Origin of the sequence: Paenibacillus ginsengihumi DSM 21568 (assembly GCF_000380965.1) — a bacterium.
GTDB classification, from domain to species: domain Bacteria; phylum Bacillota; class Bacilli; order Paenibacillales; family NBRC-103111; genus Paenibacillus_G; species Paenibacillus_G ginsengihumi.
The window spans coordinates 57,672-115,342 of the sequence record NZ_KB905551.1 but is presented as its reverse complement, the minus strand read 5'-3'; the positions used below and the strand labels follow the sequence as shown (position 1 = coordinate 115,342).

49 protein-coding genes and 2 pseudogenes (1 of these 51 only partly in view) are annotated in these 57,671 nt (G+C 58.5%); 30 read left to right on the top strand and 21 right to left on the bottom strand.

The genetic code is table 11. The annotated features are described in order from the left end of the window. Positions 1–279: 279 nt before the first annotated feature. Positions 280–1,587, bottom strand: a complete 1,308-nt coding sequence (locus F591_RS0103760; protein ID WP_019533250.1) for an ABC transporter substrate-binding protein — start codon at positions 1,585–1,587, stop codon at positions 280–282. 441 nt (positions 1,588–2,028) lie between these two features. Then, positions 2,029–2,226 (bottom strand): hypothetical protein, encoded by a 198-nt coding sequence (locus tag F591_RS0103755; protein ID WP_019533249.1) that lies wholly within the window; start codon positions 2,224–2,226, stop codon positions 2,029–2,031. Between the two features lie 345 nt (positions 2,227–2,571). Between F591_RS0103755 and F591_RS0103750 the strand changes: the two genes are divergently transcribed. Then, positions 2,572–3,768 carry an oxalate decarboxylase family bicupin gene (locus F591_RS0103750; RefSeq protein ID WP_019533248.1) on the top strand — a complete coding sequence of 399 codons (1,197 nt, stop codon included), beginning with the start codon at positions 2,572–2,574 and terminating at the stop codon, positions 3,766–3,768. Between the two features lie 766 nt (positions 3,769–4,534). On the opposite strand, the gene pdxR is transcribed toward F591_RS0103750, so the two are convergent. Continuing rightward, positions 4,535–6,025: a MocR-like pyridoxine biosynthesis transcription factor PdxR gene (pdxR, locus tag F591_RS0103745; RefSeq protein WP_019533247.1), complete on the bottom strand. Its 1,491-nt coding sequence runs from the start codon at positions 6,023–6,025 to the stop codon at positions 4,535–4,537. 197 nt (positions 6,026–6,222) lie between these two features. On the opposite strand from pdxR, the gene hisC reads away from it, so the two are divergent. Next, a complete protein-coding gene (hisC, locus tag F591_RS0103740; RefSeq protein ID WP_019533246.1) occupies positions 6,223–7,296 on the top strand; it encodes a histidinol-phosphate transaminase in 1,074 nt (357 codons plus the stop codon). Positions 7,297–7,783: 487 nt separating this feature from the next. After that, positions 7,784–8,578, top strand: coding sequence for an undecaprenyl-diphosphate phosphatase (locus F591_RS0103735; RefSeq protein WP_019533245.1), 795 nt, complete (start codon positions 7,784–7,786; stop codon positions 8,576–8,578). Between the two features lie 116 nt (positions 8,579–8,694). Here the strand turns inward: F591_RS0103735 and F591_RS32210 are convergent, their stop codons facing one another. Then, entirely contained in the window at positions 8,695–8,952 is a 258-nt protein-coding gene (locus F591_RS32210; protein ID WP_019533244.1) for a hypothetical protein, read from the bottom strand. 265 nt (positions 8,953–9,217) lie between these two features. On the opposite strand from F591_RS32210, the gene F591_RS0103725 reads away from it, so the two are divergent. Both F591_RS0103725 and F591_RS0103720 read left to right on the top strand, forming a co-directional pair. Beyond that, the gene (locus F591_RS0103725; protein ID WP_019533243.1) at positions 9,218–9,661 is read left to right on the top strand and encodes a DUF6157 family protein; all 444 of its coding nucleotides are present in this window, start codon (positions 9,218–9,220) and stop codon (positions 9,659–9,661) included. A gap of 88 nt (positions 9,662–9,749) precedes the next feature. After that, a complete protein-coding gene (locus F591_RS0103720) occupies positions 9,750–10,649 on the top strand; it encodes an SDR family oxidoreductase (RefSeq protein ID WP_019533242.1) in 900 nt (299 codons plus the stop codon). 16 nt (positions 10,650–10,665) lie between these two features. On the opposite strand, the gene F591_RS0103715 is transcribed toward F591_RS0103720, so the two are convergent. Both F591_RS0103715 and F591_RS0103710 read right to left on the bottom strand, forming a co-directional pair. Further along, positions 10,666–12,297 (bottom strand): MDR family MFS transporter, encoded by a 1,632-nt coding sequence (locus F591_RS0103715; protein WP_019533241.1) that lies wholly within the window; start codon positions 12,295–12,297, stop codon positions 10,666–10,668. Positions 12,298–12,320: 23 nt separating this feature from the next. After that, a complete protein-coding gene (locus tag F591_RS0103710; RefSeq protein WP_019533240.1) occupies positions 12,321–12,752 on the bottom strand; it encodes a MarR family winged helix-turn-helix transcriptional regulator in 432 nt (143 codons plus the stop codon). Positions 12,753–13,024: 272 nt separating this feature from the next. Between F591_RS0103710 and F591_RS0103705 the strand changes: the two genes are divergently transcribed. Together F591_RS0103705 and F591_RS0103700 are read left to right on the top strand one after the other, a co-directional pair. Beyond that, positions 13,025–14,026, top strand: coding sequence for a DUF1835 domain-containing protein (locus tag F591_RS0103705; protein WP_245580972.1), 1,002 nt, complete (start codon positions 13,025–13,027; stop codon positions 14,024–14,026). A 106-nt stretch (positions 14,027–14,132) separates the two neighbouring features. Beyond that, on the top strand, positions 14,133–14,717 hold the full coding sequence (locus F591_RS0103700) for a histidine phosphatase family protein (protein WP_019533238.1): 585 nt from the start codon (positions 14,133–14,135) through the stop codon (positions 14,715–14,717). 119 nt (positions 14,718–14,836) lie between these two features. On the opposite strand, the gene F591_RS0103695 is transcribed toward F591_RS0103700, so the two are convergent. From F591_RS0103695 to F591_RS0103685, 3 genes and pseudogenes are all read right to left on the bottom strand, one after another. Then, positions 14,837–15,454 carry a hypothetical protein gene (locus tag F591_RS0103695; RefSeq protein ID WP_026326356.1) on the bottom strand — a complete coding sequence of 206 codons (618 nt, stop codon included), beginning with the start codon at positions 15,452–15,454 and terminating at the stop codon, positions 14,837–14,839. Positions 15,455–15,673: 219 nt separating this feature from the next. Next, positions 15,674–15,862: pseudogene (locus F591_RS0103690) on the bottom strand (hypothetical protein); the annotation flags it as partial. 40 nt (positions 15,863–15,902) lie between these two features. After that, a complete protein-coding gene (locus F591_RS0103685) occupies positions 15,903–17,144 on the bottom strand; it encodes a helix-turn-helix domain-containing protein (RefSeq protein WP_019533235.1) in 1,242 nt (413 codons plus the stop codon). A 267-nt stretch (positions 17,145–17,411) separates the two neighbouring features. Here F591_RS0103685 and F591_RS0103680 point away from each other — a divergent pair, with 267 nt between their 5' ends. From F591_RS0103680 to F591_RS0103610, 15 genes are all read left to right on the top strand, one after another. Beyond that, the gene (locus F591_RS0103680; RefSeq protein WP_019533234.1) at positions 17,412–19,700 is read left to right on the top strand and encodes a glycoside hydrolase family 3 C-terminal domain-containing protein; all 2,289 of its coding nucleotides are present in this window, start codon (positions 17,412–17,414) and stop codon (positions 19,698–19,700) included. A gap of 192 nt (positions 19,701–19,892) precedes the next feature. Next, positions 19,893–21,053: a CaiB/BaiF CoA transferase family protein gene (locus tag F591_RS0103675; protein WP_019533233.1), complete on the top strand. Its 1,161-nt coding sequence runs from the start codon at positions 19,893–19,895 to the stop codon at positions 21,051–21,053. A 125-nt stretch (positions 21,054–21,178) separates the two neighbouring features. Further along, on the top strand, positions 21,179–21,625 hold the full coding sequence (locus F591_RS0103665; protein ID WP_019533232.1) for a MaoC/PaaZ C-terminal domain-containing protein: 447 nt from the start codon (positions 21,179–21,181) through the stop codon (positions 21,623–21,625). Positions 21,626–21,655: 30 nt separating this feature from the next. After that, entirely contained in the window at positions 21,656–22,855 is a 1,200-nt protein-coding gene (locus F591_RS0103660; protein ID WP_019533231.1) for a CaiB/BaiF CoA transferase family protein, read from the top strand. A gap of 2 nt (positions 22,856–22,857) precedes the next feature. Then, positions 22,858–24,018 carry an ABC transporter substrate-binding protein gene (locus tag F591_RS0103655; RefSeq protein ID WP_026326355.1) on the top strand — a complete coding sequence of 387 codons (1,161 nt, stop codon included), beginning with the start codon at positions 22,858–22,860 and terminating at the stop codon, positions 24,016–24,018. A gap of 241 nt (positions 24,019–24,259) precedes the next feature. Further along, a complete protein-coding gene (locus F591_RS0103650; RefSeq protein ID WP_019533229.1) occupies positions 24,260–25,021 on the top strand; it encodes an IclR family transcriptional regulator in 762 nt (253 codons plus the stop codon). A 457-nt stretch (positions 25,022–25,478) separates the two neighbouring features. Next, positions 25,479–26,786, top strand: a complete 1,308-nt coding sequence (locus F591_RS0103645; RefSeq protein WP_019533227.1) for an ABC transporter substrate-binding protein — start codon at positions 25,479–25,481, stop codon at positions 26,784–26,786. 48 nt (positions 26,787–26,834) lie between these two features. After that, the gene (locus F591_RS0103640) at positions 26,835–27,716 is read left to right on the top strand and encodes a carbohydrate ABC transporter permease (RefSeq protein WP_019533226.1); all 882 of its coding nucleotides are present in this window, start codon (positions 26,835–26,837) and stop codon (positions 27,714–27,716) included. Beyond that, positions 27,713–28,528, top strand: coding sequence for a carbohydrate ABC transporter permease (locus F591_RS0103635; RefSeq protein ID WP_019533225.1), 816 nt, complete (start codon positions 27,713–27,715; stop codon positions 28,526–28,528). Before F591_RS0103640 ends, F591_RS0103635 begins: the two co-directional genes overlap by 4 nt. Before the next feature lie 43 nt (positions 28,529–28,571). Next, positions 28,572–30,383 (top strand): sensor histidine kinase, encoded by a 1,812-nt coding sequence (locus tag F591_RS0103630; RefSeq protein ID WP_019533224.1) that lies wholly within the window; start codon positions 28,572–28,574, stop codon positions 30,381–30,383. Next, complete coding sequence (locus F591_RS29425) at positions 30,361–30,801, top strand: response regulator (RefSeq protein WP_019533223.1); 441 nt, start codon at positions 30,361–30,363, stop codon at positions 30,799–30,801. Before F591_RS0103630 ends, F591_RS29425 begins: the two co-directional genes overlap by 23 nt. 39 nt (positions 30,802–30,840) lie before the next feature. Further along, complete coding sequence (locus tag F591_RS27315; protein ID WP_019533222.1) at positions 30,841–31,989, top strand: AraC family transcriptional regulator; 1,149 nt, start codon at positions 30,841–30,843, stop codon at positions 31,987–31,989. A 295-nt stretch (positions 31,990–32,284) separates the two neighbouring features. Then, positions 32,285–35,311 carry a glycoside hydrolase family 2 TIM barrel-domain containing protein gene (locus F591_RS0103620; protein ID WP_019533221.1) on the top strand — a complete coding sequence of 1,009 codons (3,027 nt, stop codon included), beginning with the start codon at positions 32,285–32,287 and terminating at the stop codon, positions 35,309–35,311. 102 nt (positions 35,312–35,413) lie between these two features. Beyond that, a complete protein-coding gene (locus F591_RS0103615; RefSeq protein WP_019533220.1) occupies positions 35,414–36,580 on the top strand; it encodes a serine hydrolase domain-containing protein in 1,167 nt (388 codons plus the stop codon). Between the two features lie 129 nt (positions 36,581–36,709). Beyond that, the gene (locus F591_RS0103610; protein WP_019533219.1) at positions 36,710–37,174 is read left to right on the top strand and encodes a carboxymuconolactone decarboxylase family protein; all 465 of its coding nucleotides are present in this window, start codon (positions 36,710–36,712) and stop codon (positions 37,172–37,174) included. A gap of 175 nt (positions 37,175–37,349) precedes the next feature. Here the strand turns inward: F591_RS0103610 and F591_RS0103605 are convergent, their stop codons facing one another. Beyond that, positions 37,350–37,793, bottom strand: a complete 444-nt coding sequence (locus tag F591_RS0103605; RefSeq protein WP_019533218.1) for a VOC family protein — start codon at positions 37,791–37,793, stop codon at positions 37,350–37,352. Between the two features lie 107 nt (positions 37,794–37,900). Next, a pseudogene (locus F591_RS27310) lies at positions 37,901–38,299 on the bottom strand (DUF3231 family protein); the annotation flags it as partial. Between F591_RS27310 and F591_RS0103595 the strand changes: the two are divergent. The 5 genes from F591_RS0103595 to F591_RS31180 all read left to right on the top strand — a co-directional run bounded on the left by F591_RS0103595 (position 38,256) and on the right by F591_RS31180 (position 44,246). Continuing rightward, positions 38,256–38,879 (top strand): ATP-dependent Clp protease proteolytic subunit, encoded by a 624-nt coding sequence (locus F591_RS0103595; protein WP_051109089.1) that lies wholly within the window; start codon positions 38,256–38,258, stop codon positions 38,877–38,879. The pseudogene F591_RS27310 and the gene F591_RS0103595 sit on opposite strands and share 44 nt — an antisense overlap. A gap of 162 nt (positions 38,880–39,041) precedes the next feature. After that, entirely contained in the window at positions 39,042–40,103 is a 1,062-nt protein-coding gene (locus F591_RS0103590) for an FUSC family protein (RefSeq protein WP_019533215.1), read from the top strand. Between the two features lie 288 nt (positions 40,104–40,391). After that, the gene (locus F591_RS0103585) at positions 40,392–40,856 is read left to right on the top strand and encodes a C40 family peptidase (RefSeq protein ID WP_019533214.1); all 465 of its coding nucleotides are present in this window, start codon (positions 40,392–40,394) and stop codon (positions 40,854–40,856) included. A gap of 535 nt (positions 40,857–41,391) precedes the next feature. After that, positions 41,392–42,882: an L-arabinose isomerase gene (gene araA, locus F591_RS0103580; RefSeq protein ID WP_019533213.1), complete on the top strand. Its 1,491-nt coding sequence runs from the start codon at positions 41,392–41,394 to the stop codon at positions 42,880–42,882. A 1,109-nt stretch (positions 42,883–43,991) separates the two neighbouring features. Continuing rightward, complete coding sequence (locus F591_RS31180) at positions 43,992–44,246, top strand: hypothetical protein (protein ID WP_156829436.1); 255 nt, start codon at positions 43,992–43,994, stop codon at positions 44,244–44,246. Between the two features lie 263 nt (positions 44,247–44,509). On the opposite strand, the gene F591_RS0103575 is transcribed toward F591_RS31180, so the two are convergent. Next, the gene (locus F591_RS0103575) at positions 44,510–45,376 is read right to left on the bottom strand and encodes a helix-turn-helix transcriptional regulator (protein ID WP_019533212.1); all 867 of its coding nucleotides are present in this window, start codon (positions 45,374–45,376) and stop codon (positions 44,510–44,512) included. 128 nt (positions 45,377–45,504) lie between these two features. Between F591_RS0103575 and F591_RS0103570 the strand changes: the two genes are divergently transcribed. Then, positions 45,505–47,013, top strand: a complete 1,509-nt coding sequence (locus F591_RS0103570; RefSeq protein WP_019533211.1) for a glycoside hydrolase family 28 protein — start codon at positions 45,505–45,507, stop codon at positions 47,011–47,013. Between the two features lie 314 nt (positions 47,014–47,327). Then, positions 47,328–47,849, top strand: coding sequence for a hemerythrin domain-containing protein (locus F591_RS0103565; RefSeq protein WP_026326350.1), 522 nt, complete (start codon positions 47,328–47,330; stop codon positions 47,847–47,849). Between the two features lie 675 nt (positions 47,850–48,524). Here F591_RS0103565 and F591_RS29420 read toward each other — a convergent pair. The 4 genes from F591_RS29420 to F591_RS0103540 form a co-directional block, all read right to left on the bottom strand. After that, a complete protein-coding gene (locus F591_RS29420) occupies positions 48,525–48,908 on the bottom strand; it encodes a hypothetical protein (protein ID WP_156829435.1) in 384 nt (127 codons plus the stop codon). 163 nt (positions 48,909–49,071) lie between these two features. Continuing rightward, the gene (locus tag F591_RS31175) at positions 49,072–49,311 is read right to left on the bottom strand and encodes a hypothetical protein (RefSeq protein WP_156829434.1); all 240 of its coding nucleotides are present in this window, start codon (positions 49,309–49,311) and stop codon (positions 49,072–49,074) included. A gap of 289 nt (positions 49,312–49,600) precedes the next feature. Beyond that, positions 49,601–51,556 (bottom strand): ATP-binding cassette domain-containing protein, encoded by a 1,956-nt coding sequence (locus F591_RS29410; RefSeq protein ID WP_019533207.1) that lies wholly within the window; start codon positions 51,554–51,556, stop codon positions 49,601–49,603. Next, on the bottom strand, positions 51,547–52,401 hold the full coding sequence (locus tag F591_RS0103540) for an ATP-binding cassette domain-containing protein (RefSeq protein WP_019533206.1): 855 nt from the start codon (positions 52,399–52,401) through the stop codon (positions 51,547–51,549). Before F591_RS0103540 ends, F591_RS29410 begins: the two co-directional genes overlap by 10 nt. 114 nt (positions 52,402–52,515) lie before the next feature. Between F591_RS0103540 and F591_RS0103535 the strand changes: the two genes are divergently transcribed. Beyond that, positions 52,516–53,115: a biotin transporter BioY gene (locus tag F591_RS0103535; RefSeq protein WP_019533205.1), complete on the top strand. Its 600-nt coding sequence runs from the start codon at positions 52,516–52,518 to the stop codon at positions 53,113–53,115. A gap of 276 nt (positions 53,116–53,391) precedes the next feature. Here F591_RS0103535 and F591_RS0103530 read toward each other — a convergent pair whose 3' ends face one another. The 5 genes from F591_RS0103530 to fdhD all read right to left on the bottom strand — a co-directional run. Next, a complete protein-coding gene (locus F591_RS0103530) occupies positions 53,392–54,381 on the bottom strand; it encodes a glycerophosphodiester phosphodiesterase family protein (protein WP_019533204.1) in 990 nt (329 codons plus the stop codon). Then, positions 54,374–54,958: a TetR/AcrR family transcriptional regulator gene (locus F591_RS0103525; RefSeq protein ID WP_019533203.1), complete on the bottom strand. Its 585-nt coding sequence runs from the start codon at positions 54,956–54,958 to the stop codon at positions 54,374–54,376. The genes F591_RS0103530 and F591_RS0103525 overlap by 8 nt, the downstream gene beginning before the upstream one ends. A gap of 121 nt (positions 54,959–55,079) precedes the next feature. Next, positions 55,080–55,265 (bottom strand): hypothetical protein, encoded by a 186-nt coding sequence (locus F591_RS0103520; protein ID WP_019533202.1) that lies wholly within the window; start codon positions 55,263–55,265, stop codon positions 55,080–55,082. A gap of 106 nt (positions 55,266–55,371) precedes the next feature. Then, positions 55,372–56,313 (bottom strand): aldo/keto reductase family protein, encoded by a 942-nt coding sequence (locus F591_RS0103515; protein WP_019533201.1) that lies wholly within the window; start codon positions 56,311–56,313, stop codon positions 55,372–55,374. A gap of 328 nt (positions 56,314–56,641) precedes the next feature. Further along, positions 56,642–57,671, bottom strand: partial view of a formate dehydrogenase accessory sulfurtransferase FdhD gene (gene fdhD, locus F591_RS0103510; RefSeq protein ID WP_019533200.1) — the 3' portion only. 11 nt of this gene lie beyond the right edge of the window; 1,030 of the gene's 1,041 nt are visible here — the last part of the coding sequence; the start codon falls outside the window, past its right edge; the stop codon is at positions 56,642–56,644.

Sequence of the window (57,671 nt, the reverse complement as noted above, 5' to 3'; positions counted from 1 at the left end):
GGAAAGGACTCGTCGCTATAGGGCGTCTAAAGCATCTTACCGGGTACAAAAGCGACTCCGACTCTATAAGCATGTCAGCGAATGTTGTATTTTATACACAAAAACCGGGGGAATGAACCACATTCGCGGATCAATAATGTATAAAGTGCAACATTTCGGGCGATTTTCCTCGATTTGAAGCCGATCGATCCTGAATTATTGTACGAATTACAACATTCGCCACTCTTTTTTGCACAGGATAGAAAAATGTTGTACTTTTTGCAGGATTCATCACCGGAATTACTTCGATTCCTCCGCGATTTTCTTGTTGATCAGATCATCGGCTTCCCGCAGAATCGTATTGGCGTCAGTGCGGTTCAGCACCATTTTTTTGAACTGCGAACGAAGAATCGAGTAAGCGGATGCGTCGTATTTCGTGATCGACGGCGGCGGGCTGGCCGGCTCGTTTTTTATAAATCCGAGGCGGTTGCGGTCCTTCAGCACCTCGACGTTCGTGCCGAATTGCTCCATAATTTGTTTGCTGTCCAGCACCGTCGTGTTGCCGTTCTTCGAAATCAGCGTCTGCGCTTCGTCGGACAGCATGGCGGATAGCGCCAGGAACGCCTGCTCCTTATGCTTGCTCGTCGTCGTCAAGATCCGGATGCCGCCGTCGACCTGCGTCGTAATGCCGGGGGCCTCGGGGAAGGCGGGAAGCGTGACCATATCGAAATTCAGCCCGTCCTTCACGGCATCGGGCAGCCTCGAGAAAATGGAGCTCGTCACATACATCGCCAGCGTTTTGTCCTTTAAGAAGACGTCGAGGCTTTTGCCGTACGTCTTGTCGCTCACCTCGTTGCCGGGTATCGTGTAAAACCTTGCGTAATTCTCGAACAGCTTTTTCCACGGCTCATTATTCACGATCGCCTTATTCGACCCGGCGTCCACGACGCCGAGGGACAGCTGATTGGCCGCGAACTGGAAGGAGTCCTGAAAGTCGAAGCCGCGGTACTGCACGCCGCCGTCCATTTTCGTCACCTGCTTGGCCAGCTCGTACACTTCATCCCACGTCATGCCGTCTTTCGGATACGCCACGCCGAACCGGTCAAAAATATCTTTGTTGTAATACAGCATAACTACGTTGCCGGAGATCGGCAGGCCGAGCAGCCTGTCATCGCCCGACGCCTTGCGCACCGTATCGAGCACGACCGGGCGGATTCGGCCGAGGTCCATGTTGTGGGCCTTGATGTAAGGGGTTAAATCCTCCGTCAAGTTCAAATCCTCGTATTTGGGGATCGATGCAATCGTATCGTTGATGATGTCCGGAACTTCGTCCGTAGCGATGAGGTCCGGAATTTTTTTGTCCGTTGTGACCAGCTTCATGTCGATGTGCGGGTATTTGAGCTTGACAGGCTCGGCGACGAGCTTTTGAAACAGCTCCTCGGACATGCTGGCCCACATCGTTAAAGTGACCGGAGTCGTATCCACACGATTGACCCCGGTGTCCGTCGCTCCCTCCGAATTCGCAGCTTCCTGCGAGCAGCCCCCTGCCAATGCCGCCGTTAAAGCGCCCCCAAGCGCCGCAATTCCGATCTTGCGCCAATGTTTCATTCGCACGCCCCTCCTGGAATGATTTGAAACAATTCAGAAACGTTTCATGGATATCATCATAATATGAATCCGCTTACATATCAATATGCAATTTTTAAAAAGACGGAAAACCTCGGCGGTCAAGGGTGAAGCGGACAGAGCGATCCTGTAGGAGGGAAAGGCGGCTTGCGTATCTGGATATCAGGCGCCGGAACATGTGCCGGAGTGAGGTGAGAAGGACGTGCTTAGAAAAGGGATGGCAAAGCGACAACTGAGAGTACAATGGGGAGATCTTCTGCTTGTTACTTGCCCGACAAATAACGCGGACATTTGGTGAACGCGGACGTATGGTAACGGAAGATCCAGCGGATGGAGGCTAACCGACAAGGCCAAGGCCTGCTGCAGCTCGGGTACGATGACGCACGCCCTCATTGTTCCTCTATCCCGGGGAAGGAACGTTAACTATGAGAGCGGCTCGTCCGAACCGGGGCGGCGCGTCTCGCGGATGCGGATCGGCTTGCGGATTTCGGCATATTTTTCGTCGATATCCCGGGCGATCGATTCCAGGATGTGCAGCGCTTCTTTGTGCACGCTGTCGTTGCCCATCGAGCGGATCAGGGATTGCAAATGGGCCAGACGCGTTTTGGTCACGAACCTCATGGCGGATTACCTCGGTTAGGATGGTTGTCGATTCTCCATACCATTCGCGCTTCCGGTTCGGTTTGTGACGCCTTGCTTCCGGTGAAGCGCTGCGGGGCGGAGATTTTTCGTTGTTTAGGAAATTATGCGAAGCTAATCGCTGTGGATAACAGGGGTTCCCCCACGAGGAGCCTGAATAAGCTGCGAAGCAGTATGTCATTTCTGGGGGGTTCATTAACAGCAGCAATTGTGGTCTAATAACGGCTTCATGACAGCAAAAAATGTAATATTCTAGAAGCTGTATCATACAAATAGGGGGATCACTGCCAACAGACCGGACTATTTCAAAAACGAGGTGAGCGTTTCATGGATATGCAATCTTCGGGCCGCCCTGACCGGTTCTACGTGCCGCAGCCGATTCGCAGCGACGGCGACGGCGCGACCGACCCCGGGCCGCGGGATGTGCTGCGCGACCTGGAAAATCCCGATTTGCTCGTGCCGCCGCCGACCGATGCCGGGACAATTCCCAACCTGAAATTTTCATTCTCGGACACGCATATGCGGCTTGAGCCGGGAGGCTGGTCGCGGGAGGTGACGGCGCGGGAGCTGCCGATCGCGACGACGCTTGCGGGCGTCAACATGCGGCTGACGCCGGGCGGCGTGCGGGAGCTGCACTGGCATCAGCAGGCCGAGTGGTCGATCATGCTGCTCGGGCGGGCGCGCATTACCGCCGTCGATCAGAACGGGCGCAATTTCATCGCCGATGTCAGGGCGGGCGATCTGTGGTATTTCCCGCCGGGCATTCCGCATTCGATTCAAGGGCTAGAGGAAGGCTGCGAGTTTTTGCTCGTCTTTGACGACGGGAACTTCTCCGATAACAATACGTTTTCGATTTCCGACTGGTTCGCGCATACGCCGAGGGACGTGCTGTCGGCTAATTTCGGCGTGCCGGAAAGCGCCTTTGTCCATATCCCCGGGAAAGAACGATATATGTTCCAGACCGCGGTTCCCGGGCCCATTGAGGCCCAGCAAGTTCCGGATCCGCAAGGGACAGTGCCGCAAAGCTTCGCCTACCGGATGTTCGCGCAGGAGCCGATTCGCACTTCCGGCGGCACGGTGCGGATCGTCGATTCGCGGAATTTTCCGGTGACGACGATTGCAGCTGCACTGGTGGAGATTGAGCCGGGCGGGATGAGGGAGATGCACTGGCATCCGAACAACGACGAGTGGCAGTATTATTTGGCAGGGCAGGGCCGCATGACGGCGTTTGCCGCGCGCGGCGCAGCCCGCACCTTCGATTTCCGGGCTGGCGACGTCGGATATGTCCCGTTCGCCTTCGGCCATTATATCCAGAACACGGGAACGGTGCCGCTGTGGTTTCTGGAGATATTCAAGAGCGACATTTTCGCCGACGTGTCGCTGAACCAGTGGATGGCGCTGACTCCGCGCGAGATGGTGGCAGACACGCTGCATGTCGGGCCCGAGCTGATGAACGCGCTGAACAAGAAGAAGCAGCCTGTCGTCAAATACGGAAGTTACGGCGGTGCCAAGGGAAAACGATGAGCGGGAGGGGAAGGGGCGGCTTCGGGCGGAAGCGGCCCCTTTCTATATAAGTTGAACATATGTTTTCAGCCAGGGCCGCCATGTGACATTGTTCTTCCGATCGCTGTAGTTCCCGGATTTCCTGATTTCAATCGTAGAGGCAGAAATCCGGGAACAAAGGCGAACGCTTCGCTTCTCCAGAACATGTCACACTTTGGCCAAGCCGTGCTGATCCGATCCAGCCCCCAGCTCGAACTCAGGGTCAGGGTCGTCTATGTCCAATCCAGCCTACCTCCAAGCATAATAAGAACAAAAAATGATCTTACTCCTCCCGAAATGGCCCAATAATCGAAAATTAGATCGAACAACAACCTTATTCGAGCTGCTAACCCCGGAAACGGGGCGATTTCATTAAGATAAGCACGAAATTCAGTCTTATTTTGGCGTTTCACTGATTTTTTTCAGGGATAAGATCGAATTTCACGCTTATTCAAGCATTTCCTTCATCGGAAGGCAGCTTGACAGCGAGCCTTCTCGGGTGCGCAGGAAAGAGCAACAGCTGAACCCCCTCCCAAAAGCAGGCAGAATCGGAGATCCGGCAGTACCCCATCATTTTGCTTTAAAGCTTGCGGAGGAAAATGTACTTTCCGGAGTATTACCAAGGTACATAGATATGAATATGGGACCAAGCCAAGTAACTCCCATTCCCTATCTTTACATCCAACGTATGGGTTCGCACGATAAAGAATTTCGCCGTAAGCGAGGTTTTTCTGTATGCCTCGCAGCTTTACCCGGCAAGCCACGCCCGGGCGAGGACGGCGACGCCTTCCCGGATGTCCGTCTCGGACAAGCCGCCGAAGCCGAGCAGCACGGTGGAAGCAGGGGCGCGCTGCTCGTTCAGCGCATAGACGGAGGTCGGATAGACGCCCGCGCCTTCGCGTCTGGCGGTCCGGACGAGCTCCGCTTCGCTCATGCCGTTATGCACCCGAAGCAGCACGTGCAGGCCGGAGCCTTCGCCGATCAGCTCCGCAAGCTCTCCGAAGGAGCTGCGAACGGCCTGCAGCAAGGCGTCGTTCTTCCGCTGGTACAGTGTCCGCATCCTGCGCATATGCCGCGCGAAGTCGCCGGACTGCATGAACAGCTGCAGCGCTCCTTGAAAAATCGGCGAGGCGAGCTGATCGTAGCTGTGCCGCCTCCGGCGAAACCGCTCCAGCAGCGCGTCCGGCAGCACGAGATAGCTGATTCGGAACGCTGGCGTCAGCGCTCTTGAGAACGTGCCGACATAGATGACCCGGCCGTCGTCGTCCATGCTTTGCAGCGACGGAATCGGCATGCCGCCGTAGCGGAATTCGCCGTCGTAGTCGTTCTCGATAATGTACGCGCGCCGCTCCTTGGCCCAGTTCAGCAGCTTGATCCGCTTGCCGGCCGATAAGGTCATGCCGAACGGAAACTGGTGCGACGGCGTGACATAAGCGGCCTGCGCGCCGCTGGCGGCGACATCCTCGATACGAATGCCGTCGCTCTCCAGGCGAAGCGGGCGGCACGCGAACCGGTATTGGCCGAGCAGCGCCTTCACGCCTTCGTTGACCGCCTCCTCCGCGGCGATGCAGGCCACATCCTCCTGCAGCAGCTGAAACAGCAGCTCCAGCGAGTGGTACGTACCGGCGCCGACGACGATATGTCCGGGCGTGCAGCGCACCCCGCGCATCCGGTGCAGGTAAGCGGCGATTTCCTCGCGGAGCCCGGGCTCCCCCTGCCAGTCGCCGTACAGCAGCAGCCGGCTGTTCTCCGGCAGGAGGCAGCGGTTCATCAGCCGCCGCCAGCGAACGAGCGGGAAGTGCGCCAGATCGACGCTGCCGTAGCCGAAATCGTAGCGCAGCCGCTCGCCCTCCGCGGCATGGTAAGCCCGCTGCGGCGCATACGCCGCGCTGGCGGGGGCCGCCTCCGGGCCGGCATGCGGCCGGGCTGCCGAGGCCGGGGACGGGCCAGCGGCAGGGGCCGCGGGCATCGCCGGCACCGTCGGGGCGTCCAGCTCGGCGGCGAACAGCCCGCTCCGCGGCTTGCTGCGCGCGTAGCCTTCGGCCAGCAGCTGGTCGTAGGCCAGCGCGACGGGCGTCCGGCTGACGCCGAGGTGGGCCGCCAGCCTGCGGATAGAGGGCAGCCGCTCGCCAGCCTTGATGCGCCCGGCGGCGATCTCGCCGCGAATATAGCGGTACAGCTGCATGTACAGCGCTTCCGCCGATTCCCCGTCGAAGCGGGGCGTCAGCTCGAACATCATGTTTACCCTCCCGGATAATGAACAATCTGTCATTTAAAATATTTAAAAACTGTCCATTTTACGAATGACAAATCATCGGTATGATCATCATATCATCTCCCGCTTCGGAAAGGTAGCGCGGATGCCTTGAAGCGGGGCGCCTGGCCGACGATTGTTCGCCACGGTCGCCTCGCAAGCGAATAAAGGAGGTAATGAGCATGACACAGACATTGATACTGCCGCATATCGAGAGGCTGGCGCCTTATCCGATGGGCGAGCGACCGCCGGAAGGAATTCGCACCATCAAGCTGAACCAGAACGAAAGCCCTTATCCGCCTTCGCCGCTTGTCCTTAAAGCGCTCCGCTCGATCGGGGAGGAAGAGCTCAGCCGCTACCCCGATGCCGTTAACGGAGGGCTGCGGGCCGTTTTGGCGGAAAGGTTCGGGGTGAACGCAGAGCGTATTTTTTGCGGCAACGGCTCCAGCGAGATCATTTCGCTCATCATGAAAGTGTTCGTCGGCGCGCAGCGGCGGGTTGCGCTGCCCGATCCGACCTTTGCCCTGTACGCGACGGCCGCGGCCGTTCATCAGGCGGAATGCATTGCGGTGCCGACCGATTCCGATTACGCCATATCAATCGACGGGCTGCTGAACAGCGGCGCGGATGCGGTTGTGCTCGTCAATCCGAATGCGCCGACCGGACGGACGCTGCCGCCCGCCGAGGTCGAAAGGCTTGTAAGCCGCTTCCCGGGCCTTGTCATTATCGACGAAGCGTATATCGATTTCGCTCCGGAGGGCACGTCCGCGCTGCCGCTGCTTGGCCGCTACGAGAATGTGCTGCTGCTGCGCACGTTCTCCAAATGCTATGCCTTGGCCGGAGCCCGGGTCGGCTACTGCTTCGGCGCCGAACCGCTGATTGCCGCGCTGGAGAAGAGCAAGGACAGCTTCAACGTGAATGCCGTCAGCGCCAAGCTGGCCGCCGCCGCTCTGCAGGACCGGGAATACGCCAAGCGGACGGCCGCCGCCGTCTGCCGCACCCGCGATTGGTTCGCGTCGGGGCTTCAGGCGCTAGGTTTCCGCGTCGTGCCGTCGCACACCAATTTCGTGCTGGCCGAGCCGCCGTCCGGGCCGGGCGCACCGACCGCCCGGGAGCTGTATGGCAAGCTGCTCGAACGCGGCATTTACGTCCGGTATTTCGATCATCCCCGGCTTGCTGACAAGCTGCGCATTTCGATCGGGACGGACGAGGAGCTGGCAGTCTGTATGGCGGCGCTGAGCGAGCTGGTCGGGTGAGCCGACGCCCCGTACGGTGACTCCGCATGTCGTGATCGGTTAAGCCGACGCCCCGTACGGTGACTCCGCATGTCGTGATCGGTTAAGCCGACGCCCCGTACGGTGACTCCGCATGTCGTGATCGGTTAAGCCGACGCCCCGTACGGTGACTCCGCATGTCGTGATCGGTTAAGCCGACGCCCCGTACGGTGACTCCGCATGTCGTGATCGGTTAAGCCGACGCCCCGTACGGTGACTCCGCATGCCGTGATCGGTTAAGCCGGCGTCTTGTACGACGACTCCGTGTGTCCTGGTCGGTTAAACCGGCGTCTTGTACGACGACTCCGCTGTCCCGACTGGAAAAGCCGACGCCTCATATGAGGACTCCGCGTGTCCTGATCGGAGCCGGCGCCCGTACGACGACCCGGCATGTCCCGGTTGGACTAACCCCCGGATCTCGGGAATATACTCCACTATGTACAAGTCTTATCGGACGGGAGTGTGAGCGATGGGCGATTGGCTGAATGCGATCGTGCTGGGGATTGTGGAGGGCTTGACGGAATTTTTGCCCGTATCGTCGACGGGACATATGATTCTCGCCGGCGAGCTGCTGGATTTTCACGGCGAGCGGGCGGATACGTTCAAGATCGTCGTGCAGCTCGGGGCGGTGTTGGCCGTATTGGTGCTGTATTGGGAGCGGTTCGTCGGGTTTCTGAAGCCGCGGCGGGGGGAGGAACGCTCGGGGCTGAATCTCGGGCATGTGCTGCTGGCGATGGCGCCGGCTATTGTTGCCGGGCTAACCTTGTATCGGCTGATCAAGGATGTCCTGTTCGGTCCCGGTCCCGTGCTGCTCAGCCTTATTTTCGGAGGCGTCCTGATGATTGCCGCCGAGAAGGCCGGCCGGCGGGTCACGGCGGAGACGATGGACGATCTCACCTATCGGCAGGCGTTCGGCATCGGGCTGTTCCAATGCCTGGCCTTATGGCCCGGCTTCTCGCGTTCCGGGTCGACCATCTCGGGAGGCATGCTGCTCGGCGCGAGCCAGAAGGCGGCGGCAGAGTTCACCTTCATCGTCTCGGTGCCGATGATGTTCGCCGCGTCCGGGCTCGATCTGTATCAAAGCCGGGAGCATCTGGTGCGCGAGGACCTGGCGCTGTTCCTGATCGGACTGGCCGCCGCCTTCGTCGTGGCGATGATCGCGATCGTCACCTTTTTGAATTTGGTCAAAAGGCTCAGGTTATCCTGGTTTGCCTATTACCGCTTCGCTCTTGCGGCGCTGTTTTATTTCATCATCTATAGGTAATGCCGCTTATATTCGTTTACAGTCGATTGGCGGTCGGTGAATGGCCGAATGGGGGGTGTCCTAAAGGGGAAGGGGCCTTAACGCCGCCCCGTCGACATTGTCGCGCTGGTCCGTTCTCAGTCCCCGCCACCGCCGCCTCCATCTCCGCCGCCGCTGTCCCCGCCGCTGCAGCTGCTATCGCTGCCTGAGCCGCCGAACCAGCTGCCGCCTCCGTTTCCGCAATCGCTGTCGCTGCGGGCCGATCCGGTATCGCCGGAGGTATAGACGTAGCCGTCGCTGCCGCTGTTACGGCGCCTCCGCTTGTTTTTGCTCGAGAATGAGCTTAAAACCAGCACCGCAATAAAGATGACAAGCAGAATAAAAAACATTTCCATAGGCTGTACCTCCGTTTCTAAGCTGCTGTTTGTTAGTTGGGTGATACAGCTTCAGTATAACAGCGATTTGTTAACATCATGTAAACAATTATCTGAAAATTGCAAAAATTCAATCAAATAAAAGCTTTTTTTTTTGGGTCCCCATATGGAAAAAAATCGCCTCCGCCCCCGTTGCCGCATACCGCGCATCTATGCAACAATAATAGAAAATACGGCACTGCGCCGCGATAGCAGCATTCCAAGCAGATGCGCCGGAGGGAATCGCATGAAGAAAGATATGAATTACTATAGTACATTCATTACGGCCGCGCCGGATTGTCCGGTTGACGAGGGAGTGATTCCTCCGGCCAAGCAGGGAGGGCCTACCAAGCCGCGGATCGAGTATGAGCTGCTTTCGGCTCATCCTTATACGTTCACCCAGGAAGAGCTAATCTACGAGGTGCACGTCCGCCATAAAGGAATTTCGGAGGAAGAGCGGGAAAGCCGGGGAGACGAGATCCGGGAAGCGCTGTTTCAGAAGCCGCAGCCCTGCCTGCGGGCATCCATGCTGCCGAAGAAGTACGGCTGGGGGCTCCATTTTGACACAGACGGAAAAATCGCCCTGTACGGCAAGGAATCGCCCGAATACCAGCGGTTCCTTGAGAATAAGGACGGCAGCCTGAAGCTGCTCCCCGCCATGCGGAACGGCAAAGCCCGGCCCGGAGTCTGATGGTCCGCAAAAATGCATGGGAATAGGCACTTTCCAGAAGCTGGGCGAATATCCTGTGTTGCATAACAATGCAAAGGAGATTTCGCTAATGATTCCCATGTACGGTTACTACGGCTATGAGACGAGATGCAGGCAGGAGCCGATCACTTTCCCGCCGCAGCATCAGAACGTGCAGCCCGGTCTGGAATATGTGATGAATCCGGTTCCGATCTCCGACAATCCCGGATACAGAGGCAGCGGGAAGCTCGATGGGAAGGTCGCTCTAATTACCGGGGGCGACAGCGGCATCGGCCGGGCCGTGGCGATCGGCTTTGCCAAGGAAGGCGCCGATGTGGCGATCGTTTATATGTACGAACGGAGGGACGCGGACGATACCCGGCAGATGGTGGAGCGGTACGGCCGGCGCTGTCTGCTCATCGAAGGCGATTTGCGGCGGTCCGCTTTTTCGGCGGAGGCGGTCAGGCAGACGATCGACCGCTTCGGCAAACTGGACGTGCTCGTCCTGAATCAGGGGGTCCAATTTCCGCAGCGGTGCATCACGGACATTTCGGACGAACAGCTTGACGATACGTTCCGGACGAACATTTATCCGCATTTTTATATGACGAAGGCTGCCCTTCCGTACCTGAAGCCGGGAAGCTCCATCATCTCGACGGCCTCGGTGACCGCATATCGCGGCGCGCCGCTGCTGGTTGACTATTCCTCAACCAAAGGGGCGATCGTCTCGTTCACCCGTTCGCTCTCGCTCCAATTGGTGTGCAGGGGGATCCGGGTCAACGCGGTAGCTCCGGGACCGATCTGGACGCCGCTCATCGTCTCCAGCTATTCGGCGGAGTTCGTCAGAACATTCGGGCTGGAAACGCCGATGAGACGGGCTGGCCAGCCGTTCGAGCTGGCGCCGACCTACGTTTATTTGGCCTCGGACGATTCCTCTTTCGTGACAGGGCAGGTGCTTCACGTGAACGGAGGCATCATAACGGAAACGTAACCGCCCCAAGGAGCGGTTACGTTTTGTTTCCGGCCAGCATCGTCGGCATCGCGCCGGATTCTTCCTTGTGTCCGCTGCCGTCCGGCGGCTGATTCGTCGTGCGCAGCGGAATTTCCTTCAAGAAGAACACGAGGATGAAGGCGACGGCGGTGACGATGGCCCCGGTCAAAAAGACGACCGACAGCGTGCTGGCCAGCGCATGACGGATGCTGTCGATCATTTGCGCGAACAGCGCCTGCGCTTCCGGAGGCAGAGAGGCCTGCGTCTGCTCCAGCAAAGGCTTGTTCATGAGCGCTTGCGGATTGGCGAAGGTAAGCAGCTGCTGCGCCAGCTGCGGATCGAGCCTGCTGAAATCCGGGGCGTCCGGGCCTTGGAGCGCTTGGGTCAGATGCTTGGCCAAATTGTTGGACATGACCGTACCCATCACGGCAATGCCGATCGTCCCGCCCAGGTTGCGGAACAGCTGGGTCGATGCCGTCACGACGCCGAGCTGATTGTGCGGCACCGCGTTTTGCGTGGCCAGCGAGAAGACGGGCATGCCGAGACCAAGGCCCACGCCGAAAACGATCATGCTGATGACGGCCAGCCAAACGCTGTTCATGAACACCATGATGATCATGCCGGCGATCATGATCGGCATGCCGATGACCGCGTAACGCTTGTACTTGCCGCTTTTGGCGATCCATTGGCCGGTCAAGGCGCTGACGACAACCATCGCGATCGACATCGGCATCGTCACATAGCCCGCGAGCGTAGGCGAAATGCCGAGCACGCCCTGGACGAAGAACGACAAGTAGATCAGCGCGCCCATCATGCCGAAGTTCATGATAAAGCCGATGACGTTCGATATGGTGACGATGCTGTTGCCGAACAGGCTTAAAGGAAGAATCGGGTTATCCACTTTCGTCTCCGCATAGACGAAAATAACGGCCGATACCACAGTGGCGGCAAGCAGTCCAACAATTTGCGGCGAGCTCCAGGCGTATTGCGTGCCGGCCCAGGAGAAGGCGATCAGCAGCGGAACGATAGTCGTCGTCAGCAGCAAGGAGCCTACATAATCGACGCTCTCCGCCTGCCCGCGCTCCACCTTTGGGAACAAGCTCATAATCATTGCGAAAGCAACAATGCCAAGCGGAAGGAAAATCCAGAACAGCCAGTGCCAGTCCATATGGTCTACCAAATAGCCGCCCAAGGTCGGCCCGACGACGCTGGAGAAGCCGAACACCGCCGTCATCAGCCCCATCCATCGGCCGCGCTCGCGCGGCGCGAACAGGTCGCCGACAGCCGTGAAGGCGGTCGATTGAATGACGCCGGCGCCGATCCCTTGAATGCCGCGGTAAGCGATGAAATGGAACACGTTGCTGGATGTGCCGGTCAAAAAGGCGCCGAGCATAAACACGAGAATGCCCGTCAGCAGGAACGGCTTGCGCCCGAACATGTCGGACAGCTTGCCGACCAGAATGGCCGCGATGGTCGAGGTCAGCAAGTAGATGTTGATCGTCCACGTGTAATACTCCATGCCGTTCAAAATCGCGATAATCCGCGGCATCGCTGTGCTGACAATCGTCTGGTTGATAGCGGCGAAAAACATTGCGGCCATGATCGCAATCATGATGGTCATTTTGCGACGGGTCGATAAATGCTCCATGGAATCCTCTCCGCTGTCAAAAATTATGGTTTGTCGTCCATGTTCGCAAGCAGCTGGGAAAATATTCTTTTCAGATGATGAATGTCTTCGTCCGGCAGTTTGTCGAAAAACGTTTGAAAAATTTCCTCCTGGGTCTCTTTAACTTCGTCCAGCATGTGCCGCCCTTTCTCCGTGATGGAGACGTACACGACCCGGCGGTCGCTCTCTGCCCGTTCCCGCTGGATGTGCCCTTCGGCGAACAGCTTGTCGGCAAGTCCTGTCACAGCGGCCGGCGTATTGCCGAGCGCCATAGCGAGCTGGGAAACTTTTTGCGGGCCTTCCTTGTTCAGCAGATAGAGCATCTTATACTGTGGAAGGCTCAGCATGTAGCCTCGCTTGTTCCATTCCTGCGAAAATTGTTTGAGCAGCGCCCGAAACATCGAGGAAACCTCGAACAACACTTCGTTTCTGGCCAAATCTGGATTCCTCCTAAAGGCAGCAACCCGCGCCTAGAATAGTTTTCCTTCGTATCGGATGTTTATTCACATGGGGACATTTCGGGGGAATGCTTTAGTTCTTAATAATATATATCATAAAGTGTATGAGGGCTAAATACAAATCGCCGAGTGACGCCCAATGGGGAGCGACAAAAAAGCATAGGCATCGCGGAAGAAGTAAAGTATCCTATAGGAACAAGCAGTTCTTGCTTTCGGGCAATTTTCGAAGGGCACTTTGAAGCGAAGGAGGAATGAGAAAAATGCTGCATATCGTCAACGGAGATACGGTAGGGGAGAAGCTGAGGGGGAACGTGCCGGGCGATATTCTGGTCTGGAGGGAAATATATTCAGACGGGCCGATCTTTATCGATCCGACCGAAGAACGGAGCCGGATGCTGCGGGCACGCTATTTGGAACGAACGATGGGCATTCCGGCGTCGGAATATGCGCGCATGTGTGAAGAACAGGAGCGGGAACTGTCCCGTTGTCGACAGCACGAAGAGATTGTGCTGTGGTTCGAGCATGACTTGTTCGACCAGACGATGCTCTGTTATTTGCTTCACCGGTTTGCCCGGCAGCCGCTGGAGCGTACAAGGCTAAGCCTGGTGTGCATCGGGGCGTTTCCCGGCTTGGAGCCGTTTCGAGGATTAGGGGAATTGTCCTCGGATCAATTAAGCGCGTTGATGAGTTCGCGGGAGCCGGTCGGAGGCGACGTTTTAGCATTAGGCAGCGCCCTTTGGGAAGCTTACGCATCGTCGGCCCCCTCGCCATTGCTTGAGCTGCTGCAGGGCGATACCGCGGCGCTGCCGTATGTGCAGGAAGCGTTCCGGCTTCATCTGTCCAGATTCCCTTCGACTCGCAACGGACTCGGCATCGTCGAGCAGACGACGCTGGAACGGGTTAGAGAGGGCGCAAGCGATCCGCTGAAGCTGTTCGCCGAGGTCGGCCGGCAGCTGCACGGACTGGGGATGGGCGATCTGTCGTATTGGCATTGCTTGGCGAGAATGTCCCAGGGCGCTTATCCGCTGTTTCATATAGAAGGGATCCGGCGTTTCCCTAGTTATCGGGAGCCGGAACCTTCCTTCCGTCAATGTACGGTTGTCCTGACAGAGACGGGCAACCGCGTCCTGAGCGGGGAGACGGATTGGGTTGAATTGAACGGCATCGACGAATGGTACGGCGGTATCCAGCTGCAGGGACATGCCGTTCCATGGCGGTGGGATCCGCACGAAGGCAGGCTCGTTAAGCGGTAATGGCGTGACGAATAGGGGGATGCGGCCAGCTCAATTGCGTTATGTGCAGCACGCTGGCCGGGCCTTTCTCCAGCCTCATACCAAATAACGACAAGGAGATTGGACGATGGAGCTGCTGTTCGTGCGTCACGGACAAGGGGAGCATAACTTGAACGTGCCGGTTCGGCTGAACATGGATCACCCGCGGCTGACGGCAACAGGCAGGAGGCAGGTGGAGCGATTAAAGGAAGAGATTGCGCCCGGGCCTGACGACCTGCTCTTGGTGAGCCCGACCGTGCGCACGCTGGAGACGGCGAATCTGCTCACGGATCATCTGAATTGTCCGCGAAAATATGCAAATCCCTTGGTCGGGCCGAGAATGTTCCCGCAGCATGAGGGTTTCACTCCCGTCCGCTGCGACATCCCGTTATCTTACGACCGCGTCGGACGGGATTTCCCCGATTTCGTTCGCTTGGAGGCGGAGCATGATGCTTTATGGAGGGACGGAATCAATACGATGCCGGAAGAGCCGTTCCGCCTGCTAGGGCTTGGGCTGCTCGCATGGGCCAGGAAACAGGCTGCAGGCCGTGTCATCATCGTTGCGCACGACGGCACGATTACCGCTTACAGGGAGGTGCTTGGGGAGAGGGGTTTAACCCGCCGCGATTTTTTGGGGGAGGCGGGGGTTTACCGGACCGTTTTGGATGCGTAGAACCGCATTGTAATTGCTGAGGAGTGACACGTAAAGCTGCGCGACGTTCGTCGACGCCTGCCGGAATCGGGTGCAGCCCCAACCGGGGTACGGGCGGAGCTGGTCATTGACCCGTTTTCCTAACGCAGCGGCTGCTCCTCAGACAATCTAATATAGTCGGATGGAATCACAACGCCGGCTCCTTTACGTACCGCTTGCATAACGGGGGCGACATGGACGCTTTCGTATTGGGTCGCGGGAATGTAGGAATGAACATAGGCTTGAGTGATTTCCTTGCCCGTACTGAAATCATAACCTAATTGCAAAGGGGCTGTTCCTCGGAGCGTAAAATGCTTCTCCTCCAGCACATGCGCGTAATCGGCGACGTACAGCCCCTGATCATTGCGGGGCAGTTCAATTCTCAACAAAATATTCCCGATATATTGCTTAACCATTTTGATGCCCAAATCTCCGAAATAAGGGCAGTCGGTCAACCACATCGGAAGCGGTTCTAGAAACCCTTCGGTTAGAAAGCACCCCGTCAGCTCCTCCGGCGGATTCGGACAGACGTCAACCTGCCGCCAGGCGTACAAACCGCTGTCAGGGGACAAAATCCGCTCCAAATGTTCTTCCTTTGTATAATGATAAAACACGATATTTCCGCTGCCGGTGAATTCGACACGGCCCGGATCGGGCTTATAGCCGAATTGGCTCAGGCTCACACCTTTTTGCTCTATAAAATGTTCCCCTAATCTCATTCCCATCCCGTCCTCGACTTTCTAATGTGTTGATCCTTGAACCAACGTGTGCGTAGGCAACGTCGTTTCCAGTCTCATTGCGGATAACGGACCTGAGCGCCCTTATTTTGGCCCAAAAGACGCAGTTTTCATAGGCAACGGACAGGAGAGCCGCTAACTACACAAAAAAGGCCGGGTACGTACACATCGATATCGATTAAGGTCTGCGGCGTCCGTCATTTAGAAAACGGTTGTTTTCATTGAAATAACAGCGCTGTGTTCCGTTAGGGTTTGGCCGAGAACGGGCTTTTTTCGATGCTTCGTATGCTGCTCAAAAGCATAGGCGATACGAATCAGAGCGGCTTCGCTAAATGCTTTTCCGGCAAAAGTAACCCCGAAGGGCCTGCCGTTCGCTTGGTATCCGGCAGGATTACCACGTTCCTCCATCATACCATACTCCGCGTCCGTGTTACCTGGCCGAGCTGTATTTGTTTCGATACTGCTTCGGAGTAACCCCTGCAAATTTCTTGAAAATTTTGGTAAAATAACTTTGCTCGTGAAAGTTGAGCAGCGTTCCGATCTCTGCGATCGGGCGGTCCGTTAACGTGAGCAGTTTTTTCGCTTCTTCGATTCTCGTGCGCTGAATGTATTCGCTTAAGGCAACGCCGGTTTCTTTTTTGAACAAGGCCGACAAGTAGCTCGGATTTTTATTGCACCGTTCAGCAAGCAGCGGGAGCGTAATTTCTTCATAAAGATGATTGAAAATATAGTGGATGCACATGGTCACCGGCTTGGAATACTGCTGATTTCTGGCTTCATTCACGCGTTCCGCGAAGGCGCGCAAGGCTTCCCTTCGCAAGCGGTCAATCGCTTGTCTGTCATGCAGTTCCTCAAGCCGTTGAATGAATATATCGCTGAGCGTATAGGCGATTTCCGGATGAAGGCCGCCTTCCATCGCGTATCGGGTGGCGAGCGTAATCATGGCTATCGTTAAATTTTTTTGGCTCCGGATATGGCTCGTTTTTGACAGCACCCCAAGCTCTTCTTCGGGAATGGAATCCCACACTGTCTCCAGTTCGTTTGTACGCCCTTCTTTGATAACATGGTACAGCTTTTTTTCGACGACAGGGTCGTGATGAAGCAAAATATTTTGGCGCCGCTTGGCGATCGTGATGTCCGCATGTTCTATGTGGTTAGAGAGAGGGCCGGAATGATGTTCGTTTGTGAACGCGATTTCCGGATGCAGCCTTTTGCGATAAATCATATAGTAAACCATTTTGGCTGCGTTCATAAGCGCTTGCTTGCTCAGCACGGGAAGCGACTCATAGTAGCGAACGGCGGCTTTTTTGTCGGTGAATACACGGAAATCGTTCATTAAACCGCTTAAGGTCTCGTCGGACAGCCTGGCGAAGAGGATCGGTCCCAATACGACGCTTCCCGTCCGGCGCTCCTGTTCTTTCAAAGGAATGAACGCGAAATGCTCCAGATAGGCGCTTGTTATTAGAACGGGATGATCGGATGCTTCATGCTGCCGAATCGCCTGTGCCAGATGCTCCTCACGCGCAGCATGGAATGGATGGACGGAATGGTCCATGATCCATTCGTGCACGATGTTGCCGCTGTCGTTCAGCCAGATCACAGGCACGCGGAACGATTCAAATATCAATTCGCCAATATACTCCATATCGCAAAGGTTCGGAGCATGTCCCATTTCATTCACCACCTATCTTGAACACAAAAAAAGTATCAAATTCCTAAAAATAATACCATAAACGGTGTAGAGAAATAAATAAAATATAGGTATCGACTTCCATTGGCGTAGGCTTTCGGACTGAATTTCTTCAAGGGGAAGATCCGAGGATTATTCGGAGCGAGTTTGCACGAACGAGATGAAAGCGAATTCAATCGGATGGTCCGCAGTCAAAGTCATGCATAACCCAATTCGACATCTACTTTTTCAAAAATGGGAGGATCTGAAATGAACCGGGATATCAAACAATTGGTGAAGGAACTGACGTTGGAGGAAAAAGCCGGGCTTTGTTCGGGATTGGACTTTTGGCATCTCAAGGGCGTCGAGCGGCTCGGTATTCCTTCCATTATGGTGACGGACGGTCCGCACGGACTGCGCAAGCAAAAGCAGGGCGCCGATCACTTGGGGCTGTTCGACAGCGTGCCGGCAACCTGCTTCCCGTCGGCCGCGGGCATGGCCAGCTCGTGGAACCGGGAGCTGCTCCGCAAGGTCGGACAGGCGCTTGGGGAAGAGTGTCAGGCGGAAGACGTCGCCGTATTGCTCGGACCGGGCGCGAATATTAAGCGATCGCCGCTATGCGGGCGCAATTTCGAATATTTCTCGGAGGACCCGTACTTGTCTTCGGAAATGGCGGCGAGCCACATTCAAGGCGTGCAGAGCCAGGGCGTCGGCACATCGCTGAAGCATTTTGCTGCCAATAACCAGGAGCATCGCCGCATGTCGACCGATGCGATCATCGACGAACGGACGCTGCGCGAAATCTATTTGGCCAGCTTCGAAGGAGCGGTGAAGCAGGCGCAGCCGTGGACGGTGATGTGCTCGTACAATAAAGTGAACGGCGAGTTCGCCTCCGAAAACCGCTATTTGCTGAGCGACATTCTCAAAGAAGAGTGGGGCTTCGAAGGCTTCGTCGTGTCCGACTGGGGCGCTGTCAACGAGCGGGATGCCGCTCTCGCCGGCGGACTGGAGCTGGAGATGCCGGCAAGCTGCGGAATCGGCGAGAAGAAGGTCATCGAAGCGGTGCAAAGCGGCTCGCTGTCTATGGAGAAGCTCGATGCCGCCGTCGAACGCATTTTGCGCATTATTTTCAAAGCGGTGGACGGGAAAAAGGAGAACGCCGCCTACGACCGGGAGGCGCACCACCAGCTGGCGCGGGAGACGGCCAGAGAGAGCATGGTGCTGCTGAAAAACGAAGACGGCATCCTGCCTCTGAAAAAGCAGGGAACGATTGCCGTGATCGGCGAGCTGGCGACGCGCCCGCGCTACCAGGGAGGCGGCAGCTCGCATATCAATCCGACCAGGCTGGAAAATATTGTGGATGAGATTCGAGCTTCGGCGGGGCCGGAGGCAACGGTTACCTATGCGCAAGGCTATTACCGCGACAATGACGATCTGGACGAGGCGCTTGTGGAGGAAGCGAAGCAAGCGGCCGCAGAGGCCGATGTGATTGTCCTGTTCGCAGGCCTGCCGGATCGCTACGAATCGGAGGGCTATGACCGCATCCATCTGCAAATTCCGCTTAATCAGCAGCGTCTGATTGAGGCGGTTGCCGCGGCGAATCCGAATCTGGTCGTCTGCCTGAGCAACGGGGCGCCTGTGGAGATGCCTTGGCTGGACAAGGCGAAAGGCCTGCTGGAGGCTTATTTGGGCGGTCAGGCGCTGGGCGGCGCCATTGCCGACCTGCTGTTCGGCGATGCGAATCCGAGCGGCAAGCTGGCCGAGACATTCCCGAAGAAATTAAGCGACAACCCGTCGTATTTGTTCTTCCCCGGCGAAGGCGATCGGGTGGAGTACCGGGAAGGCATCTTTGTCGGGTACCGGTACTACGATACGAAACAGGTGGAGCCGCTGTTCCCGTTCGGATTCGGACTCAGCTATACGACGTTCGAATACAGCAATCTGACAGTGAGCGCTGAGCGCATCAAGGATACGGATTCGCTGACGGTGTCCGTCGATGTCCGGAATACGGGAGCGGTCGCCGGCAAGGAGGTCGTCCAGCTTTATGTCAGGGATGTCGAGAGCAGCGTGCAGCGTCCGGACAAGGAGCTGAAAGGGTTCCACAAGGTGGAGCTGCAGCCCGGCCAGCAAAAGACGGTCGTCTTTACGCTGGATAAGCGGGCATTTGCCTACTATAATGTGGAGCTTGCCGACTGGCTTGTGGAGACGGGAGCGTTTGACATTTTAATCGGAAAAAGCTCCAGGGACATAGTGCTGTCCGCGAAAGTATGGGTGGACTCGACCGTGGAGCTGCCGTTCCGCGTCCACCGCAACACGACGGTCGGCGATCTGCTGGGCAATCCCGCTATCGCCCCGCTCGCCAAGGAGCTGCTGGCCAAGGCCAGCGAGGGCAGCCCGTTCGCCGCTGCCGACACGGACGGCGAAGCCGCCGAGATGATGGCGGCGATGATGCGGTACATGCCGCTGCGGGCGCTGTCCAACTTCAGCGGCGGCGCATTCACCGAAGACGCGCTGCAGGCGATGATCCGGCAGCTGAACGATGCGCTGATCCGCTCATAATAGCGCGAGCCGTCTGAATAGGAAGCCGTCCTGCTCGGTCGTGAAACCGGCGGGGCGGCTTCCGTTTTTTGGAGAATTCCAAGTCATGCCCAGGCTAAGGAGCAGAAGCATTTTTTCTATTGACGAAAAATGAAAACGGTCACTATAATTTATATGTGAAAAATAATTTCACTTATAAAAGGAGTGAAGGCGATGAAGCCGCTTGACGGGCTGCTCGTTCTCGATTTCAGCCAGTTTTTGGCCGGACCTTTCGCTGCGATGCGGCTGGCCGACCTGGGGGCGCGCGTGATCAAAATCGAACGGGCGGAAGGCGGCGATTTGAGCCGCAAGCTGACGCTGGCCAATCTGGTCGTGGACGGCGACAGCACCGTGTTCCATGCCATGAACCGCAACAAGGAGAGCTATGCCGCCAACCTGAAGGACCCGGCCGATCTGGAAAAGGTGAAGCGGCTGGTGAAGCAGGCGGACGTGCTGATCGAAAGCTTCCGCCCGGGGACGATGGCCCGGCTCGGGCTGGACTACGATTCGGCGAAGGCTATCAACCCGCGCCTCGTCTACGGCAGCGTGACGGGCTACGGAGCCGAGGGGCCGTGGAAGGATAAGCCGGGCCAGGATTTGCTCGTCCAGTCGCTGTCCGGTCTGCCCTGGCTGTGCGGCAATGCGGACCAGCCGCCCGTACCGTTCGGCCTGTCGGTGGCCGATATGTTTACGAGCGCCAATCTCGTGCAAGGGCTGCTGGCCGCTCTCGTGCGCCGCGGGGCGACGGGCCAGGGCGCGCTGGTCGAGGTCAGCCTGATGGAATCGGCGCTCGATTTTCAGTTCGAGGTGCTGACGACGCACCTGAACGACGGGGGCAAGCTGCCGCAGCGCAGCCGGGTGAACAGCGCGCATGCCTATCTGGGCGCGCCGTATGGCTTGTACGAGACGGCGGACGGGCATATCGCGCTGGCGATGGGCTCGGTCGTGCGGCTCGGGGAGCTGCTGGAATGCCCGGAGCTTGCGGCATACCAGGACCCGGCGAGCTGGTTCGACCGCCGGGACGAAATCAAGCGCATCCTTGCCGATCATTTGAAGCGGAAGACAACCGCAGAGTGGCTGGCAAAGCTGGAGCCGGCCGATTACTGGTGCGCCGAGGTGCTCGACATGCAGCAGCTTATGGAGCACGACGGCTTCAAGGCGCTCGACTTCGTTCAGGAGGTGCGTCGCTCTAACGGCGCCGCGCTGCGGACGACGCGCTGTCCGATCCGGATCGACGGGGAGAAGCTGTACGCGGAACGGGCTGCGCCGGTGCTCGGCGAGCACAATGCGGCGCTCGATGCGGAACTTGCGAAAGGCGTAAGGCTTGGCAGGTGATAGGTCCGATATAGCGGAAGCAAAAGGCATAGGCATGCCGCTTATGCAGGAAGGATTCGTCGAAAAGCTGGAGCGGGGCTGTTTTATCGAAAAACGAAGGAGAGAAGAAAGGACGCGGGGCGAAAATGAAAGCGATTTATTTTGAAGACTACGAGATTGGGGCGGAACGCACATCAACCGGGCGCACGATTACAGAGACGGATATCGTGATGCATGCCGGGCATACCGGCGACTTTTACCCGCACCATATGGACGCGGAATGGTGCCGGACGCAGCCGTTCGGGCAGCGGATCGCGCACGGCACGCTCATCTTCAGCGTCGGCATCGGCATGACGGCTGGAGAGATCAATCCGGAGGCCGTCTCGTATGGCTATGACCGGTTGCGTTTTATTAAGCCGGTGTTCATCGGGGATACGATCCGGGCCAAGGTGACGCTGAAGGAGAAGCGCGACCATCCGAAAAAAACGGACTGCGGCATCGTCGTGGAGCTGGTCGAGGTGTTCAATCAGCGCGGCGAGACGGTGCTGGCCTGCGAGCATCTGCTGCTCGTTAACCGGAGCAAGCGGGCTTAGCGCATATGGCAAACGGCAGGTGATTTCGGGATGGTTAGCAAACCGCTGCAAGGCATGATCGTGATCGATTTCAGCCAGTTTTTGTCCGGCCCGTATGCGGGGCTGCGGCTCGCTGACCTGGGCGCGCGGGTCATCAAGATCGAGCGTCCGGACGGCGGAGACCTGTGCCGGCGACTGTATATTTCCAATCTGCAGCTGGACGGGGACAGCACGCTGTTTCATGCGATCAACCGCAACAAGGAGAGCTTCGCAGCCGACCTGAAAAACGCGCAGGACCGGCGCGATGTGCTGAGGCTGCTGGAGAAGGCCGACATGATGATTCAAAATTTCCGTCCCGGCATTATCGAGCGGCTCGGCTTCGGCTACGACGAGGTGAAGGCGATCAATCCCCGCATCCTGTACGGCTCGATCAGCGGGTACGGTGAGACGGGGCCGTTCGCCGGCAAGCCGGGCCAGGATTTGCTCGTGCAGTCGCTGTCCGGGATCGCCTGGATGAGCGGCGGCGACGCGGCCGGGCCGGTCCCGTTCGGGCTGGCGATCGCCGACATGATGGCCGGCGCCCATCTCGTGCAGGGGCTGCTGGCGGCGGCCGTGCGCCGCTCCGTCACCGGCCTCGGGGCCAAAGTGGAGGTCAACCTGCTCGAATCGACGCTCGATACGATGCAGGAGGTGTGGGCTGACCTGCTGCAGCGGCCGGACGCCGGGCAGCGTCGCAACGGCGCGGCCTATCTCCGCCTGCAGCGTCCGGCTCCGTATGGCATCTATGCGACGGCCGACGGGTACATGGCGCTGGGGGCCTGCTCCGTGCCTGCCGTTGGCCGCGCCGTGGGCCTGCCCGCGCTTGAGCGTTACGACGACCCCGGCGCGTGGACTTCGTGCCGGGATGAGATCCGGCGGCAGCTGCAAGCGCATTTGGCGCGGCGGCCGACCGCCGCATGGCTCGCGCGGCTCGAGCCGGAGGGCATCCCCTGCGCGGAAACGCTCGATTGGCGCAGGCTGCTGCAGCACGACGCATTTCGCGCGCTGCGGATGACGCAGCAGGTGCGCCGCCCGTCCGGAGCCGGGCTGCAGGCGCTATGCTGTCCGATGCGGATCGACGGGCAGCGCTTCGCCTCGCCCGTCGGCTCGCCGCGGATCGGGGAGCACAGCGAAGCGATACGAGAGGAGCTCGCAGCCGGCGGTCTGTTTCCCGTTCCCGGATCAAGGGCTGACGAAGACAAAGGAGGATGACGATGATCCGCTTGAAAGGCATGACCTGGAAGCATGAGCGCGGCATCGCGCCGCTCTTGGCCGCCACCGCGGCATTCGGCGAGCGGCGGCCGGACGTAACGATCGAGTGGGAAGCGCGCTCGCTGCACGATTTCGAGCAATATCCGCTGGAGCTGCTGGCCGGCGCTTACGATCTGATCATGATCGACCACCCGCATCTCGGCGAAGCGGCGGACCGCGGGCTGCTCGTGCCGCTGGACGGCCTGCTGCCGGAAGCGTATTTGCGGGAGCAGGAGCGCGGCAGCGTCGGCTTAAGCTATGCCAGCTATGCGTGGGCGGGGCGGCAATGGGCGCTGGCGGCCGACGCCGCCGCGCAGGTCGGCGCATACCGCGAAGACCTGCTGAGCGAAGCGGGGCTGCAGCCGCCGAAGACGTGGGCCGACGTGACGCGGTTGGCCGCGGAGCTTCCCGAAGGGCGGCGGATCGCCATGCCGCTCGTGCCGGTGCATGCTTTCGCGAGCTTTTATACGCTGTGCTCGCAGCTCGGCGGCGGGGCGTTCTGGCAGGACGGCGCCGCGCTTCCGTTAGAGACGGGGGAAGGCGCGCTGGCGCTGCTGCAGGAGCTGATGCCGCTATTGCATCCCGACTCTGCCGACAGCGACCCGATCGCGATGTCGGAGCGGATGGCGCGCACGGACGACATCGCTTATGTGCCGCTGATTTACGGCTACGTCAACTATGCGCGCGACGGCTTCGCCCCGCATCCGATCCGCTTCGCCGACATTCCGGCGAGCGGGGACGCGCCGAGCGGCAGCATGATCGGCGGCGTCGGCCTGGCGATCTCTTCGCGCTGCCGTTACCCGGAGCTCGCGGCGGCATTCGCGGAGATGACCGTCTCCCCCGAGTTTCAGCGCACGACCTATTTTCGCAGCGGCGGGCAGCCGGGACACCGCTCCGCCTGGCTCGATGCGGAGGTCAACCGGCAGTCGCGCGGCTTTTTCGTAAATACGCTGCGCACGCTGGACCACGGCGCGATGCGACCGCGGTTCAACGGCTTTGTGGCGTTTCAGGAGCGGGCCGGGGTGCTGATCCGCGAATTTCTGCTTCGCGGTAGCGGGAGCCGCAAGGAGCTTGTCGAGCGCCTGAACGCCATGGCCCTGGCCAGCTACAGGGCTCGCGGCTGAGATTGGCGGCGGCTGCTGCCGGGCCGCCCCGTCGTATGTCATACGCAAGCGTGGCTTGTTCATCGCAAAGATCGATACCGATGGCGGGCGATTTCTTTCGCCATCGGTCGTCACCTGCGGTGTTGAAATTTCAAGTTAAATCAGCATTGTAGCAGGCGTTAGCTAAGTAAAAAGCCAATCGAAGGCGAATCATGACGCTTTTGCTCTAAATGCATCACGGATAGAAGGGAGCCGCCTCAGCATGAAGGACTTCAAAGTGCCGGCTTTGGCCAAAGGACTGGATATCTTGGAGGCGCTGTCCGCCAGCAGTAAGCCGATGTCGCTGACGGAGCTGAGCCGCGCCTTGGACCGCAGCACAAGCGAGCTGTACCGGATGATCGGTTTTTTGGAGACGCGGGGCTATATTGTCAAGGAGCCGCATTCGGGCAACTATCGTCTTTCCCTGAAATTGTACGAGCTGGCGCACACGCACTCGCCCGTCGATCAACTGATTCGTGCCGCCACCATTCCGATGCGCGAGCTGTCGGCGGAGGTGAAGGAGTCGTGCCATCTGAGCGTGCTGCGCAGCACCGACCTGCTTGTGCTGCGGCAGGAGGAGAGCCCGCTGCAGTACCGCCTCTCCGTCGAGGTGGGCGGACGGTTCGACGCTGTGCGCACAGCGTCCGGACGCTTGCTGCTCGCTTATTTGCCGGAGGCGGAGCGGGAATGGTTTCTGCGGAAGCATCCCGGGTACCAAGAAGCTGACGAAGCAGGGCGGAAAGCGCTGCTGGACAAGCTGGAAGAGATTCGCAAACAGGGCTACAGCCACGCGGAGAGCGAATATCATATCGGCGTCACCGATTACGCCGTCCTCGTCGGCAATCCGCGGATCGGCCTGACCGCTGCGCTGGCCGTGCCGTGCCTGCGGACCGCCGGGCACAAGGGCTCCGACGAAGCGCTGCTCGCCCGCCTGAAGGCGTGCGCGGCGGAGATTACCGGCGCGCTCGGCATCACGCCGCCGTGAACAAGGGCGCCCGACCCGGTCGGGCCGGGCTTGCTTGGTTAATGCGGCGGCAGTTTGCCGCCATCATGGCCATCATGGTTCACCCTGCGCCACCTCCGGGCCTGCCTGCACCGCAGCAGAAACGCCTCGCCGCATCCGCACCGCAACCGTCACGATCCCGCAGCAACTGACTTCCCGCGCCTCCTTCCCCTCTGCTGCACTACCGTAAAACTCCGGTACGATGTACAAAAATTGATACATAATGGTTGAATATTTACCATATTCATCGCCCCTTTATCCGCTTACAATGAAAGCGTAACCAAAAAGTAAGAAGGCTCGATCACTGCCGGATATTGCCCGAAAGCAGAAACTGTCGGAACAGTGCGCAGGAGCAGAAACTGCCGGAACAGCTCCCGAAAGCAGAATCTGCCGGACAATGTCCGGAAGCAGAATCGGTAAAGGAAGGGGTAGCGGAACAATGACACGATTAGGAAAAATCATCGGCCTCGCCGCCGCGTTCGCGGCCGCGCTGACGGCCGCAGGCTGCGGGGGAGGGGAGCAGGCGGCAGAAGCCGATCCGTCCAAGCCATACGCTGGCGAGAAGCTGATGGTATTCGCTCTCAACCACCAATGGGCGGATACGATCAAGGGGCGGCTGCCTGAGTTCGAGCAGAAGTCAGGCATCAAGGTGGACCTGCAGACGTTTGCCGAGGAGCAGCTGCAGCAGAAGCTGGCCGTGCAGCTGACGTCGAACTCGGAGACGCCGGATTTGTTCATGTACCGTCCTTACATGGACAAAATTTTATACGCCAAAAACGGCTGGACCGAACCGCTGGACGAGTATGCGAAGCAGAACGCCGACTACGACTTTGCCGATTTCGCGGCATCCTCCATTGAGGCCAGCAGCATCGACGGCAAGCTGATGTCCATCCCGCTGTTCACCGACCAGTTCGTGCTTTATTACCGGAAGGATGTGCTTCAGAAGCATCAGCTCGCCGTCCCGAAGACGCTGGAGGAGATGCAGGCGGCGGTCAAAACCGTGCACGATCCGGCGAACGAGCTGTACGGCTTCGTAGCCAGAGGCCAGCGCAACGCGCTCGTCACGGCGCTGTCCTCTTTCATTTTCTCGGAGGGCGGCGATTTCATGAAGGGCGACCGGGCGACGCTCAATACGCCGGAGACGATCAGCGGCATTCGCATCTACGCGGATTTGCTGAAAAATTACGGACCGCCGGGCACGCTCAATATGAGCTGGCCGCAGGCGGCCGGCCTGTTCGCGCAGGGCAAGGCGGCGTTCTATGTGGAGACGGCGTCCATCTATAAAAACACGACCGATCCGGAGAAATCGCTCGTCAAGGACCATGTCGGCTTTGCCACGTTCCCGGCCGGCTCCGCGGGACCGAAGCCGGCAAGCATTACCGCTTGGTCGCTCGCGATGAATCCGAAAGCCAAAAATAAAGATGCGGCCTGGGCCTTCGTCGCATGGGCCAGCAGCAAAGAGAACGTGCTGAAGATTCAGCAAAGCGGCGTTCCCGGCCCGCGCAGCTCCGTCTGGGCGTCGAAGGAAGGGACGGCCAACTTCCCGGCCGATCTGGCGGCGACGATCCAGGAAACGATGAAGATCGGAGTCGGCTATAACGTGCCGCAGGTCATTAGCGTCGGGGAAGCGCGGGACGCGGTCGGCAGCATTGCCGTCAAGGCGATGCTGGGAGAAGACATTCAGGCGGCCGCCGAGCAGGCCAACGCCGAGCTTCAGGACATCATCGACAAGGATAAGATGAAGTAGTCGGAAGGCGCACGGATCGAAGAACATGAAACGCAAGGAGTGGATGATATGGTCAACTGGCTGGACCGCCAGCTGAAATGGGTATTTACACTGCCTGCCGTCCTGTTCGTGCTGCTCATGATCGCCTTTCCGATTGCCTATACGGGACGCATCAGTCTATACGAATGGAGCATGTCGGCGATATCGCCTCCAAAATGGGTGGGGCTTGGCAACTATATCGAGCTGCTTCGGGGCGAGCGCTTCTGGAACTCGCTGCGGCTGACGTTCTACCATTCCTCTGTCAGCATCGTGCTGGAGACGGTGCTCGGCGTGGCGGCCGCGCTGCTGTTCTCCCGTTCGTTCGCCGGCAAAAAGCTCGTCAAGGCGGTCATGATGCTGCCGATGGTAGCGACGCCGGTATCGATCGGCCTCGTCTGGCTGCTGATTTACGAGCCGTCCATCGGCCTGGCCAACCAGCTGCTCAGGCGCATCGGCTTGCCGCCGCAGGAGTGGCTCGGCTCAGTGCACCAGGTGATGCCGTCGCTGATTTTGATCGACGTCTGGGAATGGACGCCGATGATCGCGCTCGTCGTCATCGCCGGTATCGCCGGCCTGCCTGCGGAGCCGTACGAGTCCGCCGCCGTGGACGGCGCCACTCCCTTTCAGCGGCTTACGCGCATTACGCTGCCGCTACTGATGCCGACGATCGTGACGGCTGTCACGCTGCGCGTCATCGATCTGCTCAAAACGTTCGATACGATTTACGCAACGACTCAAGGCGGACCGAACTTCGCCTCGCAGACGCTCAATCTGATGATTTTCGATCTGGCGTTCCAGAACTTTAAGCTCGGCGCTGCGTCGGCGCTGCTGCTCGTGTTCTTTGCCGTCATCCTACTGCTCATCGTGCTGTTGACGGCGATCCGCAACAAGCTGGGAGGTCGTTTCGAATGAAGCCGAAGGCCGCGTCGCGCGCGGGATATACGCTGGTGAATATGGCCATGCTGCTGTTTTTTCTGTTTCCGTTTCTATGGATGCTATCCGCCTCGTTCAAAACGCAGGTGCAGGTGCTGTCCTCGCAGCATTTGTTCTTTTTTACGCCGACCTTCAAAAATTACGTGACCGTATTCCGGGAATACGATTATCTCAAGTTCATCGCCAACAGCTTCGCGATTGCCGCCGCCTCTACAGCCGGCGCGCTGCTCCTCGGCCTGCCTGCCGCCTATGCCATCGCCCGGTACCGGATGCCGTACTTCGGCCTGACGATCCTGATTGCCAAAATCATCCCGGGCATCACCTATCTGGTGCCATGGTATATTTTATTTAACAAGCTCGGACTGATCGATACGTATACGGGGATGATCGCCAGCCACATGGTTATCGGCCTGCCGTTCATCATCTGGGTGATGATCCCGTTCTTCGAGACGTTTCCGAAGGAGGTCGAGGAATCGTCCTGGATCGACGGCAGCTCGCGAATGCGCGCATTTGTTCAGATGGTGCTGCCGGTTTCCATCCCCGGCATCGTCACCTCCGCGCTGCTGGCGTTCATTTTTTCGTGGAACAACTTCATGTTCTCGCTTATTTTGGCAGGCGAGAAGACGAAGCCGCTGCCGATCGCTGTATTCAATTTTATCTCCGGCACCGCGATCAACTGGGGCGCGCTGATGGCCGCCGCCTGCATCATTACCATCCCGGTCGTCGTCATCGCGCTGTTCTTGCAACAATACATCGTTAGCGGCCTTTCGGCCGGCGCGGTCAAAGGGTAATTCAAAGGAGCTAAAGTTCTATGAGCACGGGAGGAGAGCGGCCATGTGGAAGCTGAGAAGGGGCTTGCGAGACCTGTTCGGCGAATGGAACATTTTCAAAAAAATCGTGCTGCTCATTGTTTGTCTGCTGCTGCCGGTTGTACTATTGTACAGCTATACGAACGGGGTGTCGGTCGAGGTCATCGAGAAGGAACTGAGGGATTCCAACCTGAAACGGCTGTCTTTCGTCACAACCCAGATGGACAATATCGTCGATCAGCTGTCGATTCTGTCCCTGATCGTCAGCAAGGATGCGAGCGTCAAGGCGTTCGGGCAAAAGGAGACGCACCGCGAAGCCTACGAGCAGCTGCGGCTGCAGGAGGATGTTGTCGGCAAGTTGATTTTGCTCAGCGCAGCGAGCAGCTGGAGCAACCGGCTGACCGTCTATTTCCCAAATGTTCGGCAAGCGCTCGCAAGCGACGGCTACGGCATTTACGACGAAGCGGAGGCAAGCGGCCCGCTGTCGATGCAGTGGAGCTATCGGCCGGACGCAGGCGGCGGTTATTTCGTCAAGCGCATCTGGGAGCCGCTGCTCGTTGAGAAGCGGCCGGGCACGCTGGAGTCGATTGTCGAAGCCCGCTTTCCGGCGGCCAATCTGACCGCGATGCTAGCTGATTTCAGGGGAGACGGTAATGCCAATCCGTTCTTTTATTCGCCGGGTATGGAGCCGATTGCAGGTCCCCAGCGTCCGGAAATGACAAGCGAGCTGGTCGCGGAGCTAAGTGCCCGGCAGCTCGGCCCGTCCGGCCATCAGGTGATTCGACTGGGCGGGGAGCCTTATCTGGTCAGCTATGTGCAGTCCAAAAGCCTTGGCTGGTACGCTGTCGATTACGTTCCGATCAAGCAGGTGCTCTCGCCGATTATCCGCAGCCGCAACGGGTTCTACGCCTCTATTGCCCTGCTGCTGGCGATGGGAGTGACGGTCGCCGTCGTCCTGTACCGGCAGGTGCAGCTGCCCATCCGACTGCTGCTGCGCGGCGTCGGGAAACTGCAGTCCGGTGCTTTCTCGCATCGGCTGCATTACCGGCCGAACAATGAATTCGATTATTTGTTTGCGAAATTCAACGAGATGGCCGCTGAAATTCAGCGTCTGCTGGAGAAGGTATACCTGGAAAAAATCCGCTTTCGCGAGGCGAAGCTGAAGCAGCTGCAATCGCAGATCAATCCGCATTTTTTGTCCAACAGCATGTTTTTTATCAAAAATATGATCGAAATAGGCGACACGCAGGCGGCGACGACGATGATTCTCAATCTGGCTGAATATTACCGCTACATGACGAATCTCGAGCATACGATGACGACGCTTGCGGAAGAGCTCAAGCTGATCGAAAATTATTTGACGATCCAAAATCTGCGCATGGAACGGTTCCATTACGAGCTCGATATTCCTCCGTCCATGCTCAAGCTGCGCATTCCCCGCCTGATGATCCAGCCGATCGTCGAGAATGCGATCGTCCACGCCGTCGAGAAAACCGGTCGTTACGGCATCATCCGCATATCCGGATTGGTTGGTCCGGACGGCTTCCGCATTACGGTGGACGATAACGGGAACGGGATGAGCGAGCAGGAGCTTGCCGCGCTGCGCCGCACGATGACGCTGCCCCTCGGGCAGGAGACGGGCTGCGGCTTATGGAACGTGCATCAACGGCTAAACTTCCAGTTTGACGAGCGCTCAGGGCTGTCGTTCTCGCCATCGCCGCTCGGCGGTCTGCGAGTGGCGATCCGTTGGAGCGGAAAGGCGCAGGACGAGCGAAGCGGGGAGGCGAAATCGGATGTGGAAGGGAGGGGCGCGGATGCTGCAACTGCTAATGGTTGACGACGAGATGAGCGTCGTGGAGACGCTGTGTGCCACCATCGCCTGGGAGAGCATCGGCATCGGCACGGTGCACAAGGCGTTTTCGGCCAAGGAGGCGCTCGACGTCCTGAACATGCACGATATCGATATCGTCATTACCGACGTGCGCATGCCGGATATGAGCGGGCTCGAGCTGGCCGCGCACATTCGCCTGCATTGGAAGCAGACCCAATGTCTGCTGCTTACGGCGCATGCCGATTTTGAATACGCCCAGTCAGCGATTCAGAGCGACATCTGCGATTATGTGCTGAAGCCGGTCGCAAGCGGCGAGCTGCTTGAAAGGGTAAGCGCTGTCGTCCGGAAGATTCGCGCCGAGAAAGAAAATAACGAGGCTTACCTGCGGGCCATCAGGACGATGCGCGATCATTTGCCGAAGTAGAAGGGAGAACTGCTCTACGAGCTGATTCAGGGCAGGCGGATGTCGCCGGAGCGTCTGGCCGACAAGCTTCAGTCGCTCGAGGTGCCGGCCCGCCTTGGCGGAGAAATTGCCGTTGCGCTCGTGCGCTTCAAGGAAAGCTTCTCGGCCGATTACGACCCGTTTGAGATGTCGCTGATGGAATACGCGATCGCGAATATGGCGGAGGAGACGTTCGAGGAAACGTTCCATGTGTGGAGCTGCAAGGACCATCACGACTACCTGGTGCTCGTGCTGATTCCGAAGCAGGAGCCGGAAGGCGGCGGGGAGCGCGCATACGGCTCCCATGTGCGGCGCATGGGCAATCAGTTGCAGATCAACGTTCAGCATTATCTGAAGCTGCAGGTTTCCGTGCTGATCGGCGCCTGGGGGCGCTTCCCGGGCGATGTGACCCGGCTCTATGACAACCTGCTGCTCATCTTCAGCAGGCGCTTCGGCAGCGGCAAAGAGCTGCCGGTCTACATCGCCGAAGCGTCGGAGATGTCGAGCATCGGCACGCTGCAGCGTCTGTACGAGCCGCCGCTGCTGATTCATCTGATGGAGGCGGGGGATTGGGAGGCAGCCAGGGACAAGCTGGAGGCGATTATGCAGGAGCTGGAGGACGAATGGGCGGAGTCGGCGGAGCATGTGACGGAAGCGTTCTTCAATATTTTCGCCGCTTTCTCTCATATCGCCCACAAGAACGGCCGGCAGCTGTCGGAGATGATCGACGCCGATTATGCGCGGGGCAAGGAGCTGATTCCCGCCAAATCCGCCGCCCATCTCGGCGTCTGGGTGCGCAGCGTATTCGGGAAATTCCGCTCCACGGCGCTTCAGGAGACGCGCAGCGCCCGTGCCGTTGCCGTCAAGGAGGCGCAAAAATATATTTTGTCCAACCTGTCCGGCGAACTGTCTGTTCAGTCGATCTCGGACAGCCTGCGAATGCATCCGGCGTATTTGTCCCGGCTGTACAAGCTGGAGACCGGCGAAAATATAAGCGACTACATCACCCGGCAGAAGCTGGAGAAGGCGCTGCAGTTGCTGAAATTCAGCCCGCTGAAAATTTACGAAATCGCCATCGAAATCGGCTACCAGAACCCGAATTATTTCATTAAGGTGTTCAAAAAGCACTTCGGCCTCACGCCGCAGGAATACCGCAACGCCAACGCTTGATTGCGAGCATAAAAAGGCCCCTTTCCGCCAGATGAGATCGGAAGGAGGCCTTTTGTCGGATAATGGGGGGTTGTTCAGTAGGATGCTGCTGCTTCATTGTATGCCGACGCCGTTTGAAACGTGTCTAGCTTGCGGACAGCGGCCATGCTGCATCGCTGCTCGCCGGAACCGGGCGAATCGCCAACAGGCGAATATCGTGTTATTCGGGCTAATATTGTTTTATGGCGCGGAGTCTTTCCATCTTTTATCATAGAGTTGATGCACCTTTTACATACATAGCGAGGAGCGGTAGGAGATGCTTGATTTCGTGCAAAAATATTGGGAGGATCCCGGCATACTGCAGGTGAATCGGGAAGCGGCGAGGTCGTACTACATCCCGTACGGGGATATCGGCGGCGCCAGCTCGAACAAGCGGGGGCGGTCGCCGTTTTACCGGACGCTGAACGGAAGCTGGAAATTTCGGTACTGCCGCAGCGTCAAGGAAGTGCAGGACGGATTTTACACGGACGAGGCCGACGTGAGCGGCTGGGACGAGCTGATCGTGCCTTCCTGCTGGCAAACGAGCGGCTACGATCAGCTGCATTATACGAACGTCAATTATCCGTTCCCCTGCGATCCGCCTTACGTGCCGAACGACAATCCGGCCGGTCTCTATGTCCGGGAGTTTCAGGTGCCTGCGCAGTGGGACGGCAAGCGGATTTACACCGTTTTCGAAGGGGTGAATTCGTGCTGCTATGTTTGGGTGAACGGGCAATTCGTCGGGTACAGCCAGGGAAGCCGGGTGCCTGCAGAGTTTGACGTAACCCCTTACATTCGCGAGGGGCGGAACCGGATGGCCGTCATGGTGCTGAAATGGTGCGACGGCTCTTACTTGGAGGACCAGGATGTATGGCGGTTTTCCGGCATTTTCCGCGACGTTTATCTGCTGGCCCGCGACCGGGTTCATGTGCGCGACGTTTTCAACCGCCAGGAGCTGGCTGCGGACTTCGGCGAGGCGCTGCTTCGCTGCGAGCTGGAAACGACAGGGCGCCTTGAGGTGCAGGCCGAGCTGAAGGATGCGGACGGCCGCACTGCTGCAAGCGGACAGGCGGAGATCGACGGGAAGGGCGCGATCGAGCTGCGGGTTGAGCGGCCGGTATTGTGGAATGCGGAGCAGCCGTACCTGTATCAGCTGTACGTCCAGGCCGGCGAAGAGACGCTCCGCTTTCCCGTCGGGTTCCGGAAGGTGGAGATCGTCTCCGGCGTCTTCAAGATCAACGGCCAGGCAGTCAAGCTCAAGGGGGTCAACCGCCACGATTCCCATCCGTCGCTCGGTCAGACGATACCGCTGCGCCATATGCACAAGGACCTTATGCTCATGAAGCGGCATAATGTCAACACGATCCGGACGTCACATTATCCGAACGATCCGCGGTTTTTGGAGCTGTGCGACGAATACGGCTTCTATGTCATCGACGAGGCCGATCTGGAATGCCACGGCGTGCAACCGGCCGGCGATTTCCATATGCTGACGAACGATCCGGCTTGGCAGGCCGCTTTCATCGACCGGGCCGTGCGGATGGTGGAGCGGGACAAAAACTTCCCTTCCATCATCATCTGGTCGATGGGCAACGAATCGGGCTACGGGGCGAACCATATCGCCATGGCCGCGTGGACGAAATCGCGCGATGCCTCCCGCCCCGTTCATTACGAGGGCGCAGCCCCGCATTACAAGGGCAGCGAGGAGACGGAATGCCTCGATATGGAGAGCCGGATGTACGCTTCCGTCGAATATATCGAAAACTACGCCAAGGACGAGCGCAACGTCAAGCCGCTCTTCCTGTGCGAGTACAGCCATGCGATGGGGAACGGCCCGGGCGATCTGCACGACTACTGGGAGGTCATCTACAAGTACCCGAAGCTGATGGGCGGCTGCGTCTGGGAATGGACCGACCACGGCATCGCCGCCGAAACGGCCGACGGGACGCCGTTCTTCGCTTACGGCGGCGATTTCGGCGACAAGCCGAACGACGGCAACTTCTGCATCGACGGGCTCGTTGCTCCGGACCGCAAGCCGCATACGGGGCTGCTCGAGCTGAAGCAGGTCATTGCGCCGGTTCGGGCCGAGGCGGCCGATCTGAAGGGCGGAACGATCCGCGTCATGAATTTGTACGATTTTCGCGATTTGTCGCACGTCGGCATGGTGTGGAAGCTGGAGAAGGACGGAGAGACGATCCAGCAAGGATATGTGGCGGAGCTGCCTGCGGGTCCGCACGAGACAGCTGAGGTAACGCTGCCTTATACGCTGCCGGAGACGGCGGCAGGCCGCTATTATTTGACTTTGTCGTTTCGCGAGAAGCGGGAGACGCGCTGGGCCGACGCCGGATACGAGATCGCCTTCGAGCAGTTTGAGCTGCCTGCCGCGGCCAAGGCGGCGCCCGCTTCGGCGATTCCGGCGGCCGGGAAGCTGCCGCCGCTGCGCGCCGAGCGGCAAGGACATCTGCTCGTGCTGGAAGGCTTCGATTTCCGTCACGAGTTCGATCTTTACGGCGGGGCGTTCGTTCGCATCTCAAGGCACGGGGTGAACATGCTGGCGGCGCCGACGCGCTTTAAGGTGTGGAGAGCGCCGACGGACAACGACCGCAACGTCAAGCATGAGTGGATGGCCGAAGGCTACGAGCGGGCAAAGACGCATATCTACCGCACAGACTGGCGGCAGCTGCCGGACGGCTCGGTCGAGATCGACGCCGCATTTTCGCTCGGCGGCTATATCAAGCGACCGATCCTGCGCGGCGACGCTTGCTGGCGGGTGGACGGTTCGGGAACGGTCGCGCTGCGCGTGAAGGTCAAGGTGCGCGAAGGCATCGCATTCCTCCCGCGCTTCGGATTGCAGCTGACGATGCCGCCGGGGACGGAGGAAGTGGAATATTTCGGCTTCGGTCCGCACGAGAGCTATATCGACAAGCGCCGCAGCGTCAGAAAAGGCAAATATGTGCTGACAGTCGACGAGATGCACGAAAGCTATATCAAGCCCCAGGAGAACGGCTCCCGGTTCGGTACGGAATGGGCGATCGTCTCCAGTGAGCTGGGCATGGGCCTCAAGTTCTCGGGAGCTGAGCCGTTCTCGTTCCAGGCGTCCCACTATACGCCGGAAGACTTGACCGAGGCGACGCACGCCCACCTGCTGCGGAAGCGGAAGGAGACGATCGTTCACATCGATTACAAGATGAGCGGCGTCGGCTCCAACTCGTGCGGTCCGGAGCTGCTGCCGCAGTACCGGCTGGATGAGCGGGAATTCGAATTCGCTGTCGATGTGGTTCCGATTTTCAAGGAAGACGAATAATCCCGCAGCGAGGGAGACCTATTTGCGGCTTTAGGAGATGGAACCTATAGCCGCTCCGCAAGCGTGCCAACCGCTAAATCATTCGAAGGGAGCTATCGAACAATGAGCCAATTCCAGCACATTACGTCATTGCTTCATCGTTTTGTCGACAAGGGACCGGCAGGATGCGCTTGCTCGGTCGCCTTGGACGGCGAAACGGTATATGAGGAATATGTCGGCCTGGCGGATATCGAGCGGAACAAGCCGATCGCTCCGGATACGATTTTCCGGATTTATTCCATGACGAAGGTGATCACCTGCACGGCGGCGCTGATGCTTTATGAGCGCGGCCATTTTCTGCTGAACGATCCGCTGGACGAGTATCTCCCGGAATTCAGGCACCCGCAGGTGTACCGCCGCAATCCATACGGCGCCGTGTCGGTGGAGCCTGCGGCCGGCCCGATTCGGGTCAAGGATCTGTTCATGATGACCTCCGGGCTTACTTATGCGGGGAGCCGGATGGAGACGGAGCGGGAGACGAAGAAGGTGCTGGACGAGCTCAAACAGAAGGAGAAAGCAGGCGAACCCTACGACGTACGCGCGCTTTCGAAGGCGATCGCCAGCGTTCCGCTCGCCTTCGATCCCGGAACGCACTGGCGATACGGAATCAGCCACGACATCCTGGGAGCGCTGATCGAGGTCGTCTCAGGCAAAACGTTCGGACAATTTCTGCAGGACGAAATTTTCGAGCCGCTCGGCATGGAGGATACGTTCTTTCGCATTCCGGAGCATAAAAAGGACCGGTTGTGCCATCTCTACAACCGCGCCGAGGACGGCACGCTGACGAAAAATACGAGCATGGACGACTATTACCAGCCAGGCGCAGTCTACGAAGGCGGGGGCGGCGGCCTGCTGTCCACGCTGGGCGATTACAGCCGGTTCGCCAGCATGCTGGCCCGCGGCGGCGAGCTGGACGGGGTTCGCATTCTCGGCTCGCGGACGATCGGGCTGATGGCGACGAATCATCTCGGCCCGCAGCAGCTGGCCGATTTCGATTGGCCTCATCTGGCCGGGTATGGATACGGCTTGGGCGTCCGGGTCATGATCGACCCTGCGGCCGGCGGCAGCAACAGCTCCATCGGAGAATTCGGTTGGCTCGGCATGGCCGGAACGTGGGTGCTGATCGACCCGAAGGAGCGGCTGTCCGCCGTCTATATGCAGCAGATGCTGCCGAATTTCGAAGCATATCATCAGCCTCGTCTCAGAGCTGTCATCTACGGAGCACTGTAAATCGGCGCTTTCAAGGGTATGGCGGCATGGCGGGCGAAAAAATTTTTTCGGTCAGGATGTCACGAATGACCTCGGTTCGTTGTCTTCTTATATGTAAGTGCAAAAATAAGAAAAGGAGAGGAAACGACCATGTCATTGCGATTCAATTATTATGCCGCCTGCCCGGAAGCGCTGCAAACGATGCGCAAGCTGGAGGAGTTCATCAAGGAGAGCGGCCTCGACCGGACGCTGTACGAGCTGATCAAAATTCGCGCTTCGCAGATCAACGGCTGCGCCTTTTGTCTCGATATGCACACCCGCGAGCTGCGGGCGATGGGCGAAACGGAGCAGCGGGTGCATCTGATCAGCGTATGGCGGGAATCGCCGTGCTTTACCGACAAAGAGCGGGCTGCCCTGGAGCTGACGGAAGCGGTTACGCGCATCGCCGAGCAAGGCGTGCCGGCCGGGCTCTACGATCGCGTGCGCCAGCATTTCGACGAGCGCGAGTACACGATCCTGATCATGGCGATCAATACGATCAACGGCTGGAACCGGCTGGCGATCTCGACCGGCATGTACCCGGGTTGCTTTGACCGTTCGAGCGATCGCTCGTGACTGACGCTCATGGCGAGCTAGTGCTTCGGCATCGCTCCTTCCCTTCGCAAACAAAGCCGCCGCTTCGCTATTGTGAAGCGGCGGCTTTTTATTGAGCGGCCCGGCCCGCTGCTTGCCCATCTGCGGCCGAACAGAACCGGTTAGCGCCGTGATCTCTTCACTCAGGAATACAGCATCACAGCATTATGCCCTGCGGAACATCGGTAACGACGGTAATGTTCACTCCGAATTTGTCCGTTACATTGCCGAACAGCGGGCTGAAGGGCATTTCGCATAGTGGGCATATCGTTTGCCCACCCTGCTGCAGCGCCTCGAACACCTGCCGGGTTCTGTCTGGTTCTGGAGAGGTGATGCAGAGGGTCACCTGGCTGCCCGATTGCCAAGGCTGGCCATGGCTGGGCAGACAATCGGACAGCATGAGCTCCGTATCGCCGATCTTCAGCATGGCATGGGCGACAAGATCCCTAGCCTCGGGCGGAAGCGGCATGTTCGGGTTTGGCGGCAAGTCGCCGTAAGCCTGGATGCCGATCACTTCAGCTCCCAAAGCCTGCTCGTAAAACCGAATCGCTTCGCGGGCGTTGCCGTTCATCATCAAGTAAGGACAAATTCGCAGAGACATCACTTCAGCTCCTTTGGGGGTTGTTCAAGTTAATCATAGCGCCAAAGAAGTGGTCGTATTTCTTACGGATTGCGGAAAATGTGTTTGTCGCGTATTGCCCCTCAAGCTCACACTTCTACGAGCTCGGGCCGTTTCAACTGCAGCGGAGGCGGAACAAGCCAGCCTTTCTTCTTGCTCATGCGCAAAATTTGCAGCCCTTGCGCGGCTTTCGTCGCGTGATATTTGGCGAACAGCGCGGCGATATCCTCGCGGATAGAGGTGCCCATAATTTGGCTGCATGCCATGAGACTAATCGATACGTCCGCGGCGATCATCGGAGCGATCTCCTGATCGGTGAGACGAGCGCCGGCCGGAATATCCTCCAGCCTGGCCTCGGGCCTTTGCGGCAGCGCCGGGAACGGCACGAACCCGTGCTCCGTGAGCAGAGCGTCGCATTCAGCAGCTTCCAACTCCGCCTGCTGGATGAGATCCTGCAGCATATGCTTCAAATCTTTGTCGCCGGCATGTGTGCCTGTCGTTGTTGAGCAAAGCGGCCGCGGCGAGCGGTCCTACGATATTTACTCGCGGCTGTTGAAGGACCGGATTATTTTCCTGGGCACGGCCATTGACGATGCGACGGCGAACGCCATCATCGCGCAGATGCTGTTCCTCGCGGCGGATGATCCGGACAAAGACATTCATTTGTACATCAATTGTCCGGGCGGCTCCACAACGGCCGGCTTCGCCATCTACGATACGATGCAGTTCATCAAGCCGGACGTAGCGACCATCTGCGTCGGATCGGCCGCCTCCTTCGGGGCGGTGCTGCTCGCCGCAGGCGCGCCGGGCAAGCGCGCCGCGCTGCCGAACGCGGAGGTGATGATCCACCAGCCGTGGGTCGGAGGCGGAGGCATTAAAGGCCAGGCGTCGGATATCGCCATACACGCTGCCAACATCATCAAGACGCGGGACAAAGTCAACGAGCTGCTTGCCGCCCGCTGCCGCCAGCCGATCGAGAAGATCGCCCGGGATACGGACCGCGATTATTATATGACCGCGGAAGAAGCGGCGGCCTACGGGCTGATCGACCGGGTCATCGTCCAATGACCGGCATCCCGACATATACGGGTTGATACCGACTGCAAGAGCTCCCCGGCTATAGCTGCCGCTCGGGAGCTTTCGAGCTTCTGAGCGATTATGCGCTTTGCAAATCCCTTTCATCCCGTGTAAGATAAATTCGAGATCGGACATCCAGATGGAGGGATTGTTTTGGTATTCGGCGCCAGAATGCTGAAAACGGGGATGGCGGTCACCCTCTCCTTGTACATCAGCGTGCTTTTGGAATTTACGCCGCCGGTGATCGCGGCGGTTGCGGCTATCTTTGCGATGCAGCCGTCCATCTATCGCTCTTGGCGGTATTTCCTCGACCAGCTGCAGACGAACACGATGGGCGCGGCGCTGGCAATGGCGGGGGGAGCCCTACTGTCCAACGAACCGTTCGCGATCGGATTGGTGTGCATCGTCGTCATCATGATCTGCATGAAATTGAAGATGGAAGAAACGGTAGGCTTGACGCTGGTCACCGTAATTTCCGTCATGGAGGCTTCGGGCGACTGGGGGTTTGCGCTGAACCGCTTTGTTCTCAGCATCATCGGCATCGTATCGGCATTTTTGATTAATATTATCTTTTTCCCGCCAAATCCGCGCAAGCAGTTCGTCAAGCAGATCGAATCGGTGTTCGCCCGCATGTCGCTGCTGCTGCGAACCGTCATCTCTAATGAAATGAAGGAAAAAGTGTTCCGGGACGAAAAGGAGGCGCTGGAGAACGCGCTCAAATCGCTCGGGGATAAATTCAAGCTGCTGGAGGAAGAGCTGAAAAAGCTGAAGCGGGGCAAGCTTGGCCATACCCGGCAGCTAGTCGTATACCGGCAAATGCTGCTGACGCTGGGCAAAGGGATGGAGGTGCTGGATGCAGCCGAACGGCATTACTTTCAGGCGAAGCGGCCGCTTGGGACCGATCAGCTGTTTGATCAGCATCTCGAGCATCTGATCAAGTTCCACGAGCGCATCCTGCTAAAGTATGAAAATAAGCTGAAGCCGGACCCCGATGAGGCGAAGCGGGTAGAGGAAAGCAATGAGCGGTTCATGCAGCAGTCCAGATCGGTGGAAGCGGCCTCGGACAAGAGTCATTCCCGCCTTATCATCGTCGCCGCGGCGATGTACGATTACGGCTACCAAATGCTGCGGCTGGACAAGCTGATCGAGCGGTATCGTAAAACGGCGGACAAGCCGAAAGCGAACGGCGGCCTTTTTGCCGGAAGGCTGCAATGAAAGCGACATGAAACGAACTGAAACGAACCTTAAAAACATTAAAATTAGCTTAAAAAAGGCCGAAATCATAAGGATTTCGGTCTTTTTTTGCACATGCTTTTTTATGAAAACCAGGGCCAATTTTTTCCTCGGCAATACAAGAAAATCCTTGTCGTTATGGGCTTTTCCATCTGATGGTTATTTGAAAACAGGGCTTTGCCACAAATTGGAGGGTTATGATGCCAGTTCTCGTATGCTACCATTTTTAATGTCCCGCCGAGAAAACTATAAACGAAAGGAAGTTGATCCATGATTCGGAAAACGATGCTATCTTTGGTCATGTGCCTATTTGCTTTCACAGCTATCATTTCCCCTTCGGCGTTTGCTTATTCGGCTTCGAAGGCGAATGCCATTATTAAGACGGGCGAACGTTACCTGGGCACGCCATACCAATTTGGCGCCAAGTACGGCCAGACGAGAACGTTCGACTGCTCCAGCTTCACCAAAACGGTTTTTGCCAAAAACGGCATCACCTTGCCGCGGGTATCCAGAGACCAGGCTAAGGTAGGAACTACGGTATCGATCAAAAACCTCAAAAAAGGCGATCTCGTCTTTTTCAAATCGGCCGGTTCTTCCTCCAACCGCATTACCCATGTCGCCATTTACGCCGGCAACGACAAGCTGCTGCACACTTACGGCAAGGGCGGAGTGAAATATACTTCCTTCAGCGGCTACTGGAAAGGAAGATTCGTGAAGGCTAAGCGGGTACTGTAACGGTTTTTGGTTTTGCAATCTTTTTCCCCAAGTTGGAGCCATGCAGCCAGGAGCTGCCGCTCCTTTTTTTTGTCTATGTCTGATCCCCAGTCGCTCCGCTGCCCCCACGCTTTCCGATCCCGCTTTGTGGATTTGCTGCGAAAACGACCATGCTGGCGCGCATGTCGATCGCAAAAATCCGTCGGTTTTTGTCCCATCTGCTATACACCTGTATATACGAATGAGTTAGATGATTTGTTGCTGGGAGTTTCAACCTGAAAATATGGCCGCGGTGCGGTAACCCCATAACGCGCCAGCCGCCCGATCGTCGCAGCAAGAAGCTCAAGCCTCGGCAGGCGGTGAGAGATTCGCGTCCACTCCTAACGCAGAAATGGATTGAAAAATCAACAAGGCCGGAGTACAATGGAATCAATATTGTACGTACAAATTCGTACCGAATTTTTGTTCGACTGCTGTATAATCCGCTTTCATTCGTTTTATGTACGTACAATAAAGAAGGCGTTGATTTTTATTTCCCGACCAAGGAGGAGTTTTCATGCAATTATCCAGATCGTACGAGTTTTGGTTCGTTACCGGCAGTCAGCATTTGTACGGACCTGAGGCGCTGCAGGAGGTGGAGCAGCATTCGCGGCAAATGGTCGAAGCGCTGAACCGGTCCGGAGGGCTGTCCTTCTCGCTGGTGTTCAAGGAAGTGCTGACGACGCCCGACGCCATTCGCAGGCTGTGCGTCGAAGCGAATGCGGAAGACCGCTGCGCCGGGATCGTCACCTGGATGCATACGTTCTCCCCGGCCAAAATGTGGATCGCCGGACTCGCTGAGCTGCGCAAACCGCTGCTGCATCTGCATACCCAGTATAACCGGGACATTCCGTGGGATACGATCGATATGGATTTCATGAATTTGAATCAGGCTGCCCACGGCGATCGCGAGTACGGCTTCATCGGCGCCAGAATGGGCGTGCCGCGCAAAGTGGTCGTCGGCTATTGGGAGGATGCCGGCGTGCAGTCGCGCATCGGCGGCTGGATGCGCACGGCGGTCGCCTTCACGGAGAGCCGCCAGCTCAAGATCGCCCGCTTCGGCGACAACATGAGGCAGGTTGCTGTGACGGAGGGGGACAAGGTCGAAGCGCAAATCAAGTTCGGTTGGTCGATTAATGGCTACGGCATCGGCGATTTGGCGGTGCGCATCAACGACATTGCGGAATCGGATGTGAACCGTCTCTTCGACGAATACTGCGAGCGTTACGAGCTGGCTCCGGAGGCCAGGGCGGCCGGTCCGGTCAAGGACGCGATCCTGGAGCAGGCGCGCATCGAGCTTGGAATGAAAGCGTTTCTCGAAGAGGGCGGCTTCGGCGCATTCACGACGACCTTCGAGGATCTGCACGGCGTGAAGCAGCTTCCCGGCCTCGCGGTTCAGCGGCTCATGGAGCAGGGGTACGGCTTCGGCGGGGAAGGGGACTGGAAGACGGCGGCGCTGGTGCGCACGATGAAGGTCATTGCCAACAATGTCGGCACGTCGTTCATGGAAGACTATACGTATCATCTTGAGCCGGGCAACGAGCTCATTCTCGGGGCGCACATGCTGGAGGTATGTCCGACCATCGCGGCTACGAAGCCGCGCATCGAGGTGCATCCGCTGTCGATCGGCGGCAAGGCAGACCCGGCCCGTATGATCTTCGACGGCCGTTCCGGGCGAGCGGTCAACGCCTCACTCGTCGATATGGGCGGACGATTCCGCCTGATCGTGAACACGGTCAACGCGGTGCAGCCGGAGCAGGCGATGCCGAAGCTGCCGGTTGCCCGCGTGCTGTGGAAGCCCGAGCCGTCGCTGAGCGAATCGGCGGAAGCCTGGATTTATGCTGGCGGTGCGCATCATACCGTCTTCTCGTATGTGGTCACCGTCGAGCAATTGATTGATTGGGCCGAGATGACGGGCATCGAGTGCGTTATCATCGACAAGAACACCTCGATCCCATCGCTGCGCAACGAGCTGAGATGGAGCGAGATCTACTGGAGAAACCGCTGAGGCGCCGGGAAGCGGGATAGAAGCGGCAGGAGCCGTCCCTTATGGTCATGAAGCTGGCCTGATCGGGATGGCTTCTTTTTTTAAATATCAGAAGTCCTTTTATTCATCGGGCGTCTCCTGCGGTATTGAAAAATTGATACAACAAAAACGGGGGGGATAAGCCCTATTTGCGGCTCAATGTTGCACAACGTACAACATTTTAGGCCACGTTCCCGGGGGTGAACCCCTTTTATTCCAAATTGTTGCATAACGCGGAGTTCGCATGCTGAAGCAGAGTCCGAACGCTGATATGGAGCTCGCACGCTAAAAGCGGGCTTCAGGGGCCGTCGGCTGAGCATTTCCGACGCAGCAAAGTGTGGATGTGCACAATAAAGGGCCATACCGAAGGCAAGGTTTTCTCCGCGCTGCCGGAAAAGTTTGGCTTCGATAAAGCGTAAATAGTGTCAAATCGAGGTGAGGCATTCCGTGCCAGGCAAAACTGCTGCGCAAGCGCAGCCCCGCTTATCTGGTGAATGTGCTTCGATCGAGACTTCTCTTCATGCTCGTTAGTAATGCTCGCTAGCCTAGGGTGCTGTTTTGCCGGGCAGACCTAGTACTCCGCAACCCCAGAAATGAATGAAAAATGCTTATCCAACCGATATATCCAATAAAAGGATAAGAAAGGATAACACTTAGAACAGCTGACCAATAAAAGGAAAGTAGCCGGGTCGCTCGTCCCAGTAGCGGCATAATCCTAATTTCTCAGGTTCGACTGGTCAAGGATTAGGAAAACTTGAAGGGATGGAGATAAACGTATCTCAAAAAGGGCTCGATATCGTTAAAAACCATATTTCCACATTTGATTCATACGCTCCAAATCAAGCAATGATACAACGATTAGAAGATGCTTTACAAAGTGGCAGACCACTGACAGGAGCAGAAGCAAGCTTTTAGATGCATGAAGTTTCTGAGTTTACAAAAATGAGAAAAGGTATGAGTTACGATACTGCTCATGCATCTGCAATACAGAAATATAATGTTTCACCATTTAGTGTGTATCATCCCGATGTTATAAAATCCATGCCGGGAGAATTTAATTCTTCATGGTTTAAGTTTTGGGGGTTAGATAAATGAATGTAGTGTTTGATTTAGGGAAATTTAGAAAGGCAGTATTGTGGAAAGATGAATTTCCACCACTTCCTAATGAGGCAGACGATGAGTTGGAAACTACATTGCAATTAAGTAAACCAGTAGTTTCTGAAAATAAGAAACTAGCACTGGAGTTGAAGTTGCCAAGGAATAGTTCGTATTACGCATTACTGGGGGTAGAATATATACCAAATCAAACCTCAGAAGTGAAAAGATGGGAAGATGTTGGGCCCTAACCTTACAGTCTTCCTATTCGTCTATTTACGACACGCCTCTCCTTATGGTTGTCGGCTGATGTTATATTCACCACCGCCAATCTCACCTCCTTCTCTCCGACACTCTACATAACAAATAACCGTCCATCTTCCGTCAACGGAAGTGAGCGGCGACACGATGCTAACTTTTCTTGATCGGATATGTTCATCATGCTCGGGCCATCCTTCCTTCATTTCTTTTTTGAGCTTGAGAAGGTCATTCGCTGACGGTCATAGGCGGGCCGTTACTCGGGTTCGCGGCTGCCCAGCTCCTTTTTGCGGTAGCGGAGGGGAGAGGTGCCGGTCATTTTTTTGAACGTCGTATGAAAATGGGAGACGTGCGAGAAGCCGAGATCCTCGGCGATCATGGCGATCTTCTCGTTCGTCTCGCGCAGCCGCCGCTGCGCTTCCTTAATGCGGAGCACGAGCAAATATTCGCGAAAATGAAAGCCGGTCAGCTTTTTGAAAATGCGGCTCAAATACGACGGGCTGATGAAAAACCGGGCGGCCACCTGTTCCAGCGTCAAATCCTCGGTAAAATGGCTGTTCAAATAGACGGCGATTTCCGATACCTTCCGGTGCATTGGATGCTCGAACGTCTCCGGCTCGTCGTTCTCCTGCACGCTGCGGCGATAAATACGCACGAGAAGTCGCACGAGCGCAGCCTTCACGCATAGCTCCCACCCTTCCCGCATCTCCTTGCATTCCTCGATCATTTCCTGCAGCAGCAGTTGAATTTCTTCCTGCTCGCGCAGCGGGAACCGAAGCAGCCGCGAGCCCGGGACGAATGGCAGCAAGGGCATGTCCGGCGGCCAGCTGTCGGGCTCGGCGAATTCGCGATGAAAGCTGAGCAAAATGCGCTGATACGCCGGCTCGTCCGCGCTGGTCGTCCGATGAAGATCGTATGGATTGATGACGATCAGATCGCCGGGCCGAACCGTATAAACCCTGTCGTTCATGAAATAAATGCGCTCGCCCTGCAGCAGGTAAAAAATTTCGTAATACGGATGCATATGATAATCCCGCATGGCGTAAGGGGTTTGCTGCTCCAAATATTGTATTTTAAAACTGTGCTCGCCTGGGCCGTAGATCGGCCATAACGTCTTCGACATGCACCATTTCGCCTCCTTCAGAGCAAAAGAATGAAATTTTCGCGTAAACTGGTCATCTTCTTGCAAAGATTTTATCAGATTTATGCCTTACCATGAAGAGAGCGTTTAAACTGAAGGAGTAGATGACTATGTTTACCGAGACAACGAATGCGAACGAAAGGCCGTTTCCATCGATGCCGGAGGTCAAGCTGCCGGAGATTCCGGAACGGCGCTTTGTGATTACCGAGTACGGCGCTGTCGGAGACGGCGTTACGATGAATACAGATGCGATTGCCGCCGCGATCGAGGCTTGCGCGAGTGCCGGAGGGGGCAAGGTCATCATCCCTGCCGGACTGTGGCTAACCGGCCCGATTCGGCTGAAAAGCCGGATCAATCTGCACGCTGAAAAAGGCGCTCTTGTCGTGTTCAGCAAAAATCCCGAAGATTATCCGCTCATGCGCTCGCATTGGGAAGGCCGCGAAAGCGTCAGGGCGACGCCGCCAATCCTCGGCGAAGGGCTGGAGCATGTAGCGATTACCGGCGAAGGCGTATTCGACGGCAGCGGCGACGCCTGGCGGCCGGTGAAGGATTGGAAGATGACGGAGGGGCAGTGGAAGGCGCTCGTTAGCTCGGGCGGAGTCGTCGATCCCGAGACGAACATTTGGTGGCCGGACGAGGGAGCGATGAAAGGGGCGTGCGCGGTTGCCGCCCTCGACGCGAACCCTGCGGCGAAGCTGGACGATTACGCTCCGTATCGCACGTTTTTGCGTCCCGTGCTTGTCAGCCTGAGGGAATGCCGGTACGTGCTGCTGGAAGGGCCGACCTTCCAGAACTCGCCGGGCTGGAACCTTCATCCGTGGGCTTGCGAGCATGTGACGGTGCGCCGGGTATCTGTGCGCAATCCGTGGTATTCGCAGAACGGGGACGGCCTCGATCTCGAATCATGCCGCTATGCGCTGATCGAGGATTGCGTGTTCGATGTCGGGGACGACGCGATCTGCATGAAGTCGGGCAAAGACGAGGAGGGGCGCCGCTTCGGCAAACCGGTCGAGTATGTGACTGTCCGCGGCTGTACGGTGTATCACGGCCACGGCGGCTTTGTCATCGGCAGCGAAATGTCCGGCGGGGCGCGCAACATAATCGTCGAGGACTGCTCGTTCATCGGAACGGACGTCGGCCTGCGCTTCAAGAGCACGCGCGGCCGCGGAGGCGTCGTCGAAAATATCGTCATCCGCGGCATTCGGATGAAGGATATCGCCGGTGCAGCCATCAGCTTCAATATGTATTACGGGCTGGAGGAGGAGGACAGCGCGCCGGTTCCGGTCACGGAGGAGACGCCGAGCTTTCGCGGCATCCGGATGGAGGACATTTACTGCATCGGCGCGAAGCAGGCTGTTGAGCTGAAGGGGCTGCCGGAGATGCCGATCCGCGATATCGAATGCCGCCGCATGGCGATTGCCGCGGACAGCGGCGTGCAGTGCACGTACGGCAGCGATATCCGCTTCAGCGACGTCGCAATCGCTCCGAAGGCAGGGGCGGCCTGGACGGTGCAGCACAGCAGCGGAGTCGTCTTAAGCCGCTGCCGTGGCGAGGGCGGAGCCGGCCGGCTATTGCAGGAGCCGGATGGGACGGCGAGCCGTGTCGTCGTGGAGGATTGAGCAAAGAGCCGCGCGAGCCGCTTTGTAAGCGGGCTCGTTGTCCAGAGCCGGGCATGAAGTCGGACGGAACGTGAAAGCGGAGCCGTCTAAAGCCGCACGCCGCGGCGAGGGCGGAGCCGACCGGCTATTGCAGGAGCCGGATGGGACGGCAAGCCGTGTCGTCGCTGAAGACCGAGCACGTACGCAGCCGCGATTGTGTCGATTCGTCGACATCTCCGGAAGCTGTGACCGAATTTACATCTCCGCCGCTAGAGGCCGTTCTACAATGGGATCATAAGCACGAGCGACTTGATCATGCATGGGAGGTAACATTCATGAGCAAAGCTTGGATCACTAGTATAGACGGAAAAAATGAGGCGGAGGACGAATTCGGAACGGCTTACGCGAGACTAAAGGCAGAGCATGAACGGCTGTTGGGCCTGCTGACGGCGATCCGCGTTGCCGCGGAACGGCGGACAGGTGAGGGCGGTTCCGAATGCAGCGAGCAGGAGCTGTTGCAGCTGCGGGACGAGCTGATCGAATTTTTGCACAAGCTCGACGAGCATGCCGGATGGCAGAAGCGGGAGCTGTTTCCGTGGCTGGAGACGTATTGCAATGCACGGATGGTCCCTTCGATCCAGCCCTCGATCTGGGTGATGCAGAAGGACCGCGAGCTGGCCGAACTGTTCGTCCGCTCCTTCCTGAAATGCGTAGACAGCCACGATAAGCAAGGACAGCCGCAGATCAGCGAATGCCTCGCGCATCTGGTTCAGGCCTGCCGCATGCTGCAGGAGCATTTGAGCGTGGAGGAAGAGGTCGTCTTCCCGATGGCGGAGCAATTGCAGTGGCTGCATTGATGGTTCTTCAGGGTGAAACTTGCAACAGGGCGGTCTGCGGGCCGAAGGATGTTGGGAAGTGGGGGAAGCCCGGCAATATCGCCCATCGTATTCTCGCATCGGCGCGATAAAGGGAAGGCGAGCTTCGGCCACGCCTTCCCTTTGTCAACGTTACAGAGGTGCGGCATCAATCGGCGGTTCCCGAACCTCGAGTTAGCGTTCGCCCTCCGCAATAACGTCCGCAATCCGCGATAACGTCCGGGCTCCGCAATAACGTCCGCAATCCGCGATAACGTCCGGGCTCCGCAATAACGTCCGGGTTCCGCAATAACGTCCGGACTCCGCAATAACGTCCGGGCTCCGCAATAACGTCCGGACTCCGCAATAACGTCCGGGCTCCGCAATAACGTCCGGACTCCGCAATAACCGCGTTAGCGCTGCCCCTCCCCGGGCGCATGAGGCGACGAATCCTGCAAAAAATACAACATTTTCCGTATCCTTTGTACATGAGTTGGGGAAATGTTGTATTTCGTGCAACAATTTAGGTGCGATTGGCTTCAAATCAAGGCGCATCGCCCCAAATGTTGCACATTCTACAACATTGAGCCGCAAATGCCGCTAATCCCCCCATTTTTGTTGTACAAAATACAAGATTTGCTATCTTGAAAATAGCGCTTGGTGCGCCGCGGCACATTTTCACCATCTGATGGTGCCGCGCAAGGCGGCATGGGGGTCTATCTTGAAAATTCGAAGCGTTTTGGGCCATGAGGGAGTCTTCGCGCCTGCCTCCTCCGATGCCGCCAGCGGCATGCGGCGAAAACGCAGCCCCCAGAGCGCTCCGACGGCCAGCAGCGCCAGCGACAGGCCGAATATCCAGGGGGACAGGCTCATGTACGATACCCCGGTAAGCAGCACCGCCGTGGCAACAAGCGGCTCGACCAGGTTCCAGACGGCTACGGTGCCGAAGCCCCGCAGCACGGACATAGCCATAAAGCGATTGGCGAAGTTCCGGTCCTTGTCTGCAAAATGCTTGCCGAGCATCCGATGCAACAGGGGGGAGCGAAGAACAGAAACAGGCATAGCAAGTAGCTGACAACGAGCGAGCGCGCATACAGATGTCCCACATGCCCTTTGCGACGGACGTTGAGCCAACGGCTCATATGCCGGTCGTAGCCGCCGATCCGGATGACGTGGTTTACAAAAGGCAGCATGTACAGCAGCGAGATCAGCATGACATTGGACGTCATGAGATAGGCAGAGCCCGGAGCGGGATGCCCGTCCAGACCATACAGGCAATACCCGCTGCGATGAACAGCGAGCCGACAATCTGGAACATTTTTTTCGCGTCATGCAGCGAGACAGCCAGGGACCGGATGGACAATGTCCCGACGGCAGGTGTCGTCCAGCCCCAGCCTGTAAGCATGCCAAGCAAGTAGCAGACCACGAGCAAGGTGTAAAGTATCGTTCTGAATGCAGTCATCATGAAGATGCATTTTATACAGATGGCGAGGCGCTTGCAACGCTGCAGGGACAAGAAAAGAGCCGATTTTTCAGGGATGACGGCGGTAAAAGGGAAAATGCCGGGCTGTGGGCTTTATTTTGCAGGACGATGAGGAGGGGAGTGTGGCGGTGGCGGGCAAGCTGAAGTTGCTCTCTGCCGGAGAAGAACGAGCCGTTGAATTCGCGGCGATTGGAGAGGAAGCGGGGGCGCTGGCCCCCGTTTTCTGTTTGCTGTTACTGCAACTGCCAGGCAATTGTCAAAAAGCCGCATTTTATGTCAGCAGAGCGCGCAGCCATAGCAGCACGCCGAACCCGGTGAGCCCGGCGGCCGCGGCCAAGCTGTCGCTGCGCGTCCACTGCAGCCGTATTGGGGGATGCGCCCCCGTCCCGCCGCCGGCCTGCTTGAGCTGCATCGCTGTGACCATCTCTTCCGCGCGGTAAAACAGCGAGAGCAGCAGCGGCACGACCAGCGCGGGAACGTCGCGCATCCGGACGCTGCCGGGGCGAAGCGGGGCTTTGCCGCGAGCCCGCACGATGGCGGAAAACCGCTGCCATTCGCGGATGATGAGCGGGATAAAGCGAAACAGCGTCGATACGGCCAGCACGAACGAATCGACCGGCAGCCGCAGCTTTTGGCCGAACTGCAAAGCCCAATACAAGCCCTGGGCCAGGCTGCCGTACGGCGTCGTGACAGTCAGCCAGTAGCTGGCCATGGCGACAAGAAAGAGGCGGGTGACGTTCAGTCCGGTCGCGAGCGCCTTGTCCGCTGCAAAGCCGACTGCGGACACATCCCCCGTGCCGGGCCATTGCAAGCCTGCCAGGCCGACCGATACGAGCAGAAACGGCAAATACAGGACGGCGACCTTGGAGCCGCCGCGAACTGCTGAGCGCGGCGCGCCAAGGAAGGCGGCGAGGAGGGCGACGGCGGCGGCCGCCATGCCGGCCCAGCGATCCTGCAGCATGACGCCGGCCACGAGTGCGGCATAGACCAGCCATTTGGCCCGCGGATCGATCCGGTGCCAATACGGCTTCGCCCGACCGCCGTCCGCAGCGAACGCAGGAAGCGCCAACTCGGCCGCCGCAGCCGCGTCGGAAGCCATAGGCGCGAACCCGGCCGCCGCCGCCGCGACGGAAGCCGGGAGCGTGGCCTCGGCCGCCGCCGCATCGGACACCGGCGCCGGAATAGCGCCGCCTGCGGGCGCGCTAGGCCCCGCCCCCTTGAAGGAAACGGCGCCTGAAGCCTTCGCTGTCGCGCTGGCCGCGGCCGCGGAGCGAATCGCCAAGGTAGCTCCAAGCGGCGGCGCCTTGAGGCTCGCCTCCAGGAGGCGGTGCCGCGCTTTGTAGCCACTAGCGCCCCCGTTGTCCGGGGAAGAGCGCTCCGCGAGCCGGGCGCGAATCGCTCCGGCGATCGCCTCGGCCGTCGCTTCCGGCGTAAGGAGATCGCCGGCGATGTGCAATCCGGAGCAGCCTAGCGCTTGGGCGACTTTGACACAGCCCGGCAATCCGACGCCGGCAGCCGTGAGCCGCTCCGGCATGCGGCACAGCTCGGCTGGTGTCCCGTCGAAGACGATGGCGCCTTTGGCCAGCAGCAGCACCCGGTCGGCGAGCGGAAAGAACGTGTCCAGATCGTGCGTCGCGATCACAATTCCTCCGCCCGGAGAAACTTTCGCGCGCAGCAGCTGGATCAGCTCGCTAGACGCCGTCGACGCAAGGCCTGCTGTCGGCTCGTCCAGCAGTAGCCAGTCCGGCGCCGCTGCGAACGTCGTCGCCAAAGCAAGCCGGCGCTTCTCTCCGCCGCTCAAGGCGAACGGCGAGCGGTCTGGACCGAGAACGCCGCCGGGGTCCAGCTCGTCGCAGGACGCGCGAACGCGCCGCTCCCGCTCGCTGTGATCGAGGGCGTAAGGACGGAGCGAGTAGGCGAACTCCTCCCGAATGCTGCGGGCGAAGAGCTGCTGCTCGGGAAATTGAAAGATAAGTCCGAGGCGCAGCAAATGCTCTTTGGCAACGCGATGCTTGCGCCACAATGGCTGACCGTCGAGGAGAACGTTGCCCGACGACGGTTCGCGAAGGCAGGCGAGCGTCTGCAGCAGCGTCGTTTTGCCGGAGCCGGTGCGGCCGATCAGCAGCGTAATCGTGCCATCGTTCAGCGTCAAATTCGTATGCTTTAATAATGGGGCGTTCAAGCCGCCGGCCGGCAGCACCTGAACCCCTTGCAAGGTTAACGGCATAATTTCGCAAGCGCCTCCCCCAGCTCCGATTCATTCAGAGGAAGCGGCTCCAGCCGAACTCCCCGGCGCAGCAGCTCCCCGGCCGTCCGCACCACGAACGGCGGCTCGAGCCCGATCCCGCAGCAGGGCGGATGGGCCGCAGCACGGCCGGCATCCTCCTGAGCTTGTCCATCTCCATAGAAAAATTCCCTCGGCTTTCCATCAAACTGCACTGCTCCGTCGCGGAAGGCGATGATGCGGTCGGCTGCCGCCGTCTCTTCCAGGCGGTGTGTGATCCATATCAGGGAGGTGCCGCTGTGATGAACTCGGCATGCCGCGTCCATAACGGCTTCTCTGGCAGCCGGATCGAGCATCGCCGTCGGTTCGTCCAGCACGAGCACGTCCGGATCGGAAGCCAGCGCGACGGCAATATTGACGAGCTGTTTTTGTCCGCCCGACAATGTGCTCAGCTCGCGATCGGGCTCCAGAGGCAAGCCGACGGCCTGCAAAGACCTTCGGCACAGCGCGTGCAGCGCTTCCCGCGGCATACCCGCTGCCGATGGCACTGAAGCGAATTCCTCCTCAATCGTATCGCCGACGAACTGCACATCCGGCGATTGCAGGACGCCCCGCGCCGTCAGATGCTCCGCCCGGACCAGCTGGCCAGAGGAGAGCGGACACAGTCCGAGCAGCACGCCGGCCAGCGTGCTTTTGCCGCTGCCGTTCGGTCCCGTTACCGCAATCCATTCCCCAGGCAGAACGTCGAGGGAGACGCCGGACCATACCGTGCGGCGGGCGTCGCCGCCAGTCGGATACACGACGGACGCGCCCTGCAAAGAGTAAAGAATAGAAGAATTGTGCTGCATCAGAAAAAAATCCTTTCGTCTGATCAGAAGGTTGTGCTATAATCCCGATTGTCAACCATATAAATTCGTTATCGGTTGACAATTATACAATATCAGAAATGGGAGAGGCAGACAATGAAAAAATTTACGCTTCAAGGCATCGTATTTAGCGCGCTGATGGCGGCGCTGCTGGTGCTGTTCAGCTATGTGAGCATTCCGCTCGGCTTCACTCCGGTTCCCGTTACGCTTTCCACGCTCGCCGTCATGCTGGCAGGAGGGCTGCTCGGAGCGAGATACGGTTTTCTGAGCATGGCGCTGATCATCGTGCTGACGGCCGTCGGTTTGCCGATGGTGCGCGGTATGGGAGGCTTTGCGGTTCTGCTTGGCCCGACGGGCGGGTACATATGGATGTGGCCGTTTGCCGCTCTGCTCATCGGCCTTGTGTTGCCGAGGATCAAGATGCGGGGGGCTGCCGGTAATATTGCCGCGTTCTTCGTTATCATGCTGTTCGGCTCGCTGCTGTTGTACGTGACAGGTGTTCCGTGGCTGGCGCATGTCACCGGCATTTCCTTATCTAAAGCGATGGTGGGCGGGTTCTATCCGTACTTACTCGGCGATGCCCTCAAGGCCGCGCTGGCGACAGTCATCATCGCTTCCGTAAGACAGGTGTTTCCGCCGGAACGGCTGACGGGGAGCGGCTCGCGTCCGGTTTCGCCAGGCTCTCGCGCCAGCTGACGGCTTTCGTTTGCAGCGGCTAGCTCGGGCGCCTGACAGGCGATCAAGGATAGCACCGGGTCGTCGGCTCGGAATGCCCGCACCCGCCGCCCCGCTATTGTGAGGCGCAAGCTAGCCAAGGCCTTGCCGGAAGCGCCGCCGTCTCTGTCGGCCAAGGCATCCGCTGCGCCGCTGGCTTCCGCCCTGGCAGCGCCTGCGCGGGTCTGCGCGGGCCCGGCACTGGCGCGAGGCCGCAGCCTCCGCAATCCCCCGCCGATTTGCCGGGGGATTGCTCCGTCACTCCGCTCGCCTATATAACGGAGCGATCCGGTCGATCCGGTTCGTCCAGATCCCGCCAGTGTAGCCTTCCGGCAGACGCTCAATATCTTCCGGCGTATCGAACCCGCTTGAGAAGCCGCTGCCGTCTCCGCCGACGACGATGACGCGCGTATTCGCTTCGTTCATGCGGCCAACCAGCCGATGCGGCCAGCCCCATAGGAAGGGAGCGAGCTTCTCGGGAATGTGCAGCTGCGTATGTTGACAGGCTGAAGGGACGTAGCCCGTCCATCCGACAGCTTCGTAGGCGAGCAGGCAGCGCTTCAGCGTCGCTTTGGACATGACGCGCAGCTCAGGCAGCCGCGCCTTCAGCGCATCGATCGGCTCATCGCCGCCGTATACGGTGAGCTGCTGCAATCGCGGCTCCGGCAGCCCGCCGAGCACCCGCGCAAGCTGCTCGCCCTCCTGGCGGTCATTGCTCTTGATATGCAGCAGCAGCGCCTGATTGGGAAAACGGTCCAGCACTTCCTCCAGCGATGGCATCAACCCGACGCCTTTGCCGCGAAAAGGGTACGTTCGGCCGCCATCAGCCGTATAACCGTACCCGATATCCGCTTCTTTCAGCTGCGCCATGGTGTAATCGGTCGTTTTGCCGGTCAAATTCGTGCGGCAATCCAACGTCCAATCGTGAAAAACAGCGAACGCCCCGTCCTTCGTCGGCTTCACGTCGAGCTCGACGATATCCGCTCCCGCTTCGAAAGCCGCCTCCATGGACGGAATCGTATTTTCCAAATAGGAATGCTCCGGTTCATGCATCCGTTCGGCCGTGCACGTATCGTTCTCTACGCCTTCCAGCGGGAACGTTTGCGCCAGCCCCCGATGGGCGAGCAGCAGCGGCCCGCCGCTTTCCGTCCGCGCCAGCCAAGCGCTGTTGTTCAAATAGACGACAGCAATAACCGCGATAAGCACGATCGTCATCTTGCTTTTCAGCAGTTTTGCGAGTCTACGCATCGGCGAGTCCTTCCCATACCAGCTCCAACTGCCGCCGCAGCGTTTCCACGATCTCGGCTTCGTTCAGGCTAGAGGCGTGGCGGATCAGCGTATGGACAAAAATGCCCGACAGCACCGAGGCGCACAGCCTCGCATCCCAGCGGCCGCGAAGACTGCCGTCGTCCCTGGCCTCCTGAATCATGTCCGTCAGCGCGTCCTCGAGCAGGGCAAGGTTGGCTCCCCCTTCAGGCGACTCAACGGCTGCCTTCATCGTTTCCGCCAAGGCAAGGCGCAGCAGCTCGGCATGGCGCCAATACATCGCGACGAGATCCTGAAAAACATGCAGCACCCGATCCTTGATCGCGCCTTCCCGATGCCGCCGAACGATGTCGCCCATCAGGCCCGTGTACGAGTCGGCCAAATGCAGCAGCACATGTTCTTTTTTCGGAAAATAGTTGAAAAAAGTTCCTTTGGCAATGCCGCTTTGACAAGCAATCTCCTCGACCGTGACGCGGTCGTAGCCTTTTTGCTTGAACAGCTCGATCGCGCTGCGGACGATATTCTCTTTGACGCTCTGTTTGCGGGCTTCCCTGGACATGACATGCACCTCCAACAATAAAAATGACCACGGTCATTTATGACCATGGTCATCATTATACGTGAAGCTCGAACCGAGGACAACCATAAGATACAGGAGATTTAAACCGGGCCGGCGCCCTTCACCGTTTTCGCGCCAGCAGCCTGCCGATCCAGCCGGCCAGCTCCGAGGCGAGGACGATTACGGCAAGCGAAGCGAGCGCGTACGGGACGATCAGCGGGACTGCCCGAATATCGTGTACGTTGACGATGTGCAAAAACAACGGGTACATCAGCAGCAGCGCGACGAATACGATGGTTTTGACCATAGGCAGGCTCCGTTCTCATGCAAAATATAGTGATCATTGTAGCGCGCGGCGTCCCGGCATTCAAGTCAAAAGCCCGGATTCCTTATGATGGAACCGGGCTTTTCCATTAACCTTCCAAAATCAGCTCAATTGCATCCAGCGTATCCTGCGACAAGGCGATGTCCGAAGCGGCGCAATTTTCGACCACCTGCTCCGGCCGGCTGGCGCCGATGAGCGCGCTGGCGACGTTGTCCTGCCGCAAAATCCAGGCCAGCGCCAGCTGCGACAGCTTGATGCCGAGCTCCGCGGCGATGCCCTCCAGCTTTTCGACCTTGATCAGCTTGCTTTCGTTAAGCTGCGTCTCGGTCCAGCTTTTGCTGGAAGCGCGGCTGTCGGCAGGGATCGCCTGACCTCTGCGGTATTTGCCGGTCAGAATGCCTTGCGCAAGCGGGGAAAAGACAACTTGTCCGATGCCTTTGGCCAGACCGAGCGGGATGATTTCTTTTTCGATATAGCGGTTGAACATGTTGTAGACCGGCTGATTGACGACAATGCGGTCCAGCAAATATTTGTCGGCCAGGCCGAGCGCTTCCGTCATCTGCGCCGCCGTCCACTCGCTGACCCCGACGTACAGCACCTTGCCGGCGCGGACGAGATCGTCCAGCGCGCGCAGCGTCTCCTCGAGCGGCGTGTCCGGATCGTAGCGGTGACAGTAGTAAATATCGACATAGTCTGTGCCGAGCCGCTTCAGGCTGGCGTGACATTGCTCCATAATATGCTTGCGGGACAGCCCGCGGTCGTTCGGACCGTCGCCCATCGGCCAGAACACCTTCGTGGCGAGCACGTACGATTCCCGCGGATACGCGGCGAGCGCTTTGCCCATGACCCGCTCGGCCTCGCCTCTCTCGTACACATTCGCCGTATCAAAAAAATTGACACCCAGCTCGTACGCCTGCTCGATCGAACGGACCGACCGGTCGTCGTCGACATAGCCGCCGTACGTCATCCAACTGCCCAAGCTGATTTCGCTAACCTTCAGACCGCTGCGGCCCAATCTCCGATACTTCATGGTTACGACCTCCCGTCAGCTGTAGAGAAATATCAGTTCTCTGCCATTATAAGTAGGGCGCGGGAGTTTGTTAAGTACTGAAATTTATCGCCGCAAGTATCCCCGAGGTGTTATCCTCACCTTGAGGTAACTTGGTTTCGCCGAGCTTACTTGAGGAAGAGGCCCGCTTACGTCCCATTGAAAGGGAGGGAAGCCGCCATGTCATGACGGCTTGTCCGCCTGCCCGGCCAGCTGCCGGGTCAGCTCCCGTTCCTCCGGCGTCGTATAACATATTTTGGGAAAAGTAACAATTTGAGCCTTGCGTTAAGGGGGATGAGACGATTGGCGTTCAGCCCGTGATTCTCTCCGGGTGGGTGTAGACATTCATCCGCCCGTCGCGGATGAACCCGGCTGCCGTCACGCCCAGATCGTGCGCCAGGCGCAGCGCGAGATCGCTGGGGGCGGATTTGGACAGCAGCACCGGAACGCCGATCTTGGCGGCTTTGAGCACGACCTCGGAGGAGATGCGCCCGCTGAAGGCGATGATTTTATCGCTGGCTGGTACCCGCTCGCGCAGCCGCCAGCCGTACAATTTGTCCAGCGCGTTATGGCGGCCGATGTCGGTGCGGGCGACGAGAATGCCGCTGGCATCGCACAGCGCCGCATTGTGCAGTCCGCCCGTGCGGGCGAAGCTGTCCGATGCGCCGTGCAGCTCGCTCAGCAGCCGCATGCAGCAGGCAGCTGGCACGCGCAGCCGGCTGGTGACCGTGCGGGCGGTCAGCACGTCGCTGTGCAAATAAAACTGTCGGCTCGTGCCGCAGCAGGAGCCGAGCCAGCGCTTGCCATGCAGCCCGGCCGGCAGCGGCCGCCTATGGCTGAGCTCGGCATAGGCGAAGCCGCGGCCGAGATCGATGTCGAGCCGGCGAAGCTCGTCGGCGCTGCGGATGACGCCCTCCGAGGCCAGAAAGCCGGTGACGAGCTCCTCGGGCTGCGAAGGCGTGCAGACGAGCGTGGCGAATTCCTCGCCGTCCACCCGAATCGTCAGCGCGAATTCGACCGCGATTTCCTCGTCCTGTACCGTGCAGTCGCTGCCGGCATATTTGCGCACGCCGGCCCAGACGGCGATGCCGGGATCGGGCTCTCCGGGATCGGGCTGTGCGCCTGCAGCCGCATCCGCATAGCCCGTATCGCCCGTGTTGCCTATGGCAGGACTAGCAGTCTCCGCCGCGGCCGCCGGAACGCCATCCCGCTCCTTCGCGGGGCGGCTCGATTCCCGCAGCTCGCCAGCCGCCGGCATGCCGTCCGGCTCGTGAGGCCGGCGGGCAGCGCCTGGAAGAACCGCTTCGCTTGTCTTCGCGCCGGCGGACGGCTCCTTCGCG

Coding starts and splice junctions, on each gene's coding strand:
- F591_RS0103760 (WP_019533250.1), bottom strand. CDS start 1,587: ATGAAACATTGGCGCAAGATCGGAATTGCGGCGCTTGGGGGCGCTTTA.
- F591_RS0103755 (WP_019533249.1), bottom strand. CDS start 2,226: ATGAGGTTCGTGACCAAAACGCGTCTGGCCCATTTGCAATCCCTGATC.
- F591_RS0103750 (WP_019533248.1), top strand. CDS start 2,572: ATGGATATGCAATCTTCGGGCCGCCCTGACCGGTTCTACGTGCCGCAG.
- pdxR (WP_019533247.1), bottom strand. CDS start 6,025: ATGATGTTCGAGCTGACGCCCCGCTTCGACGGGGAATCGGCGGAAGCG.
- hisC (WP_019533246.1), top strand. CDS start 6,223: ATGACACAGACATTGATACTGCCGCATATCGAGAGGCTGGCGCCTTAT.
- F591_RS0103735 (WP_019533245.1), top strand. CDS start 7,784: ATGGGCGATTGGCTGAATGCGATCGTGCTGGGGATTGTGGAGGGCTTG.
- F591_RS32210 (WP_019533244.1), bottom strand. CDS start 8,952: ATGGAAATGTTTTTTATTCTGCTTGTCATCTTTATTGCGGTGCTGGTT.
- F591_RS0103725 (WP_019533243.1), top strand. CDS start 9,218: ATGAAGAAAGATATGAATTACTATAGTACATTCATTACGGCCGCGCCG.
- F591_RS0103720 (WP_019533242.1), top strand. CDS start 9,750: ATGATTCCCATGTACGGTTACTACGGCTATGAGACGAGATGCAGGCAG.
- F591_RS0103715 (WP_019533241.1), bottom strand. CDS start 12,297: ATGGAGCATTTATCGACCCGTCGCAAAATGACCATCATGATTGCGATC.
- F591_RS0103705 (WP_245580972.1), top strand. CDS start 13,025: ATGAGAAAAATGCTGCATATCGTCAACGGAGATACGGTAGGGGAGAAG.
- F591_RS0103700 (WP_019533238.1), top strand. CDS start 14,133: ATGGAGCTGCTGTTCGTGCGTCACGGACAAGGGGAGCATAACTTGAAC.
- F591_RS0103695 (WP_026326356.1), bottom strand. CDS start 15,454: ATGAGATTAGGGGAACATTTTATAGAGCAAAAAGGTGTGAGCCTGAGC.
- F591_RS0103685 (WP_019533235.1), bottom strand. CDS start 17,144: ATGGGACATGCTCCGAACCTTTGCGATATGGAGTATATTGGCGAATTG.
- F591_RS0103680 (WP_019533234.1), top strand. CDS start 17,412: ATGAACCGGGATATCAAACAATTGGTGAAGGAACTGACGTTGGAGGAA.
- F591_RS0103675 (WP_019533233.1), top strand. CDS start 19,893: ATGAAGCCGCTTGACGGGCTGCTCGTTCTCGATTTCAGCCAGTTTTTG.
- F591_RS0103665 (WP_019533232.1), top strand. CDS start 21,179: ATGAAAGCGATTTATTTTGAAGACTACGAGATTGGGGCGGAACGCACA.
- F591_RS0103660 (WP_019533231.1), top strand. CDS start 21,656: ATGGTTAGCAAACCGCTGCAAGGCATGATCGTGATCGATTTCAGCCAG.
- F591_RS0103655 (WP_026326355.1), top strand. CDS start 22,858: ATGATCCGCTTGAAAGGCATGACCTGGAAGCATGAGCGCGGCATCGCG.
- F591_RS0103650 (WP_019533229.1), top strand. CDS start 24,260: ATGAAGGACTTCAAAGTGCCGGCTTTGGCCAAAGGACTGGATATCTTG.
- F591_RS0103645 (WP_019533227.1), top strand. CDS start 25,479: ATGACACGATTAGGAAAAATCATCGGCCTCGCCGCCGCGTTCGCGGCC.
- F591_RS0103640 (WP_019533226.1), top strand. CDS start 26,835: ATGGTCAACTGGCTGGACCGCCAGCTGAAATGGGTATTTACACTGCCT.
- F591_RS0103635 (WP_019533225.1), top strand. CDS start 27,713: ATGAAGCCGAAGGCCGCGTCGCGCGCGGGATATACGCTGGTGAATATG.
- F591_RS0103630 (WP_019533224.1), top strand. CDS start 28,572: ATGTGGAAGCTGAGAAGGGGCTTGCGAGACCTGTTCGGCGAATGGAAC.
- F591_RS29425 (WP_019533223.1), top strand. CDS start 30,361: ATGCTGCAACTGCTAATGGTTGACGACGAGATGAGCGTCGTGGAGACG.
- F591_RS27315 (WP_019533222.1), top strand. CDS start 30,841: ATGTCGCCGGAGCGTCTGGCCGACAAGCTTCAGTCGCTCGAGGTGCCG.
- F591_RS0103620 (WP_019533221.1), top strand. CDS start 32,285: ATGCTTGATTTCGTGCAAAAATATTGGGAGGATCCCGGCATACTGCAG.
- F591_RS0103615 (WP_019533220.1), top strand. CDS start 35,414: ATGAGCCAATTCCAGCACATTACGTCATTGCTTCATCGTTTTGTCGAC.
- F591_RS0103610 (WP_019533219.1), top strand. CDS start 36,710: ATGTCATTGCGATTCAATTATTATGCCGCCTGCCCGGAAGCGCTGCAA.
- F591_RS0103605 (WP_019533218.1), bottom strand. CDS start 37,793: ATGTCTCTGCGAATTTGTCCTTACTTGATGATGAACGGCAACGCCCGC.
- F591_RS0103595 (WP_051109089.1), top strand. CDS start 38,256: ATGAGATCCTGCAGCATATGCTTCAAATCTTTGTCGCCGGCATGTGTG.
- F591_RS0103585 (WP_019533214.1), top strand. CDS start 40,392: ATGATTCGGAAAACGATGCTATCTTTGGTCATGTGCCTATTTGCTTTC.
- araA (WP_019533213.1), top strand. CDS start 41,392: ATGCAATTATCCAGATCGTACGAGTTTTGGTTCGTTACCGGCAGTCAG.
- F591_RS31180 (WP_156829436.1), top strand. CDS start 43,992: ATGAATGTAGTGTTTGATTTAGGGAAATTTAGAAAGGCAGTATTGTGG.
- F591_RS0103575 (WP_019533212.1), bottom strand. CDS start 45,376: ATGTCGAAGACGTTATGGCCGATCTACGGCCCAGGCGAGCACAGTTTT.
- F591_RS0103570 (WP_019533211.1), top strand. CDS start 45,505: ATGTTTACCGAGACAACGAATGCGAACGAAAGGCCGTTTCCATCGATG.
- F591_RS0103565 (WP_026326350.1), top strand. CDS start 47,328: ATGAGCAAAGCTTGGATCACTAGTATAGACGGAAAAAATGAGGCGGAG.
- F591_RS29420 (WP_156829435.1), bottom strand. CDS start 48,908: ATGCCTGTTTCTGTTCTTCGCTCCCCCCTGTTGCATCGGATGCTCGGC.
- F591_RS31175 (WP_156829434.1), bottom strand. CDS start 49,311: ATGATGACTGCATTCAGAACGATACTTTACACCTTGCTCGTGGTCTGC.
- F591_RS29410 (WP_019533207.1), bottom strand. CDS start 51,556: ATGCCGTTAACCTTGCAAGGGGTTCAGGTGCTGCCGGCCGGCGGCTTG.
- F591_RS0103540 (WP_019533206.1), bottom strand. CDS start 52,401: ATGCAGCACAATTCTTCTATTCTTTACTCTTTGCAGGGCGCGTCCGTC.
- F591_RS0103535 (WP_019533205.1), top strand. CDS start 52,516: ATGAAAAAATTTACGCTTCAAGGCATCGTATTTAGCGCGCTGATGGCG.
- F591_RS0103530 (WP_019533204.1), bottom strand. CDS start 54,381: ATGCGTAGACTCGCAAAACTGCTGAAAAGCAAGATGACGATCGTGCTT.
- F591_RS0103525 (WP_019533203.1), bottom strand. CDS start 54,958: ATGTCCAGGGAAGCCCGCAAACAGAGCGTCAAAGAGAATATCGTCCGC.
- F591_RS0103520 (WP_019533202.1), bottom strand. CDS start 55,265: ATGGTCAAAACCATCGTATTCGTCGCGCTGCTGCTGATGTACCCGTTG.
- F591_RS0103515 (WP_019533201.1), bottom strand. CDS start 56,313: ATGAAGTATCGGAGATTGGGCCGCAGCGGTCTGAAGGTTAGCGAAATC.